The sequence below is a fragment of the Methylobacterium sp. Leaf465 genome, from assembly GCF_001424705.1.
Taxonomy (GTDB): domain Bacteria; phylum Pseudomonadota; class Alphaproteobacteria; order Rhizobiales; family Beijerinckiaceae; genus Methylobacterium.
On the sequence record NZ_LMRA01000034.1, the window covers coordinates 281,290 to 337,475 of the forward strand.

Here is a 56,186-nt window from a genome sequence, read left to right on the forward strand (position 1 = left end):
TTGATGGCGGACGCACCATCCACTTCCGCGCCTCCGGCAACGCGCCCGAACTGCGCTGCTACGCCGAGGCGGGAACGGCCGGAGAGGCGGAGGACCTGGTCCGCTGGGGATTGGCGGCCGCGGCGGCCGCGATGACGATGGGCGCGCCGGGCTCGGGCTCGGGCTCCGCGCCGCACGGATCGGCGTTCGGCCCCTGAACTTGAGGAGCCGCCGGCGTAACCCGGCGGCCTCGGCGCGCCGGGGCCGTGAGGCTCGACCTCATCCGAACGCGCCCACCTCGTGCTGGATCATGCCCGAGATCTCGCGCACCCGCTGGAAGCTGCGCCGGATCGGCTCGAACAGCGTCTTGTGCTCGGCCTCGTAGGTACCGACGTCGCGCGGGCCCGCCGGTTCGCCGAAGTTCAGGCCGAGGGTCGGATCCGGGGTGATCGGGAAGATGTCCTCCAGCAGCGTGAGGCAGCCGTCGATGTCGAGGCGCAGGAAGCGCTCGATCAGCGCTTCGCGGCTCACGCCCGATTGCGGTCGGAAACCCGGAATGTGCACGGCCAGGAACCAGATCCGGTGGATCAGCGCGAGGCGGATCGCGTGCAGCAGGGTCAGGCGGGCCGACATCCGGCCGAGGTCGGGAGCGGCGACCTGCAGGTTGAGCCAGTCGCAGGTGAGGCGGCCGAAGAGGTGGCGCAGGTCGGGGGCGAGCCGCAGCCGGTCGAGGGCGTTGGCGATCACCACGAGTTCCTCGCGCCGGCCGTCGCGCTGGGTGCGCCGGGCCCGCTCCAGCCACACCGCCGGGTCGAGCGTGTCGATATACGCGCGCAGCACGTCGAGGTCGGAGACGCTGGCCGCGTGCTGCACGAGTCGGAAGGCCCGGGAGAAGCGTACGGAATCCCGGCGCATGTCACGGAACAGGTCCGGGGTCCGGCCGGCCGCCCGGCCGACGCCGTGCAGGGAATTGGCCAGGAAGCCGAGCTGCTGCAGGATCGCGTTGTTGGGAATCGCCCGCATCTGTCGCGGATGGGTGATCATGGTCGGGCCGCCGCCATCGGTCTGGCGGGCGACGGGCCGGGAGCCCGTGCGGTCGAGGAGGCTCGGACCGAAGGTCCCCAGCAGGGCGGCGTAGCCGGGATCGTCCACCAGCGCCTCCATGTCCTGGCGTACCACGGTGAAGAACTCGGCGGCGAAATCCGGCTCGGCGTAGATCGGGTCGTCGGTCTCGTCGGCCCCGTTGGCGGGATCGGAGAGGACATAGTCGGCGAAGCTGTCGTCGTCGTCGGTGTCGAAGGCGAAGACGTGCTCGGCGATGCGCTCCACCGTGGCCTCGGCCAGGGGCAGGGTGCCGAACATCAGGTAGCCGTCCGAGCCCTGGAAGCTCGATTCGAGGCGTACCCGGATCCCGGCATTCCGGTTGCGCCGACGCGAATCCTCCGGGGCGAGATAGGCGAGGCGGTCGCGCAGGGAGCTGGGATGCGCGCCCCGGCCGATGGATTCGCCGTGGGTGTCGAAGATCGCGAGTTCCACGCCCGTGAGATCGTTCTGCACCATCAGCTCGGTGATGCGCAGGCGCAGGCGCTCGATCCAGAAGCTCGCCGCGAGCTGGCCGACATAGCGCCCGGAATCGGAATAGCCGAACTGTACCGTCAGTCGGCCGATGCGCTTGAGATATTGCCGCCAATGCGGGTTGCGGAGTGCATCGTCGAGGACCCGGATGCCCTGTTCGAGGGCGCTGGCCGTCTCGAACAGCGGCGTGATCTCGACCCTGTCGGCGATGCCGTAGTGCCGCGCCAGCCAGAGGGCGGCCAGCAGCGTGTAGCCGGTCTCGGTCTCGGCGATCAGGAAGCGGACCGGGTGGGTGCCGTCCACGTGCTTGAGGATCTGGGTGATCGTCATCATCAGCCGGGCGGCCGAGGCCCGCTCGGCGGCGAGCGCGCCGAAATCCACGTCCACCGCCTGCACGTCGTTGAGCAGCGCGTGGATGGTGGCGAGGTGCGAACGGCGCTGGGCGGCGTCCGTGGGTTCACCTTCGAGATCGGTGACGCGCCGCACCGCGTTGTGGATCTGGCTGGCGTTCAGCCGGAAATGCGGCAGGGCGTTCGAGAGACCGTGGGTGGCGATGCCGGACCGCAGCAGGGCGATGCTGCGCTGGTCGGCCTCGGATTCGGCCGCCCCGAGGGCGCCCGCGAGTCCGGCCAGGATCGCGCTGGCATCGGTCTGGGCCCGTTCGCGCTCGATGATCAGGGCGAGGGCGAAGCGATGCACCGCCTCCAGGGACGGCTTGGTTCCGAGCCGGGGCGCGACGGCGAGCTGGCGGTTCACGGCGGCGAGGGCGTTCCCCGTGAGGTCGCGCACCACCTGGGTCGCGGGCACCTGGGGGAGGTGGCGCATGACCCGATCGAGCTGCATCCGCTTGGATTCGAGGCGATAGCGCAGGGTGTCCCACCAGCCGATATCGGTGCGCCCGTCGGTGTCGCACCCGACCCAGCTCGCGATCGCGAAGGGTTTCGGGACGAGCTCCGTCCAGCGGTCGGGCCAGCGCGCCCGGGCCGCATCGAGGAGCATGGCGTTGAAGCCGTCGACGGCGGTGCGACCGTGATTGGCCGCGATGCAGGCCTGCTCGAACTCGTCGTCGAGGCTGATGTTCGGGTCGGGCCGGGTCGAGAGGGCGGCCGCGCGTGCGAGCAGCGGCGCGCGGGCGGCGCCCTCGGCCTGGCTCGCCGCCTGGGCGATCAGGGCGGCGACGGCGCGCGGCATCCCGAAGGTCGGATGGGCGGTGAAGACCACGGCGAAGCCCGTGCGGCCCACGAGGTCCCGGAAGGTCTCGAAATCGCCCTGGCGCGCGGGGACCGCCGCCACGAGACGGGCGGCCATCCGGCTGTCGGGCGCCGACACCGCGTCCCGGTCCAGCCCCACATAGGCGCGCAGGCGCTCGGCGCGGGACGCCAGGGACTGGGATCGCAGCCGGGGAAACAGGTCGTCCAGGTCGTCCTCGCCGATCTCGCCCCGGTCGAAGCGCCGGGTGATGGCGAGCGTGACCGCGAGCACGGGATTGCGGAACGGATCCTCCGCCGCCTGCTCGCGGGATTCCTCGATCAGCCGCAGGAGGTCGCGCTCCAGGCTCTCCGCCCCCTGCGGATCAGGGCCGGGGTCGTGGGCGGCATCGGCCGGATTGAGGTCATGCATGCGCATCGATCGACCTTGAGGTTCGGGAGCGGGCTAGGGCGTCATACGGCATGCGGACGCCGCCGATGCGTCGGAACTGCGCGAAATCCCCGGCCATCGACACGGAAAGAGGGCCATCCCCGGGGTCGCATGGTCCATCCCTGCGCAGTCCCTGTCTGCACGGCTCATGCCTGACCGCCCCGGAACCGGGGATATCGAGCCGGGGTCGAGCCGTTTCTTCTGACATCGTCGCCCGACGACGCAAGGACCGTTCCGGCGTGGGGCGGCGGTCCGCGAACGTGCCGGGAGAGGATGCAACGCGGCGCGTCCTGGGCTAACGCTGGACCCGGCATGGAAACACTCCTGATCCTGGGGGCCCTGGGCGTCCTCCTGTTCTCCGGCTTCCTCGTGGCCCTTCAGCTCAGAAGGGGGCGTCGGCCCGAACTGCGCATGGCGCGCGAGGAAGACCTCGTGGACGAGGCCGATGGCGAGGATCTGCTGATCCGCAGCCTCGAGCCGCTGCGCCCCAGTCCCATCGATCGCAGCGCGACCGTTCTGGACATCGAGCCGGAGCGGCCGCTCGGGGTTTCGGACGAGGACCCGGCCCGTAAGTTGCCGTCGCCGCCCCGTCCAGACCCGCATCGAGAACGAGAGCTTCGCTGATGGTGTGCTCCCGCACGCGCCGGTGGCCGACCCTCCAGCCCGCGGCCTTCCTGTCGCTGGCCTCCCTGTCCCTGGTTGCCCTGATCGTGGCGGGAGCGGCCCAGGCTCAGGTGTCCGAGCCGGCTCCCGAAACCGAGCGGCCGGCCGCGGCGCCGACCCCGCGCCGGCTTGCCCCGAAGCCCAAACCCAAGCCCTCGCCCAAACCTGCGGTGAAACCGGCGGCCGAGGCCCCCGCGACCACCCCCACCGACCCGGCGCCCGCGCCCGTCGCCGCTCCCGCGCCGATGCCAGCGGCCAACCTGCCCGGCCTGACCGTGCAGTGCGAGGCCCGGGCGGCGGTCTACGAGGGACAGAAGGACTTTGTGGTCTGGGTGACCCGCACGGGGGCCGTCGTCGTCGAGAATCCGCTGCGCCCGCTCACGCCGGAGACGACCCGGGTCCTGGAGGTCGTTATCGCCGGCAAGGCCGCCACGGCATACGGCCCCGACCTGTTCGCCCTGCGGCGCGGCGGCAGCCCGGCGGCCCTCGGGGCGCTGCTCGGCGCCCCGGTCCGCTGGGATGCCGTGCCGGCGCCCCTGCCCGACACGCTCAACATCGTCTCCGACACAGGAAAGAGTCTGGCGCAGCTCGGGTTTCGGGAATGCGGGGAGGCTCCAGCCGTGACGCGTGCGCCGGTGGCCGCCGGGAACGAGGCGGCCAAGCCGAGCAAGACCCCGGTCAAGAAGGTCCGGCCGAAGGTGGCCAAGGAGTCGGGGAGCGGATCGTCCGGCGCCAAGGCCCCCCCCGGCCTCAGCCTGCCGCAGGGTGCCATCGAGTGACGCCATCTGCAGGAGTTCGCCCATGAGTGCCGGATCCCAGGGACCGACCGCCGCCGAGGTGATCGCCCGCCTCGGCCTCGCGCCGCACCCGGAGGGCGGGCATTACCGCGAGACCTTCCGGGATCCCCGCACCGTCGAGGGGCGCTCGGTGGGCAGCGCGATCTACTACCTCCTCGATCTCGGTGAGGTCTCAGAATGGCACCGGGTGGATGCGGCCGAGATCTGGCACTGGCACGCGGGCGCCCCCCTCGTCCTGACGGTGAGCCCCAACGGTCACGATGCCAGCGCGGCCTATCTCGGCCCCGACCTCGCGCGGGTTCAGCAGCCGCAGATCGTCGTCCCGGCCGGCCACTGGCAGACCGCCACCAGCCTCGGGGCCTGGACGCTGGTGGGCTGCACGGTCTCACCGGCCTTCGAATTCGCGGGCTTCGAGATGGCGCCGCCGGACTGGCGCCCGATGCCCAGGTCGTGAGGTTCAGGTCCTGTTGCGGAGGCGCTCGCGCGTCCCGGCCCGGGAGGCCCGCACCGCCACCCCGGCGCCGAGGACGATGAGGAGGCAGGCGAACGCTAGGGCCGGGCTCGGCTCGGCATAGCCGGCGAGCACCAGGGTCAGGGTCGACAGGATCGGGGCGGCGTAGGCCGCGACCCCGAGAAGGCGCAGGTCGCCCCGCTTCACCCCAATGTCCCAGAGATAGAACGCGGCGCCTACCGGCCCCAGGCCGAGGGCGACGACCGCCCCCCACTGCACCGTGCCCGCCGGCCACAGCGTCGTCTCGAAGGCGCGATGGCAGGCGAAGCTAAGAGCCGCTGTGGCGAGGCAGAAGCCCGCCACCGCATCGGTCGGCACCGCCCCGACCCGGGACGAGAGCACGGAATAGCCCGACCAGACGAAGGCGGCCGCCAGGGCCGCGAGATAGCCGGGCAGGGCTCCGGCGGCGAAGTCGATCCCGCCGCGGCCGGCGAACAGCACCATGACGCCGGCGAGTCCGAGGGCGGCCCCGCCGAGATGGCCGGCGTGCAGGCCCGCCGCCCCGGGAAGCCGGGCCGACAGCAGCACGATCAGGAGGGGCCAAAGATAATTGAGCAGGCCCGCCTCCGCCGGTGGGGCGAGGCGCAGGGCGGCGAAGTACAGGGCGTGGTATCCGAACAGGCCGCCGACGCCGAGGAGCCAGACCGGCCAGGGCTGGCGCAGGGTTCGGAGCCCCTCGCGCCTCAGGGTCCAGCTCGCGCAGCCCACCAGGCCGCCCACCGCGAAGGTCATGGCGGCGAGCTGGAACGGCGGTATCGCGCCGGACAATGCGGTCAGCAGCGCGAGTTGCGACCACAGCAGGATCGCGCCGAAACCGAGGAGGGTCGGGGTGGGCATGGCAGGACCGAAGCGGATGGCAGGGGGCTCCTGTCCCATGGAGACCCGCCGGATGGCAACCGGGGACGATCCCGGATCCGACACGAGGCGCACCGACGCGCGGACCAGGGGCGATCCGGACCGTACCGCGGCGCGACGCACCCGATGGCGAGGCACTAGCGCGCATGATCTCACAACTGGGGGATGTTTTCCCTTGCGGACGGTTGTTTCCGGGCGTTTCTACCCTCGTCGCCCCAGACCCGGAGTCTTCAGGATGCGTCGGTCCCGTTCGTCCACTGCTACGCTGTTCGCCTCAACCCTGCTCGTCCTCGGTGCCAGTCCCGGCCGGGCGGATCCGACCCCGCCCGCGCCCGATCCGACCCTGAAGAGCGAGGGGCCGACCCAACCGGCCAAGGTCGGTGACGGAAGTTACGTCGACAAGGACGGCACGCCGACCTACCACGTGACCCACGGCGGCAAGATGGTCGATTGGCCGGCCATGTCCAGTTACGTGCGCTACAATGCCAACTGCATCGTCTGCCACGGCCCCGACGGGGCCGGTTTGACCTATGCGCCATCGCTGGTCGAGGCCCTGAAGCGCGACGATTACGCGACCTTCGTAGGGATCGTCGCGGGCGGCAAGAAGGACGTCAATTCCGCGCAGCAGCTGGTGATGCCGGCCTTCGGCGACAACCGGAACGTGATATGCTACATCGACGACATCTACGTCTACCTGCGGGCGCGGGCAGACGGCGTCATCGGTCGCGGCCGGCCGGCCGAGCACGAACCGAAATCCGAGTCGTTCAAGAAGCGCGAGGACGCCTGCAAGGGCTGAAGCGCATCCTCGGATGGAGCGGTATGGTATCCCCCGAGAGGGACCCAATCCCGCCGCAGCGGGGGCGACGCGCGCCGCCCTCGCTGGTTCTAGAGATCAGGCGATGTACTGGGCGCCGTTGATCGTCAGGGTCGAGCCGGTGATGAAGCCGGAATCGTCGGCGGCGAGATACTCAACCGCGCGGGCGATCTCCTCGGCTTCACCGAGGCGACCCACCGGGATCGTCGAGATGATCTTGTTGCGCACCTCCTCCGGCACCGCCATGACCATGTCGGTGGCGATGTAGCCCGGCGCGATCACGTTGACGGTGATGCCCTTCGAGGCGCTCTCCTGGGCCAGGGCCTTGGCGAAGCCGATCACGCCGGCCTTGGCGGCCGAGTAGTTGGTCTGGCCGACCTGGCCCTTCTGGCCGTTGATCGACGAGATCAGGATGATGCGGCCGAAGCCCCGGTTGCGCATGCCCTCGATCACCGGCCGGGTGACCGTGAAGGCGGAGTCGAGGTTGGTCTTGATGACCGCCTGCCACTTCTCGAAGGTCATCTTGTGGAACAGGCCGTCACGGGTGATGCCGGCATTGTTGACCAGGATGTCGACCGGGCCGACCTCGGCCTCGACCGCCTTGATGCCGGCCTCGCAGGCCGCGTAGTCGCCGACGTCGAACTTGAAGACCGGGATGCCGGTCTCGTCCTTGAAGGCATTGGCCGCCTCGTCGTTGCCACCGTAATTGGCCGCGACCTTGTAGCCCTTGGCCTTCAGGCCCTTCGCGATGGCGGCGCCGATGCCGCGGGTGCCGCCGGTGACGAGGGCGACGCGTTCCTGAGCCATGGTTTCCTCCGAGATCTGGTTTCTTGTGATTGTCTTTGACCGGTCGCGCTTTAGCGGAGGGTCCACGTCGGGCGCGACCGATTTAAATTTGCGGCGCCGTCAAGAATTCATGCGGCGCCCCTCAAGGCTCGGGCTCAGACGCGCTCGACGCAGAGGGCGACGCCCATGCCGCCGCCGATGCACAGGGTGGCGAGGCCGCGCTTGGCGTCACGGCGCTTCAGCTCGTGCAGGAGGGTGACGAGGACGCGGGCGCCCGAGGCCCCGATCGGGTGGCCGATGGCGATGGCGCCGCCATTGACGTTCACCTTGTCGGTGTCCCAGCCCATGTCCTTGTTCACGGCGAGCGCCTGGGCGGCGAAGGCCTCGTTGGCCTCGATCAGGTCGAGGTCGGAAGCCTTCCAGCCTGCCTTGTCCAGGGCCTTGCGCGAGGCCGGGATCGGGCCGGTGCCCATCACCTTGGGGTCGACGCCGGCCGTGGCCCAGGAGACGATCCGGGCCAGGGGCTTGATGCCCCGGCGCTCGGCCTCGGAAGCCGACATCAGCACGATGGCGGCCGCGCCGTCGTTGAGGCCGGAGGCGTTGGCGGCGGTGACGGTGCCGTCCTTGGCGAAGGCGGGCTTGAGCTTGGCCATGGCCTCGACGGTGGCACCGTCGCGGATGTACTCGTCGGTATCGACCACGACGTCGCCCTTGCGGCCCGGCACGGTGACGGCGGCGATCTCCTCCTTGAAGCGGCCCTCCTTGCGGGCGGCCTCGGCCTTGTTCTGCGAGGCGGTGGCGAACTGGTCCTGCTGCTCGCGGGTCAGCTGGAAGGCCTGCGCCACGTTCTCGGCCGTCTGGCCCATGTGGTAGCCGTTGAAGGCGTCCCAGAGGCCGTCCTTGATCATGGTGTCGACGAGCTTGACGTCGCCCATCTTCTGGCCGCCGCGCAGGTACTGCGCGTGGGGGGAGAGCGACATCGATTCCTGGCCGCCGGCCACGATCACGGTGGCGTCGCCGTTGGCAATCTGCTGCATGCCGATGGCGACCGTGCGCAGGCCCGAGCCGCAGACCTGATTGACGCCCCAGGCGGTGGCCTTCTCGGGGATGCCAGCCTTGATGGCGGCTTGGCGGGCGGGGTTCTGGCCGGCGCCGGCGGTGAGGACCTGGCCGAAGATCACCTCGTCCACGTCGTCGGCCGGGACGCCGGCGCGCTCGAGGGCGGCCTTGATCGCCACGGCGCCGAGATCGTGCGCGGGGACGGTGTTGAATACGCCGCCGAACGAACCCACCGCGGTGCGCGCCGCACCGACGATGACGATATCTTCTGCTGCCATGGTGACGTTCTCCTCATTCCGGCGGGCGCTCCCTTGACGCTCTGAATGCAATCGAGCGTGGGCGCCTTTGTGCCGTTCCCTCGGATGAAAGCCGTCGACCCTGCGAAGTCAAGGCATCCGAAGGTTGTTTGCGGCCCCGCCCGTGACAGGACGCTCTCCCTTGCGTGGTATTCCGCGGGATGGGCGATAAATTGCTGTTTTCGTCGGCACGGGAACGTCTTAAGGTGCACTTGTGCGGCGCGGGATCGAGCAGCGGTCCTTGGCGCCGCGGTAAGAAGATCGCGCGGCTACGAACGCGCCGGGAGAGGCCCCCAGAAATGGCGGATAACGGTAAGTCCACCCACACCGTCATCAAGAAATACGCCAACCGGCGCCTCTATCACACCGGGACGTCGACCTACGTCACCCTCGAGGACTTGGCGACGATGGTGCAGAACGGCGAGGACTTCCTCGTCTACGACGCGCGCTCGGGCGACGACATCACCCGGTCGGTGCTGACGCAGATCATCTTCGAGCAGGAGAACAAGGCCGGCGAGGACAACCTGCTGCCGGTGGCTTTCCTGCGCCAGCTGATCCGCTTCTACGGTGACAGCATGCGCACCATGGTTCCGAGCTTCCTGGAATTCTCGATGGCGAACTTCGCCCGGGACCAGGAGGGCCTGCGCGAGAAGATGACGCAGAGCTTCGCGCCCACCGCGTTCCAGAGTGCGATGGAGGAGCAGGTCCGGGCGAACATGAGCTTCTTCGGCGACGCAATGAAGATGTTCACCACCTTCGGCACCGGCCCGCTCTCCGGCATGGGGGCGCATCCCTCCTCGGCGGGCAAGTCCGCCGGCGTTCCCGCCCCGGTCCAGCACGGCCCGGCCGGAAGCGACCTCGACGACCTCAAGCGCCAGATGGCCGAGATGCAGTCCCGCCTTGAGGACCTGGCCAAGAAGTAGGCCCGCGGCGTCGGTGGAAATCTCCCGTGTGCGGGAATCGCCCGAGACCCTCAACGGGTAACCTTGCTGCGCGAGAGGCGCCGGATCAAAGGTTGACGAACCGTTAACGCGGGCCAATTCTGTTCCCACGGGCCATCCGGGCGCGGGGAGCGGGGGCATGGAGCGTGCCGAGACGGAGCGGGACGACCCGGGAGGCGCACTGCCTGAAGCGGTTCCCCTCGCGCGCCATGACCTCGTGGTCATTTCCGGCGGCGGGGCGTCCGGGTTTCGGCCGGTTCCGGCCCGTCCCCTGTCCGGCTTCCTGGCCCAGCTCATCGTCAGCACCGAGCCAACCCTGCGGCCGTCCCGCATCGAGCGCACGCGCTCGGCCGCGGCGCGCTACGCCGAGGCTGCGCGCCGCGCCTGACGGACGCTGACATCACCCTCGGATGGTGGCGATCGGCCAACGAAAAAAGCCGGGCCCCTGCGGGGCCTCGGCTCGGAATCTCGGGCGTGCGGTGCCGTCCGGGGCGGCCGTACGGCGCCCCCGCGAGGACTCAGGCCTCGGTCGACTTCACCTTGAGGACCTGGCGGCCCCGGTACATGCCGGTCTTGAGATCGATGTGATGGGGACGACGCAGCTCGCCCGAATCCTTGTCGGTGACGTAGGTCGGGGCCTTGAGGGCGTCGGCGGAGCGGCGCATGCCGCGACGCGAGGGGGAGGTCTTTCGCTTCGGAACGGCCATCGGAAGAGTCCTGCTACGGCAAAAAAGGCACCGTGGGCGCGACTTCCAGGGGAAGGCCGCCTCGGTACCGTGGTCAAACGGAGATTCGCTGGCGGCTCTATAACGCCACCCGCAGGTTCTGGCTAGAGCGTCCCGCGAAGGAGGTTCGAAGAGGCGGGGCCGACAGGTCCGGCGCGGATCGGACCTCGGCGCGGCAAGGATCCCCGGCCCTCGCCGTGCCGGCCAGGATCCCGCCCTGGACCCGCGGAGGATTCGCTCCCCGCCGCACGGCATCAATCCCGGCGCGGAGACGCGCGAGGACTTTAATCTGCGGTTCAAGTTGGAACTTCTACTCAGGGGACAGGCTCGCCGCCGCATTACGCGGAGGGCGATGCTTTCGGGAGACATCCATGTCCTCATCCCTGCTGCGTACCCTCGCCGTTCTGACCTGCATCGCCGCCGGCCCCGCCCTGGCCCAGGCGCCGAGCCCGGCCGCCCCCACGCCCTCGACGGCTCCCAAGACCGTGGCGCCGACCGCGCCCGCGGCGCCCAAGGCGCCGACGGTCGAGCCGGCCGCGAAGACGGCCCTGGTCGACATCAACAGCGCCACCGCCGCCGAGCTCGACGCCCTGCCGGGCATCGGTGCTGCCCGCGCCGCCGCGATCATCAGGGGGCGCCCCTATCGAGGGAAGGACGAGCTTCTGTCCAAGAAGATCATCCCGCAGAACGCCTATGACGGCATCAAGGACAAGGTCATCGCCAAGCAGAAATAAGGCTGTGCCAGCAGACGTCAGGCCTGACGCGGCGCGCGGGGTGTCCCTGCGCGCCGCGCGGTCTGCCACCCTTGCGGGGGTCCGGGCCGGGTGATAGGCGCCGGGGATCACACGAGAAACGCCGTTCGTGGCCCGTCGTCGATCCCAGCGCGAAAACTCCCCGTCCATGCCGCCGCCCCCCGCCATCCGCCTGCATCGCGGCGACCTGCCCGCCGATTACGTCGCCGGCCCGGCCATCGCCATCGACACCGAGACCCTCGGGCTCAACCCGCATCGCGACCGCCTCTGCGTCGTGCAGATCTCGCGTGGCGACGGCGCTGCCGACGTGGTCCAGATCATCCCTGGCGGACCGGCTCCCGAGACGCTGATGCGCGTGCTGGCCGATCCGGCCACCCTAAAGATCTTCCACTTCGCGCGCTTCGACCTCGCGGTGCTGTTCCAGGGCCTCGGGGTCATGCCGGCGCCGGTCTACTGCACCAAGGTGGCCTCGAAGCTGGCTCGCACCTACACCGACCGGCACGGGCTGAAGGACGTGGTCCGGGAACTCGTGGGCATCGACCTTTCCAAGCAGCAGCAATCCTCGGATTGGGGCGCCGATACCCTGAGCCAGGCCCAGGTCGATTACGCCGCCTCCGATGTGCTCTACCTGCATGCCGCGCGCGCGCGGCTCGACGCGATGCTGGAGCGGGAGGGCCGCACGGATCTCGCGCGGAACTGCTTCGACTTCCTGCCGACCCGCGCCCGGCTCGACCTCGCCGGCTGGCCGGACACCGACATCTTCGCGCATGCCTAGGGGCGGCCTCCCTCGCAGGGCCCCCGTCACGCCAGCCTTCCTGTCCCCAGCCTCCGTGCGCCGTCGCACATCCCCGCGCCCGCGCCTGCGCCATTCCGCCCTCGGGTGAACCGGAGGCTTGATGCTTTCTCAAGCTTCCCGTCATAACTTCGCCACTGCCCCCGGCCATCCGGCGGTCGACCCAGCCGTGGCGCGCTCCTCGCGTGCGCCGACGCCGCCGGGGCACGATGTTGGAAAGATCATGCACCTGGGCGCGGCGATCGAGACGGGGCAGACGAGCGACGGCCGCGTCGATGCACGCCGGACCCGCGCCCATGCGCGGGCGCGCAACCACAGCAGCCACGTGCGCGCCCTGCGCCGGCTGATCCCCCTCGCCGCCGGAACCGCCGTCATCGCACTCGCGGTCGTGACCCTGTTCAATCCCTTCGGAGCCGGCCTCCCCGACGTGTCGGTGGGCCAGCTCAGCCTGTCGGGCAGCAAGGTGAAGATGGAGAATCCCCGCCTGTCCGGCTTTCGGAAGGGCGACCGGGGCTACGAGGTCACCGCCATCGCCGCTTTCCAGGACGTTCGCAAGCCGAGCGTGATCGAATTGCAGGCCATGAAGGGCCAGCTCAACACCGACGACAAGGGCGGCCTCGTCCACCTCGAAGCCGCCTCCGGCGTGTTCGATTCCGCGCGCGAATCCCTGAACCTCGACCGCGACATCCGGCTCTGGACGGACAAGGGGGAGGAGGTCCGCCTGAAGACGGCCGCCGTCGACTTCAAGGCCGGCAGCGTCCGGTCGAGCGAGACCGTCGCCGTCTCCATGCCGAGCGGCACCATCGTGGCCGACACCCTGGAGGTGATCGACAGCGGCCACGTCATCTCCTTCGTCGGCAACGTCCATACGGTCCTGCACGGTCGGGATCCGTCGGGAGGGGATCCGCAGGACAAGTCCGAGGCCGGGGCCGACAAGGCTGAGGTCGCCGGGCTGACCGACAAGCCGACGCGCATCCGGACCACGGCGGCCGAGCCCGAGGACGGGGAGCGCCGCCGGTGACGCGGCCCACGGTGAAGGACGTCGTCCCGCATCGGTGCCTGACGGCCCTCGTGCTCGCGCTGGCGAGCGTGATCGCGGCCGGGCCCGCCGCGGCACAGACGGCGCCCGCGGCCCCGCGCAAGGAGAAGGCCGCTTCGCCCCTGGGCAACCTCGGCGGCGGCGGCAAGGAGCCGATCAAGATCGACGCCGATCGTCTCGACGTGTTCGACCGCGAGAACAAGGCCGTCTTCGCCGGCAACGTCGTCGCCGTGCAGGGCGACAGCACGATCCGCTGCTCCAGCATGACGGTGCGCTACAAGCGCGGCAAGGACAAGAAAGAGCCAGCGGCGGGCGGCGAGCCGGCCAGCCAGGCGGAGCGGGCCGCCGGCCTGAACGAGAACGGCATCCAGCGCGTGGAATGTGCCGGCCCGGTGACCGTGGTGCAGAAGGACCAGATCGCCACCGGCGACAACGCCGTGTTCGATCAGGAGGCCAAGCGCATCGTGGTCACCGGCAACGTCATCCTGAGCCAGTGCCAGAACGTCACCCGCGGCTCCCGCCTCGTCTACGACATGAACACCGGCCGGGCGAACATGGACCCAGTGGCGGGCGGGCGCGTCTCCGCCCTCCTCGTGCCGCAGAAGGAGGACGGAGCCAAGGGCAAGGGCTGCACGCCGGCGTCCATCGCCGGACGCGCGGCCAAGCCGCCGGCCGACAAGCCCGCAGCGGACAAGCCCACCGAAGCCTCCGCCGAGAAGCCTGCCGGCAAGACCCGGGCCCAGACGAATTGAGTGCCGCAGCGCCGGCGCCCGCCCTGGCGGAGCGCTCCTCCGATCGTGCCGGCGCGCCGCCTGCGCCCTCCCTGCTCCGGCGGTTGTTCGGAGGGCGCGCCCGTCGTCGCGCGGCCGAGGCGGCCGCCATCGTCGATGAGGGCGGCGGGCCGGGCATCCTCTGCGTGCGCGGCCTGCGCAAGAGCTACGGCGCTCGCACCGTCGTGCACGAGGCCGGCCTCACCGTGCGCAACGGCGAGGCGGTCGGTCTCCTCGGCCCCAACGGCGCCGGCAAGACCACCATCTTCTACATGATCACCGGCCTCGTCACGGCCGATCGCGGGACCATCACCCTCGACGGCCTGCCGATCACCCAACTGCCGATGTACCAGCGGGCCCGCCTCGGCATCGGCTATCTGCCCCAGGAGGCCTCGATCTTCCGTGGCCTCACCGTGGAGGACAACATCCGTGCGGTTCTCGAGGTGGCCGAGCCCGACCGCAAGGAGCGCGCCCGCAAGCTCGAATCGCTGCTCGAGGAGTTCGATATCGCGCGCCTGCGCAAGTCGCCGTCCATCGCCCTCTCCGGAGGCGAGCGCCGTCGCTGCGAGATCGCCCGGGCGCTCGCTTCCTCGCCGAGCTTCATGCTTCTCGACGAGCCCTTCGCGGGGATCGACCCCATCGCGGTCGGCGACATCCAGGACCTGGTGAAGCACCTGAAGCAGCGCGGGATCGGCGTGCTCATCACCGACCACAACGTGCGCGAGACCCTTGGGCTCATCGATCGCGCCTACATCGCCCATTCGGGTCGCATCCTCACCGAAGGAACGCCCGAGGAGATCGTGGCCAATCCGGAGGCCCGCCGCCTCTATCTCGGCGAGGATTTCCGCCTCTAGGGGCCGGTCTCGTCCGAACCCTGCAGCGTCAGCTCTGCATCCGGGTCACAGCCCACGGATTTTTTCAGCCGGCGTCCAGTACGATCCGAACCGCACGCCAATGGTGCAATGCGGGAATTTCGGCTGATTTTCCAAGCTTTTGTTAGCGTCCAAGATGCGACGCAGGGGTCTCCGCTGGAGTACTCGCCCCCGTGCTGCTTTCATGGCCTGCTCAATTTGCGTGCAAGCCCGGTCCGCCACGCTTTGACGCGGGATCGGGTTGGCGTTAGACCTGGGGGCAGACGACAGAAAGCAAGATTTGTGCCGAGGGTCGGTTCACGGCGACGTGGGCCGCTGATCCGAGGTGCGACTCACCCGGGGCGACAACCATGAGTCTGCTGCAACGGCTGGAAATGCGCCAGGGCCAAGCCCTGGTGATGACACCTCAGCTTCTCCAGGCGATCAAGCTCCTCCAGCTCTCCCAGCTCGACCTCGCCGCCTACGTCGATGCCGAACTCGAGCGCAATCCGTTGCTGGAGCGCGCCGACGGCGAGAGCGAGATCGAACGCGCGCCGGCCGAGACACCTTCCGAATCCTCGGTCGATCGCGACGGGGACGGCGAGGGGGGCGATTACGACGGGAGCGACGAGCCCTGGATCGCCACCACGCTGACGGCGAGCGGCGCCGACATGGAGAGCGCCCTCGACACGCGCCTCGACAACGTGTTCTCGGACGAGAACCCGACCCATGCCCGCGAGGCGGCTTCCGGGGACATGCTCTCGCTGACGCCGGCGCCCTACGGCAATACCGGTGGCAGCTTCGACGGCGAGGCCCCGGACTTCGAGGCGAGCCTCACCGCCGAGGTTTCCCTGCGCGAGCATCTCGGCGCCCAGCTCGACCTCGCCACCCGCGATCCCCTGGACCGGCTGATCGGCGGCTTCCTCATCGATGCCGTCGACGATGCCGGTTACCTGCGCGAATCGATCGACGCGGTGGCCGAGCGCCTCGGCGCCTCCCTCGACCGGGTCGCCCGGGTGCTGAAGCTTGTCCAGAGCTTCGAGCCCGCCGGCATCGCCGCGCGCGACCTCGCCGAGTGCCTCGCCCTGCAGCTGCGCGACCGAGACCGGTTCGATCCGGCCATGCAGGCCCTGGTGTCGCGCCTCGACCTCGTGGCCAAGCGCGATTTCGCGGCGCTGCGCCGGCTCTGCGGCGTCGACGACGAGGATCTCGTCGACATGCTGGCCGAGCTGCGCCGGCTCGATCCGAAACCCGGCCGCGCCTTCGGAACCCGTGCCGTCGAGGTGCTGATCCCCGACGTGTTCGTGCGCGCGGCGCCCGACGGCTCGTGGCTGGTGGAGCTCAACGCCGAGGCCCTGCCGCGGGTGCTGGTCAACCAGAGCTACTATGCCCGCGTCTCCCGCGGCGCGGCGGCCGAGGGCGACAAGGCCTTCCTGTCGGAATGCCTGCAGACCGCCAACTGGCTCACCCGCAGCCTGGAGCAGCGGGCCCGCACCATCCTCAAGGTCGCCTCCGAGATCGTGCGCCAGCAGGACGCCTTCTTCCTGCACGGCGTCGCTCACCTGCGCCCGCTCAACCTGAAGACCGTGGCCGAGGCGATCGGCATGCATGAATCCACCGTCTCGCGGGTCACCTCGAACAAGTCGATCGGCACCAGCCGCGGCACGCTGGAGATGAAGTACTTCTTCACCGCCGCGATCCCGGGCGCCGCCGGCACCGCCTCGCATTCGTCCGAGGCCGTCCGCCACCGCATCAAGCAGCTCGTCGACGGCGAGGCGCCGAGCGACGTGCTCTCCGACGACGCCCTGGTGCAGCGCCTGCGTGACGAGGGCATCGACATCGCACGCCGCACCGTCGCCAAGTATCGGGAATCCCTGCGCATTCCCTCCTCGATCGAGCGCCGTCGCGAGCATTTCGCCTATGCGGGGCGGTGAGACCCCTCGGCGGGGCGTCCCCTTCGGCGACGAACGGGGCGGGCCGGCAAGATCCACAGCGGCCCGCCTTCCGCAGCCCCAGGGGCTCGCGCGAGGCCAGGGGCCGGGCTGCGAATGACGGATCGGCGGCCGGGACAAGGCCTCGGCCCGGCCTCGCGTTGACTTCTCCGAGAGAGGCTCCTTAACTCAGGTTGCGCCTTACCCAGGGCGTGTCCACAACGAAAATCGGAGGGATCATGGGGTCATTGCGCGTGACGGGCCACGGCCTGGACCTTGGCGAAGCCCTTCGGGGGCGGGTCGAGGAGCGAATGGCTGCCACGCTCTCGAAATATCTCGACAGCCACATGAGCGGGACCTGCTCCGGCCACGTCACCCTCCGGCGGGACGGGACCGCCTACCGCACCGATTGCGTGCTCCACCTCGTCTCCGGCCTGACCCTGGAGGCCTCCGGCGCCGCCCACGACGCCCATGCGAGCTTCGAGCAGACGGCGGACCGCCTGGAAAAGCGCCTTCGGCGCTACAAGCACAGGCTGAAGGACCATGGCGCGGCCGGCCATGACGGCGCGACGGTGCAAGCGGCCTACGCGGTGTTCGCCGCCCCGAGCGAGGCCGACGCCATCGACCTCGACGAGGATGGCGACGACGGGGAGGCGGCGCATCCGCCGGTGGTGGCGGAGAGCACCAAGACCCTGAAGCGCCACTCGGTCAGCGAGGCGGTCACCGCCCTCGACCTCACGGGCGCGCCGGTCATCGTGTTCGTTCACGCTGGCACCGGACGCATCAACGTCGTATACCGCCGCACGGACGGGGCCATCGGCTGGGTCGATCCGGCCGAGACAGCCTCGTAGGCGCGGGTCGGGAACAGAGCCTGAACCCGCTCGATTGAGTTCAAGGGCCGCCTGGGTGGCCCGACCTTTCATGGAGTGGCGGCCGGATCGGCCGCCGCCGACGGGGCGACGGTCCTTCATGCCAGTGCTGGAATTCCTCTCTCCGGATTCCGTGGTGCCGTCCCTGCGTGTCCGCGCCAAGAAATCGATGCTGCAGGAGCTCAGCGCGCACGCGGTGCGTCAGCTTCCGGCCCTGGACGAGCGCGAGGTGTTCGAGACCCTGCTGCAGCGCGAGCGCCTGGGGTCCACCGGCATCGGCGACGGCGTCGCCATCCCGCATGGCAAGCTGCCCGGCCTCGACCGGCTGTTCGGCCTCGTCGCCCGGCTGGAGAAGCCGGTGGATTTCGATGCCCTCGACGGCCAACCCGTCGACATCGCCTTCCTGCTCCTGGCCCCCGAGGGCGCCGGTGCCGACCACCTGAAGGCCCTGGCCCAGGTCGCACGCCTTCTGCGCGAGCCCGGCATCCTCGAGCGCATCCGCGCCGCCCGCGACGCCAGTGCCCTCTACGCGCTGCTCACTCACACCTCGGCCTCGCAGGCCGCATGATCATGCGAATCCTGCCCTGCGCGCCCGTGGTGGTCGCGCTCCTGCTCGCCGCCGCGCCTGCCCGCGCACAACAGCGTGGCGCCACCGATACCGCTTGCGCCCGCGATGTCCTCGTGGCGAATTCCATGCAGCGACAGGCGATCGACCAGCTAGAACAGGCCGGCAGCGAGGCGGCCGACCAGTGTCGCGTCTGGCGCCGGCACGTGGAGACCATGCGCCGAGTGGCCAGCGTCTATGGCCGCTGCCTCTCGGGGGCCGAGCGCACGGATCGTCTCAACCAGGTCCAGATATCCGAGAAGGAATTCGCCGGGATGATCCGGAGCCAGTGCAAGGGGCTGTGAGGCCTCGGGCTCCAGGCGGGGCTCGACCTATTCCTGCCCGCGCAGCAGCAGCGGTTCGGCGACCATCTTGATCGGCTTGCCGCGTCCGATCAGGATGGCGGCCCGTGAACGCTCCGGATCGTGCTCGAAGCGGGTCCGGACCCAGGCTACGAGGAATTTCAGGTATTCCGAGGCGAGCAGCTTGGCGGAGGAGGGGTGATGCCACCAGCGGTCAGCATCGAAGCCCTCCGCGATCACCGGATGGGGCACGACGCGGTCGGCACCCATGAGGGCGTGGTCGAGTTCCACCATCGTGCGGGGCATGTGGTAGTTCGAGGTCACCACCGTCACCGTGCTGAAGCGGTGCTGGCGCATCCAGCGCCGGGTCTCTATGGCGTTGCCGATGGTGTTGCGCGCCCGATAGTCGAGGTCGACGCAGCAGTCGATCCAGTGCCGCTGCGTCGGGTTGAGGCGGGCGATCTCGTCGCGACTGGTGCGCTCGTTGACGCCGGTGATCAGCAGGCGCCGGCCATAGCCGTTGGCCAGGAGGTCGATGGCGTCGCCGATGCGCTGCGCCCCGCCCGTGAGCGCCACGATGCCGTCGGCCCGACCCTGCGGCACGCGCTCGTCCCGCTCCAGGCAGGCCACGAAGGTCAGGAAGCCGCAGAAGAGTGCGACGGCGCCGGTGGCCGCGAGACCGAGGGTGGCCTTGGCGGTCGGGCCGAGCCCACTTCGTGCCCTGGTTCCAGGAGCGGCCGAATCTGGCTGCCGGCGTGCCGGGGCGGGCGCGCGGGATGCGGCGTCGGTCCAGGCCCATCCGAAAGCCTCGGAGGGCCTCATGGTGCCGCTGGCTGACATCCGCCTCGTCATTCCCCCAGAGAGTAGCCCCGATTGGGGCGTTCACGAGGCAAGTATCTCCGCCCGGAAAGGTTCATGGAGGGTTAACGGGATCGTCGGCTTCGGTGACAGGGCGCGCGCGCCTGTCGCCGGCCCACGCCCCTCAGGCCAGGAACCGTCGCACGGTGAGACGCGAGACGATACCGGTCACCACCGATGCGATCACGCCGATGAGGAGCACGGCGGCGTAGCCGCGCCAGCCGATATGGAAGGTGCCGAACAGGGCCTCGATCTCCTCGCCGGCCGGGCCGGAGCGCCAGTTGCGCGCCACCAGCCCGGCCAGCGCGAAGGCCGCGATGGCCGCCCCCGAGCCGATGATGCCGCCGCGCAGGCCGAGGCCGAAGAACCGGCGCTGGAAGGCCCGGGCGATGAAGTCGTCGTTGGCGCCGACGAAGTGCAGGACCTCCACCACCTCCCGGTTGCCCGCCATGGCGCCGCGGGTCGCGAAGACCACGGCGAGGCCCGTCGCCACCAGCACCAGCAGGACGATGCCGATCCCGACGCCCACGAAGGTGTTGGCCGCCGTGGAGAGCCGGCGCAGCCAGAGGGCGTGGTCGTCGAGGCTCGCCACCCCGGGCAGCGCCTCGCTGAGGGAACTGCGCAGCGGCTTGAGGTCCGGGGACGTCTCGGCGAGCTTCAGGGTCACGAGCCGTGGCACCGGCAGGTCCGAGAGGTCGAGGCCGCTGCCGAGCCAGGGCTCGAGCAGCCGCTCGGCATCGGCCTTCGAGAACACCCGCACGGCGGCGATGCCGGGGGTGGCCTTGGCGAGGCCCTCGGCGCGGGCGACGTCGGCATCGATGTCGCGCCCGGGGCTCGGACGCACCTGGATCGTCACCTCCTGGGCCACCGTGTCCTGCCATTGGACGGCGCTGGAGGCCACGATCTCGGCCGCTCCCGCGCAGAGCGCGGCGAGGAAGGTCAGGATCGCGATGACGGCGGCCAGGGCCCGGCTCGCCGCCGAGTCGGTCGGCACCAGGGGAGCATTGCGGCGCAGGGTCGGGGGCAGGGGGGCGGTCCGCGATTCGGGCGGCGCCGGCGGCTTCACCGGTGGCCGGTCGTCGGTGCGGGGCGGCGCACGGTGCGCCGGCGCGGGGGGCGGAGTGTCGGTCTCGTCCATCATGCCTCGACCGTCAGGCGCCCTTCGCCGAGGACGAAGCGCCGGGCATCGACGAGGTCCATCAGGGCGAAGTCGTGGGTGGCGATGAGCACCGAGGTGCCCAGCCGGTTGAGCTCGATGAACAATCGCAGAAGGCGGCGGCCGAGGCCGGGGTCGACGTTGCCCGTGGGCTCATCGGCCAGGAGCAGTTCCGGCCGGGCGATGAGCGCCCGGGCGATGGCGGCCCGCTGCTTCTCTCCGCCCGACAGCAGGGGCGGCAGCACGTGCATGCGCTCGCCGAGACCGACCCAGCGCAGGAGCTCCACGACCTCGGCCCGGTAACTCGTTTCCGAGCGCCCCTGGACACGCAGGGGCAGCGCGACGTTCTCGTAGGTGGTGAGGTGGTCGAGAAGGCGGAAATCCTGGAAGACCACGCCCATGCGCCGCCGCAGGCCGGTCAGCGCCTCGCTGGAGATGTCGCTGACCTCCTCGCCGAAGACCGAGACGAGGCCGCGGGTGGGGCGCACCGACAGGAGGATCAGGCGCAGCAGGGTGGTCTTGCCCGCACCGGACGGCCCCGTGAGGAACTGGAACGAGCGCGGCGCGATCTGGAAGCTGACATCGCTCAGCACCTCCGGCCCGAGACCGTAGCGCATGCCGACGCTCTCGAACTGGACCACCGGCTCCTCGGCTCCGGAGAGGAGCGACTTCGTGTTCACCCGATCCGCCACGATCCCCCCAAGGTCCTGCCTAACCGAGGTCCTGCCTGACCAAGCCTGCCCAACACAGTCGGCCCTTTTGCGACGGCCCCGCGCATCCCGGTTATAGGCCGTCCGCTTCACGGACGGTTAACCGTGTTGGCGGAGAACCGTTTGAGTCTTTTTGCCCCCGTCGGCAACCGTCCATCGAGATCTGAGGCCCACGGACGCCATGCTGATCGTTTGCCCGTCCTGTGCCAGCGAGTACGAGATCGACGTGGACCGCGTCGGCGCGGATGGGCGCTCGGTGCGCTGCGCGGCCTGCCGCGAGACCTGGTTCATCTCCCCCGACGACGTCTCCGCCGCCCTCGAGGCCGAGATGACCGCCGCCATGATGGCCGCCTCCGAGCTCGGCCCCGCCGCGGCGCAGAGCCGCGCCTCGGCCCAAGCCGATCTCGATGCCTGGGAATCGGCCCTGGCCGCCGAACCCGAGCCCGTTCCATCGCCGCCCGAGACGCCGCGCCCGCGGGCGCGGGCCAAGCCCGTGAAGCCGAAGCACACGGGCTTCCCCCTGGCCTCGCCTGGGGCCGCCCTCGGGCTCGCCGTGGTGGGCGGACTCGGCCTCGCCGTTCTCGGACGCGCCACGGTGGTGCGGGCGATGCCCCAGAGCGCCGGGCTCTATGCCCGCGTCGGTTTCCCGGTGAACCTGCGCGGCGTCGAATTCCGCGACGTCGTGGCGTTCCAGAGCCCGGGAGAGGGCGCGCAGGGCCAACTCGTGGTGGAGGGCGATCTCGTCGGTGTCGCCGCCGAGGCCACGGTGCCGCCGATCGAGGTGGAGGTCCGGGACGGCCGTGACCAGCCGCTCTATCGCTGGCGCATCGCGCCCCCGCGCACGGCGCTCGAGAAGAGCGAGACCGCGCGCTTTCGCGCGAGCCTGTCGGCGCCGCCGGCGCAGGGCCGCTCGGTCCGCGTGCATTTTGCCGCCGCCGAGGCGGGCGAGACCATGCCGAAGGCCGGTGCCAGCGCTCCGGCCCCGTGATAAGGAACGCGGATGACCAGCGCTTCCCGACGCGTCCGCGTCCTCTTCGACGAAACCGCCATCGCCCGGCGCACCGAGGAACTTGCAGCGGCCATCGCCGCCGCCAACCCCGAGAACCTGCTCGTGGTGGCTGTGCTCAAGGGCAGCTTCATGTTCGCCGCCGACCTCCTACGCGCCCTGCACCGGGTCGGGCTGGAGCCGCAGGCCGAGTTCGTCCACCTGTCGAGCTACCGCACCGCCACGGTCTCCTCGGGGCAGGTCGAGATCCTGCGCGACGTGGAGAGCGAGGTGCGCGGACGCGACGTCCTCCTGGTGGACGACATCCTCGAATCCGGCCGCACCATCGTGTTCGCCAAGGACCTGCTGATGGCGCGGGGCGCCAAGCGGGTGCTCACCGCCGTGCTCCTGGAGAAGCCCGGCAAGCGGGCCGTGACCATCGACGCGGATTTCGTCGGCTTCACCTGCCCGGACGTGTTCGTGGTCGGCTACGGCATGGATGTCGCCCATGCCTACCGCCAGCTGCCCTTCGTCGGCCTCGTCGACTACGACAGCCGCGAGCCCGACCTGTTCGGCGGCACCTGAGGCGCGCCCGCCCACGATCCGCGGAATTTCTCTGGCGCGCCAGAGAATATGAAACGATTTGGCCCTTAAAGGGCTTGCTGTGTCCGACGATCCCTTGACAGGGCGCCTCAGCGCTTGCGTGACTGAGCGCCCGGACCCGAGAGAGACACAGACGAACGATGGCCCGCATCCTCCTGGTGGATGACGAAGAGACGGTGCGGGGCTTCCTCAAGCGGGGCCTCGAGATCGACGGCCACGCCGTGGTCACGGCCACGGACGGCAGCGACGGGCTCGACCGGCTGACCGAGGCGGATGGCGCGTTCGACCTCATGCTCACCGACATCCGCATGCCGCTGATGGATGGGATCGCCCTGGCGCTCGCGGCCAAGCGCGACTTTCCCAATCTCACGATCCTGCTGATGACCGGCTTCGCCGACCAGCGCGAGCGCGCGCGGGGCCTCGATGCCATCGTGACCGACGTCCTGACGAAGCCGTTCTCGCTGGCCGACCTGCGTTCCACGGTGAATCGGGCCCTCGCCGCCTGACACGCGCCGGGTCCACCGCCTTGCCCCCGGAATCCCGCGCATGATCCTCCATTCTGATCGTCCTCTGCCGGACATCCTCTCGGCCATCGGCGCCACGCCTCTGATTCGCCTGGCGCGCGCCTCGGAGGAGACCGGCTGCACCATCCTGGGCAAGGCGGAGTTCCTGAATCCTGGCCTCTCGGTAAAGGACCGGGCGGCGCTCTCCATCGTGCGCGACGCCGAGGCCCGGGGCGCCATCCGGCCCGGCGGCACGATCGTGGAGGGCACGGCCGGCAACACCGGCATCGGCCTGGCGCTCGTCGCGGCGGTGCGCGGCTACCGCACGGTCATCGTGATCCCGGAGACGCAGTCGGCCGAGAAGAAGGAAACCCTGCGCCTGGCCGGCGCCCGCCTGGTCGAGGTGCCGGCGGTGCCGTTCGCCAACCCGAACAACTACGTCCACGCCGCGCGCCGCCTAGCCGAGCGCCTGGCCGAGACCGAACCGGGCGGCGCCTTCTTCGCCGACCAGTTCGACAACGTCGCCAACCGGCAGGCGCACGTGGAAACCACGGGCCCGGAGATCCTGGCGGCGACCGGTGGGGCGGTCGATGGTTTCATCTGTGCGGCCGGGACCGGCGGCACCCTGGCGGGGACCGCCGAGGCCCTGCGCGCGGCGCGTCCCGGCGTGCGGATCGGCCTCGCCGACCCGGAGGGGTCCGCACTGCACGCCCATTACACCACCGGTACCCTGAGGGCGGAGGGCTCCTCGATCACGGAGGGCATCGGCCAAGGCCGGATCACCCGCAACCTCGCGGGCTTCACCCCGGACGTCTCCTTCCGGATTCCCGACGCCGAAGCCCTCCATATTGTCTTCCGGCTGATGCGGGAGGAGGGCCTCAGCCTCGGCGGATCGTCGGGCATCAACGTCGCCGGGGCGATCCGGCTCGCCCGGGATCTCGGGCCGGGCCACACCATCGTGACCATCCTGTGCGATGGTGCCGCGCGCTACGCCTCGAAGCTGTTCAACCCCGCCTTCTTGGCCGAGCGGGGCCTGCCGGTGCCGGATTGGCTTGGAACCGCATCGGATTCCCTGTCGGAGTGGCAAGCCTGACGTCGAACCGGCGAAAAACCCCGCCTTCGTGGGATTATGGCGCACGGACCGTTGAACGGAATCGCTACGGCGACGTTTGTACGGTCAAGCTCAAGCAATTCCGGTTGGGCGCGTGACGGAGTTCCCATCCATGACCCTGACCACCATTCTCCTCATCGTCCTGATCCTGATCGTTCTCGGCGGCGGCAACTTCCTCGGCGGCGGCGCTTACCGCGGACCGAGCTTCGGTCTCGGCGGCCTGCTGGTGATCATCTTGATCGTGCTGCTCGTCACCGGACGAATCTGACGGCCCCGCTCACGGCTGGCACGTGATGGCCACCACCGCGCCCACCATGGTCGCGGCGGCTGCGCCCAGCGTGCCGGCCGCCTTCGGCGCAGGCGCTGTCCGCAAGCCCGCAGCGCCGAGGAAGGCCGCGAGCGCGTCGGCCGGGACGAGCCTGTAGCTCGCAGGCGGCATGACCCCCGCGATCAGGCGGGGCTGTTTCGGAACCGTCGCGACGAGGCCCGCGAGCGCACCGGCGCGGTCCAGAACCGGAGCGCCGCCGGCGCCGGGCTGCAGCGGCGCGGCGACGCGCCCCCCGCCCGGCTCGGAGCGGCCCGGCGCCACCACGACGCCCCCCTCGGCATCGACGGCCAACGCCACCATGGCCTCGCCCTCGGCGAGGGCGCCGGCGTGCAGGGCCGGCGTGCGTTCCGTCCGGCCGGGGAGCAGAGCCGTTTCCAGCAGCATCAGATCGGCGGTGCCGCCAGGGCTCGCCCGCGTCGGCAGGCCCGCGACCACCGGTGCCCGGCAGTCCATCAGCGCCGCTGCGCTGGTAAGCACCCGTCCCGGCGCCACGACCAGGCCCGTCGCGACTGGGGCCGGCCGGCTGCCTGCGACGGGGGGCAGGCTCGATGACGGAACGGCCGTCGCGGCCGGAGCCGGTGCCGAGGCGGGGGCCGTTTCCGGGAAGGGCACGAAGCTGTTGGCGATGGCGATGGCGAGGCGGTCGACCTCCCCGGACAGGGCCTTGTCGTAGCCGAGGGTGAGGCCGCGCAGGCCCGCCTCGCCGGCGGCGTAGCGGATGTAGGATTTGCCGGTCCCGGTCTCCGCGGTCACCACCAGGAAGTCGGGTCTCAGGAGCTTGTAGGTCACCCGCCGGTCGGGCCCTGGGGCGGTGATGCGGGCGAAGACCGCCTCCAGCCCGGTCTCGCCGGGCGGATAGGATTTCGTCTCCAGCGTGATGCGCCCGTCGGCGCTCTGCCAGCGGGTGCCCCCGGGCTGGGGCGTGCGCTTCGATAGGATGCGCTCGGGCACGCCGAGCACGACGCCGCTGGCCGGGTCCGGCTTCACGGCGAATCGGGCGGCCGCGCGCGCCGCGGCCCCCTCCTTGAGGAGGGCGGCGCGTCCGGCCGCGTCCGGCAGCCCCGCTCCGCCGGTTCGTCGGGCATGCGCCTGAAGCGCCTCGTAGCTGCGCCGCCCGAACGTGCCGTTGACCAGGCTGTTGTAGTCGCCGGTCCAGACCAGGGCGTCCTGCAGCCCCTTGCGCTCGGCCTCCGGCAGGGCCTCGAACAGGCTTCGTGCCGCCTCGAAGGCGGGATCGGGCGCAGCCGGCTTCGCCCGCGCGGGCGCCGATGCGGCGGGCGTCGACGGGATCGGCATCGGGATGGCGGGTCTCGGTATGGCGGATCTCGATGCGCCGGGGCTCGGTGCCGGCGGCGTCTGGGCGGAGGCCGCGCTCGCCGCCAGGGCCAGCACGAACCCGGTCAGGCCCCGGGTGGTCCGATCGCGTCGCATCATGGCCGAGTCGCGTCTCCCCCGCGAGAACCCATCCGGTGTGGCAGAGCCCACGCCCGAATTCCAGGCCGTTGCGGCCGATGCGCGAAATGCTACGGTTCCGCGCGGGACCGGTGCGACGGGCCGGCCTCCAGAGAACGGGGTGGAAGCATGGCGGGATCATCCGGATACGGGCGCTCGCCCCGATCTGTGGTCGGACTCTCTGGCCTCGTGCAGGTCCTCACGATCGCCGGGCTTCTGGCCCTCCCCGTCCAGGCGCAGGGGCAGGCCCAAGGGCAAGCCCAGTCGCCAACGACGCGCCCCGCTGCCAAGGTCTTGCCCAGGCCGTCCGCCGCCAAGAGCTTCGTGCGCGAAGACCTCGCCAGCGACGGTGTCCGCCTCGAAGCGACCCTGAAGGCCGAGGTGGGGAATCCCCGGCCCGATACCCGATCCGCCGCGAAGGCGCGGGCCGAGGGCGAGGCCCTGGTGGAAGCCGAGAAGCCGGCGGATGCCCTGAAGCCCCTCGGCCTCGCCGTGGCGAGCGAACCCGGCGAGCCGGCGAACTGGCTGGCCTATGCGCGCGCCGCCAGCGCGGTCGGCAGCGACGAGCAGACCGGTGACTACGCAGGCCGTCTGCGCCTGCGCCGCAACGCGCGGGCCGCTGCCTACCAGGGCTATCTGCGGGCGAGTGCCGGAACGGTCGAGGCCGAGGCGCTCGCGACGCTGGGCGAGGTCTATGCCGCCGAATCGGAGTGGCGCCCGTCGCTCGAGGCCTACCGCGCCAGCCTGGCGCTCGCCGACGACGCGGACGTGCGTGCGACCTACGAGGGCCTTCGCGCCGAGCACGGCTTCCGCATCCTCAACTACACCGTCGATTCGGACGCTGCCGCGCCGCGCGTCTGCTTCCAGTTCTCGGAAGGCGTCGCGGCTAAGACCGACTTCACGCCCTTCATCGCCGTCTCCGGCGCAGCCAACGCCGCCGTCACCGGCACCGGCCAGCAGATCTGCGTCGACGGGCTCAAGCACGGCGAGCGCTACGCCTTCGTGGTCCGCTCCGGGCTGCCCTCCGGCGCTGGGGAGACCCTGCTCAAGGCATCCGATTACGAGATCTATGTCCGGGACCGCTCGCCCCAGGTCCGCTTTACCGGGCGCAACTACGTCCTGCCCCGCACCGGTCAGGCCGGCGTGCCTCTGGTTTCGATCAACGCGGCCAAGATCGACGTTGAGGTCTTGCGCGTCGGTGACCGGGGGCTGCTGCCGTCGCTGCGGGCCGAGGACTTCCTGTCCCAGCTCAACGGGACGACGGCGCGGACCATCGCCGACCAGAAGGGTCAGCGCGTCTGGAAGGGCGTCCTCGACACGGCCAAGGCCGAGCTGAACCAGGAGGCCGTCACCGCCTTCCCGGTGCTCCAGGCGGTCGGCAAGCTGGAAGCCGGCATCTACATCATGGTGGCCCAACCCGCGGGAGCCACGGCGTCCACCGACGAGGAGGGCGGCTACGAGCAGCAGGCGACGCAATGGTTCGTGGTCTCGGATCTCGGCCTCACCGCCTTCAAGGGCCGCGACGGCGTCCACGTCTTCGCCCGCTCGCTGGCCTCGGCCGACGTGCTGACCGGTGCCGAGATCCGGCTGGTGGCGCGCAACAACGAGGTCCTGGCCACGGCGAAGACCGATGGCCAAGGCCACGCCGCCTTCGCGTCGGGCCTCGCCCGCGGGGAGGGGGGCACCGCACCGGGCCTCGTGGTGGCGCAGATCGGCGACGATTACGGCTTCCTCGATCTCGGCCAGTCGGCCTTCGACCTCACGGATCGCGGCGTGAAGGGCCGGCCCCAGCCAGGCGCCGTCGAGGCCTACGTCTTTCCCGAGCGCGGGGTCTACCGCTCGGGCGAGACCGTGAACCTCACCGGCCTGCTGCGCGATGCACAGGGCGCCGCCGTGCCGGAAATTCCTCTGACCCTGGTGGTCAAGCGTCCCGACGGCGTCGAGTACCGCCGCGCCCAGGTGGCGGATGCGGGCCTCGGCGGACGCGCCCTGGCGCTGCCCCTTCTGGCCGGCGCGCAGCACGGCACCTGGCGGGTGGCGGCCTACACAGACCCCAAGGCGCCGGCCATCGGCGAGGCGAGCTTCCTCGTGGAAGATTACGTCCCCGAGCGCCTCGACGTGACGCTCTCGATCGCGACGCCGAGCCTGACCAGGGGTGCGCCCGCCACCATCGACGTGGCGGCGCGCTACCTCTACGGCGCGCCGGGCGCCGGGCTCGAGGTTTCCGGTACCGTCCTGGTCCAACAGGCGGCAGGCAGCGGGATCCAGGGCCTGGAGGGCTTCTCGGTCGGCCTCGACGACGAGCGGGTGGAGGCCGCCTCGGCGGAGATCGACGCCCGCGCCACCACCGATGCGGCCGGCAGGGCCCGGCTCGTCGTCCCGGTCCAGGCGCTCGCCGCCCCGCGCCCCGTCGAGGCGAAGATCACCCTGCAGGTGGGCGAGCCCGGCGGGCGGGCGCTGAGCCGCAGCCTGACCCTGCCGATCCTGCCCGACGCGCCGGTGCTCGCCATCCGCAAGGGCTTTGCCGGCGACCTCACCGAGGGCGGCGTCGCCGGCTTCGACGTGGTCATGGCCGCTCCCGACGGCCGGCGCCTGGCGCAGGGGAACGTGGCCTGGACGCTCCAGCGCGTCGAGAAGAACTATCAATGGTACCGCGAGGGGGGGCGCTGGTCCTACGAGCCGGTGACCAGCACCCGCCGCGTCGCCGATGGCCGTCTCGACCTGACCCCCGCCGCGCCGGGCCGCGTCAGCGCCACAGTGAGCTACGGCACCTACCGGCTGGAGGCGAGCGTGCCCGGTCGCCCGGCCGCCACCGCGAGCGTGACCTTCACAGTGGGCTGGAGCGGGGGCGAGACGGCGGACGTGCCGGACCTCCTCGACCTGCGCCTGGACAAGGCGGCCTACGCCACCGGCGAGACGCTGCACGCGCGGCTGCAGCCGACATTCAAGGGACAGGCGACGCTGGCCGTCGTCAGCGACAAGCTGCACGCGCTCCTCACCGTCGACGTGCCGGCCGCCGGTGCCACCATCGACATCCCCGTGAAGGCCGAGTGGGGCTCGGGCGCCTACCTCGTGGCCACCGCCTACCGGCCCCTGGACCAGGCGGCCAAGCGCCTGCCGGGCCGTGCGCTCGGTGTCGCGTGGTTCGGGGTCGACCGGGACAGCCGCAATCTCGGCGTCACGCTCGACGCGCCGGCGAAGGTCCGTCCGCGCGAGACCCTGACCCTGCCGATCCAGCTCTCCGGCCTGCGAGCCGGCGAGGAGGCGCGGGTCACCGTCGCGCTGGTGGATGTCGGCATCCTCAACCTCACCCGCTACGAGGCACCGAACCCGTTCGGCTACTTCTTCGGCCAGAAGGCCCTCGGCCCGGAGATCCGCGACCTCTACGGATACCTGATCGACGGCATGCAGGGGACGCTCGGCGCCATCCGCTCCGGCGGCGACGGGGCTGCAGCCGAACTCGCCGATTCGCCGCCGACCCAGGCGCCGCTGGCGCTCTATTCCGGGCCGATCGCCGTCGGACCCGACGGCCGTGCCAGCGTCAGCTTCCCCCTGCCGTCCTTCAACGGCACCGGCCGGGTGATGGTCACCGCCTGGAGTCGCGCGAAGGTGGGCGCCGCCCTGGCCGACGTGATCATCCGCGATCCCGTGATCGTCACCGGCACCCTGCCGCGTTTCCTCAATGTCGGCGATCGCTCGCGCGTCCACGTCGCCATCGACAATGTCGAGGGGCCGGCCGGCGACTACACCGTGGATCTCGACCTGACCGGCTCCGTGCTGGTCGGTGCCGAGGCCCTGCACAAGACCCTGCGGCTGGAGGCGGGCGCCAGGGGGGCCCTCGTCATTCCCATCACCGCTGCCGGGCCGGGCCCGTCGCGGATCGACCTCACGCTCAGCGGCCCCGGACTGCCCGAGGGCGTCGGCCAGAGTTTCGCCCTGACCATCGGTCCTGGCACGGGGGCGCTCGCCCGCCGCTCCGTGGAGACCCTCGAACCCGGCGCGGCGTTGCACCTCTCCGACGAGCTCCTGGCCGACATCCTGCCCGGCACCGGCACGGTCTCGCTCTCCGCCTCGAATCTCGCCGGCATCGACGTGCCGGCGCTCCTCCAGTCCCTCGACCGCTATCCCTACGGCTGCTCCGAGCAGACGGTGAGCCGGGCGATGCCGCTCCTCTACGTCCACCGCCTCGCGGCTCAAGATCAGCTCGGTCAGGATCCGCTCGGCCTCGACAAGGCCGACGAGCGCGTGCGCCAGGCGATCGAGCGGGTGCTCGGCCGCCAGAACGCGGCCGGCGATTTCGGCCTGTGGTCCACGGATGGCGCCAGCGACACCTGGCTCAACGCCTACGTCACCGACTTCCTGACCCGGGCCCGGGAGCGCGGGTTCGCCGTGCCCCAGACCGCCTTCGCCAATGCCCTCGACCGCCTGCGCAACGCGGTGGCCAACACCACCGAGGTCGGCGACGGCGGCATGGACATCGCCTACGCCGCCTACGTGCTCGCCCGCAACGGCCGCCCGGTGATGGGCGACCTGCGCTACCTCGTCGACACCAAGCTGGCCGCGTTCGCGACGCCCCTCGCGCGCGGACAGATCGCGGCGGCCCTGGCGTTGTTGGGGGACCGGGGCCGGGCGGCGAAAGCCTTCGCCTCGGCGCTGGCCGGTTTCCGCGAGGCGGCTTCCACGACCTCGGCCTACCGGCCGGATTACGGCTCGCGCCTGCGCGACAGCGCGGGCTTGCTGGCGCTGGCCGCCGAGACGGGGCTTGCCCGCGACAGCCTCAAGCCGCTCGGTGCCATCATCGCGGCCGAGCGGGCCGCCGGCCGGCCGACCAGCACGCAGGAGGAGGCCTGGATGGTGCTGGCCGCCGAGGGCCTGAGCGCGGATTCCGACAACCTCCGCTTCACCCTGGACGGTAAACCGCAGAGCGGTGCTCTGGCGCGCCGCTACCGCGCCGCCGCCCTGAAGGGGAAACCCGTCACCCTGGTCAATGCCGGCACCCAGCCCGTGCAGGCGGTGGTCAGCGTCAGCGGCAATCCGATCGCTCCCGAGCCGGCCGAGGCGCGCGGCTACACCATCGAGCGACGCTATCACCGTCTCGACGGCGCCCCGGTGGATCTCGCGCAAGGAATCCACCAGAACGACCGTCTCGTGGTGGTGCTCACCGTGACCGAGGCCAAGGCCAGCGCCGGTCGCCTCCTCCTGGTCGACCGGCTGCCCGCCGGCCTGGAGATCGACAACCCGAAGCTCCTCGATGCCGATGCGCTCACCGGTCTCGCCTTCGCCAAGTCCGACGTGGCGCCGGTGCACACCGAGTTCCGCGACGACCGCTTCGTGGCCGCCTACGAGCGCACCCCCGAGCAATCGGCCTTCTTCCGGGTCGCCTACACCGTGCGGGCGGTCTCGCCCGGCACCTACGTTCACCCGGCCGCCACCATCGAGGACATGTACCGGCCGGAGCGCTTCGGGCGTACGGGGTTCGGTTCGATGACGGTGAGCGCGAAGTAGGGCCGTGGATACGGACCGCGACCCTCCTCTCCGGTCCGATCGGGCGCGCACGGCATGGCGCACCGCGTCCCCCTCGTGGAGGGGGGGACGCGGTGCGCGTGACCGTGAAACTCCGAGTGCCCCCGGAACGGGGCGGGGACTTCGGCGCCTCGCGCTCGCAGCCCTTGCCGTTGTCTGTCTCGGCCCGACCCTCGCCCTCTGGCACTTCATCCAAACCCTGCCGCCCCTCGACCTGATCCCGGCCGGGCTCCGCTCGACGGTGGTGCTCGACCGCGACGGGCGGCTGCTGCGCCCCTTCGCCACCGCCGACGGGCGCTGGCGTCTGCCGGTGACCGGGTCCCAGGTCGATCCGCGCTTCCGCGCCATGCTCACGGCCTACGAGGACCGGCGCTTCGCGAGCCATCCAGGCGTCGATCCGGCGGCGACCCTCCGGGCCGCGGGGCAATGGCTGGGGGCGGGCCGCATCGTCTCGGGCGGCTCGACCCTGTCGATGCAGGTGGCCCGCCTCGTCGAGCCGCGGGCCCAGCGCTCCCTGGCCGCCAAGCTGCGCCAGATGGTGCGGGCGGTGCAGCTGGAGCGTCGCCTCGGCAAGGATGGGGTGCTCGACCTCTACCTGGCGCTCGCTCCCTATGGCGGCCCGGTCGAGGGCCTGCGTGCCGCCAGCCTCGCGTATTTCGGCCGCGAGCCGGCCCGGCTCACCTTCGCCGAGAGCGCGCTCCTCGTGGCTCTGCCGCAGGCGCCGGAAGCCCGGCGACCCGACCGCTTCCCCGAGGCGGCCCGGCGCGCCCGAGACCGGGTCCTCGCCATCGCCGCCGCTCAGGGCGTCGTCACGGCGGCCGAGGCGGAGGCCGCCCGCGCCGAGCCGGTGCCATCCGCGCGAAAACCCTTCCCGATGCTCGCCGCCCACGCGGCGGAGGCGGCCCATGCCGCCGACCCGGGTGCCCAGGCGATCCGCCTCACCCTGGACGGCCGCCTGCAGGCGAGCCTCGAAACCCTGGCCGCCGAGCGCGCAGCCGCCCAGGGACCCGGGATCTCGGCCGCCATCCTGGTGCTGGACAACCGCACGGGCGCGGTTCTGGCCCAGGTCGGCAGCCCCGGCTACCTCGATGCGAGTCGCGCCGGCGCCATCGACATGACGGGCGCGATCCGCTCGCCGGGCTCCGCCCTCAAGCCGTTCATCTACGCGCTCGCCTTCGAGACCGGGCTGGCGCATCCCGAGACGCAGCTCGACGACCGGCCGGTGCGCTTTGCCGGGGCCTACGCCCCCGAGAACTTCGACCTCGGCTACCAGGGCAGCGTGACGGCGCGACGCGCCCTCCAGCTCTCCCTGAACGTGCCGGCGGTGGACCTGCTGGAAGGGGTCGGCCCCGCCCGCTTCATCGCCCGCCTGCGGGCCGCCGGCGCCCGCATCGACCTGCCCCGCGACACCGCGCCGGGCCTGCCGGTGGCGCTCGGCGGCCTCGGGATCACCCTCACCGACCTCGCCCGCCTGTTCTCCGGACTCGCCCGGCAGGGGCTGGTACCGAACCTGACCCGTCGCGTCGGGGAGGCGTCGGGCGGAGGGGCCGGCGCGCCGCCGCAGGAGGCCCGCATCACGGACGCCGTCGCCGCCTGGTACGTCGCCGACATCCTTCGGGGTGCGCCGCCGCCCGAGAATGCCCTAGCGGGCCGGTTCGCCTACAAGACGGGCACCTCCTACGGCTACCGGGATGCCCTGGCGGTGGGGTTCGACCGGCGCATCACCCTCGCGGTCTGGGTCGGACGGCCGGACGGCAATGCCGTGCCGGGCCTCGTCGGCCGGGTGGTGGCGGCCCCGATCCTGTTCGATGCGTTCGCTCGTTTCGGCGGCGAGCCCGACCCAGTGCCGATGCCGCGCGACGCCCTGGTGACCACCACGGCCGGCCTGCCGCCGCCCCTGCGCCACATCCGGCGCGACATCCCCAAGACCCTGTCGGCGGCGCTGGGGGGTGCCCTGAAGATCGCCTACCCGCCGGACGGCGCCCGCATCGATCTGGGCCTGTCGGAGCCGGAGCCCGCCCCGTCGGCGCGTCTCGCCCTGAAGGCGCTGGGCGGCGTGCCGCCCCTGACCTGGATGGTCGACGGCCTGCCGGTGGCGGGGGGCGCGCGCCGACAATCGGCTTGGGCTCCGGACGGTGCCGGCTTCGCGCGGATCTCCGTGATGGACGCCACGGGCGCCAGCGACAGCGTCGTGGTCCGGCTCGAGTGACGTCCCCGCCCGGGGTTTCACGCCGGAGGGCGGCCCGGCCCCTGGTCGGGCGGACAGCCGCCCCTACCTGCGAGCGGCAGAGCGAACCTTCGCCGTTGCCGGAGAGCGTGCCCGTGGTCCACGAGGAATCCCGTTCGGGACGGCCGGCCCTGCGCCCGGCGGTGATGCTGGGGGCGCTCGGCATCGTCTACGGCGATATCGGCACGTCCCCCCTCTACGCCTTCAAGGAGGCGGTCCGCGCCGCGAGTGCCGGGGCGCCCCCGACTCCGATCGCGGTGACGGGGGCCGTCTCGCTGATCCTGTGGTCGCTGATCCTCATCGTCTCGATCAAGTACGCCGTGCTGATCCTGCGCGCCGACAACCGCGGCGAGGGCGGCATCGTCGCCATGCTGGCGCTGCTCGGAGCCCGGAACGCCAAGCCCGGCTCCTGGGCCGGCCTTCTCCTCGTGGTCGGCCTCATCGGCGCCGCGCTCCTCTACGGCGACGGCGCGATCACGCCGGCGATCTCGGTGCTCAGCGCGGTGGAGGGCCTGAAGGTCGAGGCACCGGCCTTGTCGCGCTTCGTCGTGCCGATCACGGTGCTGATCCTGGTCGGGCTGTTCCTGGTCCAGAGCCGAGGCGTGGCCTTCATCGGCCGCATCTTCGGCCCGGTGATGTTCGTCTGGTTCGTCGTGCTGGCGTTGCTCGGTCTCGGCGGCATCTGGCATGCGCCGCAGATCCTGACCGCTCTCAACCCGCTCAAAGCCGTCGAATTCCTGACGCATGCGGGCTGGCACGTCAGCTTCGCCATGCTGGGCGCGGCCTTCCTGGCGGTCACCGGCGGCGAGGCGATGTATGCCGATCTCGGGCATTTCGGAGCCGGCCCGATCCGCGCCTCGTGGTTCGGCCTCGTGCTGCCGGCCCTGGTGATCCACTATTTCGGACAGGGCGCGCTGCTCCTGGTCGAGCCCGACGCCATTGAGAACCCGTTCTACCGCCTCAGCCCGGACTGGGCGCATTATCCGCTGATAGGCCTCGCCACGGTCGCCACCGTGATCGCCTCGCAATCGATCATCTCGGGGGCCTTCTCGCTCACCCAGCAGTCGATTCAGCTCGGCTTCCTGCCGCCGATGCGGGTGGTCCACACCGCCAGGCACGAGCGCGGACAGATCTACGTGCCGATGGTGAACTGGCTGCTCGCGGCCGCCACCCTGAGCGCGGTCCTGGTCTTCGGCTCCTCGGATGCCCTGGCCGGCGCCTACGGCATCGCCGTCGCCTCCCTGATGGCGATCACCACCCTGCTCGCCGCCCTCGTGGCGCTGAAATGGGGCTACAACCCCGTGGCCGTGCTGGCGGTGAACGGGTTCTTCCTGGCGATCGACTTCGTGTTCCTCGGGGCCAACAGCGTGAAGCTGTTCGAGGGCGGCTGGTTTCCGCTGATGCTGGCGGCCGTGGTGGCGTTCCTGATGCTCACCTGGCGCAAAGGAAACCAGCTCGTCGAGTCGGCCCGGGTCGCCCTACGCCAGCCCGAGGTCGAATTCCTGGAGCAGCTCCGGCGCGATCCGCCGATCGTCCTGCCGGGCAACGCCGCTTTCCTGTCCTCCGCCACCAGCGCCATTCCGCTGCACCTGTCCCGCTTCGTCGCGCGCAGCCACGCCCTGCACGAGCGCATCCTCATCGTGACCGCCCGCTACGAGGAGGAGCCGGCCGTCGCTCGCGATCAGCGCGCCGAGGTCATCCCGATCACGCCCGACATCACCCGCGTGATCCTGCGCTACGGCTTCATGGAGGATGCCTCGGTGCCCGACGGCCTCCGCTGCGCCGTGGATGCCAAGCGCCTGCCGGCAGAGTGCCTCGAGGATCTGACGATTTTCATCGGGCACGAGACCATCATCCCGAAGAGCGACCAGCGCGGCATGGCGACCTGGCGGGAGGAGATCTACGCCTTCCTCCTGCGCAACGCCGAGCGCACCGGCGCGCATTTCTGCGTGCCGACCCGGCAATTGGTCGAGGTCGGCACCGAGATCGAGATCTGAGCCGGGCGCGGGCCATCAACTCTCGTGCGGACCGTGCTGTATGACCTTGCGGGCAGCGCTCCGGGTGTCGCACAAGGGAGCCATGCGGACGGGCGGCCCGGCCGCGCCGAAACCGGGACGTGTAGCGTAGCGATGACCGAACTGGCGCCGAAGGCCCTGGCGATCCGCCTGCGGCAGCAGGCGATCCTCTCCGATTTCGGGGTCGAAGCCCTGCGGGCCACCGAGCTGCTGCCCCTGCTCCAGCGCGCCACCGAACTCTGTGCCGAGGGCATGGAGGCGCAGTTCTGCAAGGCGCTGGAATACAAACCGCACCAGGATTGCCTCCTCGTCTGTGCCGGTGTGGGCTGGGCCGAGGACGCGGTGGGCACCACCATCATCGGTGCCGACCTCGCCTCGCCGGCGGGCTATGCCCTGAAGACCGGCCGGCCCGTGATCTCGAACCATCTCGAGAACGAGACGCGCTTCCGCACGCCGAAGCTGATGGCCGACCATGGCATCCGCCGCGCGATCAACGTGCTGATCGCCAACCGCGACGGCAATTACGGCGTGCTGGAGGTGGACGACACCCGCGAGGGCCAGTTCGAGGAGGCCGACATCGCCTTCATGCAGGGGTTCGCCAACCTCGTCGGCGGTGCCATCGAGCGCCAGCGGGCCGAGGCACGGCTGAAGGCGGCCCTGGAGCGCCAGGAGCTCCTATCCCGGGAAATGAGCCACCGGGTGAAGAACAGCCTCGCGGTGGTGGCGGGCTTTCTTGGGCTCCAGGCCCGGGGCTCCGACAACGACGACGTGAAGAGCGCCCTCGCCGATGCCCGCACTCGGGTCGAGGCGGTGGCCCAGGTCCACGACCAGCTCTGGCGCCAGCCGAGCCTCGAGGCGATCGACGTCGCGGGCTTCCTCGAGGCCCTCTGCGCCAAGCTGCAGGAGAGCGCGCCGCGCCACCGCCTCGTCTGCCGCGCGGCGCGGATGAACATCCCCGCCGACCTCGCGATCCCCCTCGGCCTCTTCGTCAACGAACTCGTCACCAACGCGATCAAGTACGCCTACGCGGACGGCGAGGGCGAGATCAGGGTCGAGGCCCGGCCCGACGGGGCGGCCGGCCTGATCCTCGCGGTGGAGGATGACGGCGCCGGGCTTCCGGACGGATTCGATCCCACGGCGGCGCGCAGCGCCAGCCTCGGCATGCGCATCATCAACAGCCTCGCCCGCCAGCTCGGGGGCGCCCTCGCGGTCGCCCCGGACGTGCAGGGCGCACACTTCTCCCTGCGGGTGGCGCCCGTGGCCTGAGGCGTCGGGGTCGAGATGCGACTCCGCGCCCGCGTGTCAGGTCTCGGCCCGGGGCGTCGCATTCATCTCGGCCCAGTCGAACTCCTCCTCCAGCACGTAGTAGGCGTCGTCGCCGATCGTGCCGGAGCGGCGCAGGGCCAGCACCCGGTCGCGGGCCGCCTCGATGGCGCGCCGACGGGCGGCATCGGCGGGCAGCGCCTCGGAGGCGAAGCCCGTGTCGCGGGCCTCGGCCTGCTCCAGGGCGATGCGGAACTCCTCGCGCAAGGCCTCGGAGGGGGCATCCTCGGCATTCTCCAGGCTCTCTAGGGCGGCTCGGTAGGCTTCGGTGCGGCCGTGCCCGACCTCGCGCCCGACCGGGTCGTTGTCCTCCAACCCGAGCCGGCCGAGCAGGAGACGCAGGGTCAGGCCCTGGATCGTCAGCGTGCCGATGATGACGCAGAACGCGGTGAGCACGATGAGGTCGCGGTAAGGAAAGCCCGGATCGCCGTCGGGCAGGGCCAGGGCCGTGGCGATGGTGACGATGCCCCGCATGCCCGCCCAGGACACCGCGATCCCGGCCGAGAGCCCGCGGTCGCGGGTCTCGGTCCCGTCGGCTCCCAGGCGGGCGAGGTGGGCCGTGGGCAGGACCCAGAGGAAGCGCACCACCACCACGGTGAGGAACACCGCCGCGCCGACCAGCGCGTAGGAGATCTGCTGCTCCCGGGTCAGGCGCTCCAGGATCGGGCCGATCTGCAGGCCGATCAGCACGAAGGCGAGGACGTTCAGCACGAACACCGCCGTGTCCCAGACCGCGTAGGAGACGATGCGGGTGCGCGGCGGGGTGTGGCCCGGCGCGATGCGCGCCACCGTGATGGCGAAGGTGACCACGGTGAGCACCCCGGACAGGTGCACGTGCTCCGCTCCGATCCAGATTCCGAAGGCGGCCACGAACTGCAGGACGATGACGCTCGGCGCGTCGGTGGCCGGGCGCGTGGCGGCGCTGTAGAGGAGGGCGAGGACCGGCCCGGCGACGAGGCTGCCGAGGATGCCCACGAGGAAGGCCGGGCCGATCTGGCTCACCGAGAAGGTGCCGGTGACCGCCGCCGTGACCCCGAGGCGGTAGATCATCAGCGAGCCCGCGTCGTTGAGGAGGCTTTCGCCGCGCAGGATCGTCGTGAGGCGGTGGGGCAGCGAGACGTGGCGCAGCACCGACAGCGCGGCCACGGCGTCGGGGGGCGCCACCACCGCGCCGAGCACGATGCAGGCCGCCCAGGGCATGTCCGGCACGAGCCACTTCACCACCACGGCCACGGCGGCCGTGGTCGCGACCACCGCCCCGAAGGCGAGGCCGGCGATCGGGCGCCAGTGGGTGCGCAGGTCCCGCACCGAGGTGTCGTAGCCCGCATCGAGCAGGACGGGCGCCAGGAAGAGGGCCAGCGCCAGCTCCGGGTCGAGCACCAGGTTGGGCACGGCCGGGATGAAGGCGAGGCCGATGCCCCCAAGGGCCAGGAAGACGGGATAAGGGGCACCCACCCGGCGGGCGAGCCCCGCCAGGAGCACGGCGCCGAGAAGGACGCCGACTGTCCATTGAAAAATCATCATGTCGAGGGGAACGCGCCAGCATGGCCCCGGGATCATTCGCCCCGGCGCGAAACCCGGCGCGAAACCCGGCGCGAAACCCGGCGCTGCCGGTCAGCCCTGCGCGAGGGTGACGGCCAGCTCCGGCTTGTGGTTCAGGGTCTGGAACACGACGCAGTAGCGCTCTGTCAGCTTGAGGAGCTGGTCGAGCTTGTCCGGGGGGGCGTCCGTGTCGAGGGCGAAGGTGAGGCGGATCGCGCGGAAGCCCACGGGCGCCGCCTTGTCGACCCCGAGGGTGCCGCGGAAATCGAGGTCGCCCTCGGCGCTCACCGTGCCGGACCGGAGCGCGATGCCGATCGCGGTGGCCACCGCCTTCAGGGTCACGCCGGCGCAGGCCACCAGGGCTTCGAGCAGCATGTCGCCCGAGCAGAGCTCGGCGCCGGAGCCGCCGGTGGCCGGGTGCAGGCCTGCCACCGCGAGGGCGCGCCCGGTCTCGACCTTGCAAGCGATGGCCGTGTCGTCGAGGCTGCCCCGGGCCCGCAGGGTCACCACGGCCGAGTCCGGGGCGTTGCGGTAGCGGTCCTTGATCGGGGCCTGGAGCGAGCGCAGGGTATCGGCGTCCATGGGCGTTTCCTTCTCCCGTCTTCCGGTTCTTCTTCTCCGATCCGATCTAGGGCGCCCCGTCGGCGCGGCGAATGCGGACGGGGGGGACCGAGCCTCGCGCGGGCCCGCGGGGTGCCCTATCTGAGGGGCGTCGGCGGGGCCCCTGTCCTCCGGCCCCGTCCTGTCAGGAGAGTCCATGCGTCGTCCCAGCGTGAGTGCAGCCGTCCCGAGGGCGCGGATGGCCGTCCCCGGCATCGCCGTCGGTCTCGTCCTGTTCGCGACCGGGGCAGGGGCCGCCGCGCCGATCACCCTCGCCAACCATCGGGCCGTCTACGATCTCTCCCTCGCCGAGAGCAGCGGCACGCGGGCGGTGGAGAGCGCGCGGGGGCGCATCGTCATCGATTTCACCGGGGATGCCTGCAAGGGCTACACGATGCAGACCCGCCAGGTGACCGTTCTGGAGAGTGGCGAGACCGGCAGCCGCACCTCGGACCTGCGCAACAGCACGTTCGAGAGCGGGGACGGGCGCAGCTACCGCTTCAAGACCAGCACGGTACTCAACGGCACTCCCGGCCAGGCTGTGGACGGCACCGCCGAATCGAGTTCCGACCTCCTGAAGGTCAAGCTGAAGGAGCCCAAGCGCGACCAGTTCCAGGATGCGGGCGAGGTCCTCTTCCCCACGGTGCACATGCGGCGCCTGATCCAGGCGGCCCGCGACGGGCAGAGCACCGTCTCCGTCAAGGTCTTCGACGGCTCCGACGATGGGCGCAAGGTTTACGACACCCTCGCGGTCATCGGCCGTCAGGTCCCGGCGCCGGCGGCCTCCGACAAGGCGGCCGAGCGCGACAAGCCCCTGCGGGAGGGGCCGATGGCGACCGTGCCGCGCTGGCCCGTCACCCTGAGCTATTACATTCCCGGCGAGGGCGAGCGCACGCCGATCTACGTCCTCAGCTTCGACCTCTACGAGAACGGCGTCAGCGGCGCGCTGCGGCTCAACTACGGCGAATTCGCGGTGGTCGGCGACCTCACCCGCCTCGACACCCTGGCGTCGAGCAGCGACTGCCATCCCTAGCCCGTCCGACCGGGTGAGGGGCGGGTCCGCACCGATGCGGCGTGCGAGGATTCCGAGCAGGGCCTTCTGCACGGAAATCGTGCATGGCCGGCCTTCCCGGGCCCGGTTGGATCAAATTTTCGGCGTTCGGGTAAAGGAATGTCGGGGGGCGCCCCGTCTTATGGCCTCCGCAACCTCAGGATGGCCATGGGCGAGACCCTCACAGCAACGCAGACGAGAGTGATCCTGCCTGCCCTCTGCTGGAATCGGTATCGTGCCGATTTCTACGCAGTCACCGCCGATCTCTCCGTCACGGGTCTTCGCTTTCGTTCGTCCGTCGTGCCGTCCCTGGGCGAGATCTTGTCCTGCAGCATCCGGCACGCGGGCGCGATGGAAGTCCAAGTCATCGAGGGCGGCAAGGAGCAGTTCGTCACCCGGGTGATCCGCGCCGAGGCTCCGCTGCCCGTCATCGTGCGTCGCCTGCTCGACCTCGCCGCCGAGCAGAACGGCGGCGAGGTGCCCCAGCGCGTCCATCCGCGCTTCGTGCCGGATTCGCCCGACATCCTCGTCACGATGTCCTGCGGCACCCGGATCCCGGGCCGCCTCCTCAACGTCTCGGCCTCGGGCGCGGCCGTGCGGATCGACATCCGCTTGGAGCCCGGCACGCAGATCACCCTGGGCCGAACGCCGGCCACGGTCGCGCGCTGCTTCGAGGACGGCATCGGCGCGGCGTTCCTCCAGCCCCTTCCGGCGAAGGATCTTGGGCCCCACGTCCTGTTGTGACGCGCGATCTCTTCTCGTGACGCGGGAGTGCCTCCGGCCCGTCCGAGGCCGGTCCGGTTTCTGAGGCGATCAGGAGGGGGCGATCCGGGACGGGATAACCGGCGACGCAACCGCTGCGGGACCGCGCGAAAGGCTACAATTAAGTTTCTATCAAATGATCGGGACTAGCCTGTGGCCTCGCCCTCCAGTCGGAGACTTGACGATGCGGTACGCGGACGATGCGACCCCGATTCCGTCAAGTCCTGTCCGGTTGGGTCGATCCGGCAGGCCCCACTGCTGGCGATAACCTGAAGATCGCTCAGCTGATGCCGCGTCCACCTGCCCCCGTCCTCGCCTGCCCCTCCCTCGCGTCCGGGCCGCTCGTCTCCCCCGCCGCCGGGGCGCGGGTGCGCGAGGCCACGTGGGGACGCCGGGCGGGTGATCGCGTTCGCGCCTCGGCACCGGGGAGCCCGGAGCCGGCGGCCGAGGGGGCGCCGTCCCGCGCCGCGAGCCTTCGGACCAATCGCTACGATCTGGAGGCCCGCGCCGGCCATCTCGACGAGGTGCTGCAATTCGCACCCTACCTGGCCTTGACCCATACGGTGGTCGTCGGTGCCGTGCTGCTGCTCTTCTGGAGCGAGGCGCACCGGACCTACCTGCTGATCCTGTTCGGCAGCGTCGCCGGTCCCATCACCCTCGCGGCGATCGGGGCGCGGCGCTACCGCCGGCGGCGCCTGGGGGAGCGCGACGTCGTCACCGGGCATCGGCTCGCCGCCCTGTTCTCGCTGATCCTGGGGCTGGCCTGGGCCAGCATGCCGCTGATGATCCTCCCCACCGCGGGCACCCAGGACCAGACCTTCGTGGTGGCCATCGGGGCCGGCCTGATGGCCACCACCTACACCTTCGGCTCGCTCGCGCATCTCGGCCTGGTCTACTCCGCGCCGATCGCCCTGGGCAGCCTCGCCGCCCTGTTCCTCGTCGGAGGGGCCGCCAACGGGTGGCTGGCGATGCTGATGGGCGTCTATTCGGCCTTCGTCGCCTTCACCGCCGGGCGGATGGGACGTCTCTCGGAACAGCGGATCATCGATCGCGTCCGGGTCGGCGAGCAGAACGAGACGATCAGCCTGCTGCTCCATGACTTCGAGGCGAGCACCAGCGACTGGCTCTGGGAGACCGACCCGCTGGGACGCCTCCAGCACGTATCCGAGCGCATCGGCCAGGTGGCGGGCGAGGACCCGGCGATCCTGCACGAGGCGCCGTTCGCGGCGCTCTTTCTCGGCGTTCGCAAGCCCCGTCAGATGACCCCGGAGATCGCCGAGATCCTGGCCCTCGTCGCCGAGCGCAAGGCCTTTCGCGAGCGCGTCGTCGAGGTCACCATCGGCGGACTGACGCGCTGGTGGCGCCTCAGCGGCAGGCCCATCACCGACGGCGGTGAGACCTTCCTGGGCTTTCGCGGGGTCGGTTCGGACATCACCGACACCCGCCAGTCCGAGGCGCGGATCGCCTATCTGGCGAGCTACGACCCGCTGACGGGCCTGGCCAACCGGACCCAGTTCCAGGACGTGGCGACCCAGCTCTGCGCCCGGGCGCAGACCGGGGGCGAGGCCTGCGCGCTGCTCTATCTCGACCTCGACGGCTTCAAGTTCGTCAACGACACCTTCGGCCATGCCCTCGGCGATGTCCTGCTGGTCCGGGTGGCCCAGCGCCTGACCGGCACGGTCCCGCCCCAGGGGCTGGTCTCGCGCCTCGGCGGCGACGAGTTCGCCATCCTTCTGCCCGGCGGCGACGAGGATGCCCTGACCGAACTGGCCCGGCGCCTCATCGCGGCCCTGAGCACACCCTACACTCTCGACGGGGTTCAGGTGGAGATCGGCGCCAGCGTCGGCCTCGCCCTGGCGCCGCGCGATGCGCACAGCCCCGAAGGCCTCCTCAGCAAGGCCGATCTCGCCCTCTACCGGGCCAAGGCCACCGGCCGCGGCAAGGTCCGGGTGTTCTCGCCCGACCTCGAGGCGACGATGCGCCTGCGGCGCGAGCTCGAGGTCGATCTCAAGCGGGCGGTGGCGCAGGGCGAATTCAGCCTGCACTACCAGCCCCTGGTGGGTCTGGAGGACGGTCGGGTCCGTACCTTCGAGGCCCTGCTGCGCTGGACCCGCGGCGCCGGCGGCCCGGTCTCCCCCGCCGATTTCGTGCCCGTCGCCGAGGCCTCGGGCCTGATCACCGAGATCGGCCGCTGGGTCCTGATGCAGGCCTGCCGGGAGGCCGCGCGCTGGCCCGACGACATCCGGCTGGCGGTGAACCTCTCGCCGATCCAGTTCCGGAACACCGACCTCGTCGCCGACGTGACCCAGGCGCTGGAGGCCAGCGGGCTGAGGCCGGAGCGCCTGGAGATCGAGGTCACCGAGTCGGTGTTCTTCGAGATGAACGCGACGACCATCGCCAACCTCAACGAGTTGCGCGCCCTGGGCATCCGCGTGGCGCTCGACGATTTCGGCACCGGCTACTCGTCGCTGAGCTACCTGATCCGGTTCCCGGTGGACAAGATCAAGATCGACCGCTCCTTCATCAAGGACATGGACAGCCGACCCGAATGCCTGGCGATCATCGAGGCGATCCTGACCCTCGCGCGCAAGCTCTCGATCACCGTCACCGCGGAGGGCGTCGAGACGAGGGAGCAGGCGCAGATGCTCAGGGCGAGCCGCTGCGACGACATCCAGGGCTTCCTCTTCAGCCCGGCCCGACCGGCCGACGAAATCCCCCACCTCATCGCATCCCTGCCGGTGCGCTTCGGCGAGATTTTCCCCCTCCTGCCCCTGATGTTCCGCCGGGCGCCGGCCTGAGGCCGTCCTAAGCGCGCAGGCGCTCGGCCACCGCCGCGGCGGCCCGCGCGCCCTCCGCATAGGCGCCCCCCGCCGTGCCCCATTGCAGGCGCGACAAGGCCTCGCCGGCGAACCAGATCCGGTCCGCCACGGGCGCCTGCAGGCGGACCCGGGCATCGGCATGGCCCGGCGGCACCACGGCCCAGGATCCGCGCGCCCAGGGGTCGTGGCGCCACGCGCTCACCGCCGGGATGCTCAGGTCGTGCAGGGCGCGGGCGCCGACATGTGCGGCGAGCGTCGCCCGCACCAGGTGGCGGACCCCGTCCGGCCCGGCCCCACGGGCGTCGAGGGCGGCGGCCATCGGCGCATCGAGCTCGAAGAAGTGGAACGGCGTGCCGTCGATCCGGGTGAGGAGGCCCGGGCTCGCCTCGCGCCCGCCGACGAGGCTCGCGAGCCGGTCCGCCCCCCGGAATGGGCAGGAGGGCCAGTGCAGCACCGCATGCTCGTAGATGCCGGTGGCGAATCCCGTGATCGCGTCCGCGACCTCCGGGGGAAGGACGGGGGTGAAGAGAGGCGCGGCCCGCAGCACCATGGTGGGTATCGTGACGATGACGGCCCGGGCCGCGAAGCTCCGGGATCCCGTGTGCACCCGTACGCCCGCGCCCGACCAGTCGATGCCGGTGACCGGCGTCCCAAGGGCGATGGGCAGCCCCTGGGCGAGGCGGGCGAGATAACCGCCGTAGCCCCCGGCGATGAAGCGGTTGTCGCCGTACTCCATGCTGGGAAAGTCCTGGAGCGAGACGCGGGCGAGGGACTGCCCGGAGACCAGGCCGTGGACGCGCTCGACCCGCCGGCCCCAGGGTCCGAGGCCCGGCGGCAGGGCGGTGGCCGCTGGCCGGTCCGGCCCGGCCCAGCCCGCCTGGGTGCTCATCGCCCGGTCGGCCACCGCGAAGGCACGGCCGAGGGCCGCCGCCTCCGCCGGCCGGCCGCGCCGGCGCCCGACCCAGAGATGGCTCTCCTGGGCCGCCATCCGCAGGGGCTCCCCCCGCTGGGTTGCGAGCCGCACCAGCGGGTTGATCGGCCCCGCATGCAGCCAGTGCCCGCCGAGGTCGACGGCGTGACCCCGCAGGGAGACCGTGACGAGGCGCCCGCCGACCCGGTCGCGCGCCTCCAGGACCGCCACCCGGACGCCCAGGGCCGCGAGGCCGCGCGCCGCCGCGACGCCGGCGGCGCCCGCCCCGACGACGATGACCTCCGGATCGTCGGGCAGGGGGGCCAGGCGCGGCGCGATGCTTGGGCGCCAGCGTTCGTGCTCGGGGCGGGACGTCCGCATGGATGACGGTCTCGTTCCTGTCGGCGAAGGATGGCGATGGGCCTAGCAGAGGGCGGTGCCGGGCGACACCGTGCGACCGGTCGCACGCCGGTCACACGCCAGAAAACTCGGGCGTCCAGGGTCGGCGCCGCGAATCGCCCGTCCGCCGCCCGGCGGGACGGGTGGTGCAGCGATGGCCCGCACTTGCGCCTGCGCACGGCCATCGCCAGAACCTCGGGACACGGCGCGCGCGGGGGCGACGCAGGCCGGGACCTCACGAACGGATCGATCCACGACCACGGGATACCCAGGTATGCTCATCCAGGCCGCCTTCGCCGCCGTCCGGCAGGTGTTCTCAGCCCCCTTGCGCGCGATCCTGTGGAAGTCCCTCGGGCTCACGGTGGGCATCCTCGTGCTCGTCTGGTTCGGACTGACGCGGGCGATCAACTGGTTCCTGTCCCAGCACCATCTCTCGGTGGATTATCCCTTCCTCGATACCCTGGCGGTGTTCTTCGCCGGGGCCGGCCTGTTCGTGGGCCTCGCCTACGTCATGCCGGCGGTGTCGATCCTGGTGGCGGGCTACTTCCTCGACGACGCGGCCGAGATCGTCGAGCGCACGGACTTTCCGGGCGAGCCGCCCGGCCTCGCCCTGCCCCTCGGCACCGCGATGTTCTACGCCGTCCGCTTCGCCGGCCTCGCCCTGCTGGTGAACCTCGTGGCGCTGATCCTGTTCTTCGTGCCGGGGGTGAATCTCGTCGCGTTCTTCGGGGCCAATGCCTACCTGCTGTCGCGGGAGTATTTCGAGCTCGCCGCCGGACGCTTCCGGCCGATGGCGGAGGCCGGCGCCATGCGCCGCCACTACGGCGGCACCACGCTCCTCGCCGGCGTGCTGCTGGCCGGCCTGATGGTGGTGCCGGTGCTCAACCTCGTCACCCCGCTCTTCGGCATCGCCCTGATGGTGCATGTCCACAAGGGCCTCAGCCGGCGCACCCCGGTCGCTGGACCGCAGCCCCAGCCGCGCCTGCGCTGAGGCTCCCCCGGAGCTGCCGAGGGCCGAATTTCATCGTTCGGCCTCCCGTCTGGCCTGGAAGTGGTCTAGATACGCTGCACCAGGCTCAAGGACCGGCGCCGATCCAAGCCCCGCAGGGGCCGGACCGGCGCGGGGGCCGCTTTTCGAGACGCACGAGCGATGACCGGCTTCGAGACCCTCCCCCTGACCCGCCCCGCCTCGCAGCTCGTCACCGTGTTCGGCGGATCGGGCTTCCTCGGGCGCCACGTGGTGCGGGCGCTGGCCAAGCGCGGCTACCGGATCCGGGTGGCCGTGCGCCGGCCCGACCTCGCCCTGTTCCTGCAGCCCCTCGGCAAGGTCGGCCAGATCGTCGCCGTCCAGGCCAACCTGCGCTACCCCGACTCGATCGCCCGGGCGGTCCACGGCGCCGACATCGTCGTCAACCTCGTGGGCATCCTCCAGGAGACCGGCAAGCAGACCTTTTCGCAGCTGCAGGCGGAAGGCGCGGGCGAGATCGCCCGGGCGGCGGCCGCCGTCGGCGCGCCCCTGGTCCACGTCTCGGCCATCGGCGCCGATGCACACTCGCCCTCGCAATACGCCCGCACCAAGGCCCTCGGCGAGGCCCGGGTCGCCGAAGCCGGCGGTCCGCACGTGATCCTGCGGCCCTCGCTGGTGTTCGGCCCCGGCGACAGCTTCTTCAACCGCTTCGCCGCCCTGGCCCGTGCCCTGCCGGTGCTGCCGCTGGCCGGCGCCGCGTCGCGCTTCCAGCCCGTCTACGTGGCCGACGTGGCCGAGGCGGTGGCCCGCGCCGTGGAGGGCCACGTGCCCGCCGGCAAGGTCTACGAACTCGGCGGCCCGGAGGTCGAGACTCTGGAATCGCTGGTGCGCTACATGCTCAAGGTCACGATGCGCAAGCGCGTGGTCCTCGGCCTGCCGCAGCCGGCCGCGATGTTCCAGGCCCGCGCTCTCGAGGTGGTCGACACCCTCACCCTCGGCCTCCTGCCGGACAGCCTGAAGCTCACCCGCGACCAGGTCGTCCTGCTCCAGAACGACAACGTCGTCTCCGAGACGGCCAAGGCCGAGGGGCGTACCCTGGAGGGCATCGGCCTGCAGCCCACCGCCATGGAGGCGGTGGTGCCGGGCTACCTCTGGCGCTTCCGCAAGGCGGGCCAATTCGCCAAGATGCAGGAGTTCGAGAGCGCCATCCCCGAGACCCTGACGCCGAAGCCCTTCGTGCCGCGCAGCGGGAGCGGACCAGCCCTCGGGCCGGATTCGAATGCCCCGAGCCGGATGGGCGTGAGATGGGGCACCCGGGGCTGAGGCTTTCGCCCGTCACCGGAGTCCTCAGGGCCGGCGAAATGGTCTAGAGGGCGCCTCATGACTCACGCCACCTCGCCCCAGGCCGACACGCCCCGCGCCGGCGCGCCCCTCGTGCGCTTCGCGCCCTCGCCCACCGGCTACCTGCACATCGGCAACGCCCGGCCGGCGCTCCTCAACGCGCTCTTCGCGCGGGCGCGGGGCGGGCGCTTCCTGCTGCGCCTCGACGACACCGACCGGGAGCGCTCGACGCAGGCCTTCGCCGACGCGGTCTCCGAGGACCTCGCCTGGCTCGGGATCGTGCCCGACCTGTTCGCGCGGCAATCCGACCGGGTGGCGGTCCACGATGCGGCCGCCGAACGCCTGAAGGCGATGGGCCGGCTCTATCCCTGCTACGAGACGCCGGAGGAGCTCGAGCGCCGCCGCCGGCGCCAGCTCGGGCGTGGCCAGCCGCCGATCTACGACCGGGCCGCCCTGACTCTGACGGAGGCCGAGCGGGCTGCCCTGGAGTCGGAGGGTCGCACGCCGCACTGGCGCTTCAAGCTCGACGCCCGCTCGGTGGCCTGGGACGACCTCGTGCGCGGCCCCGCCCATGTCGACTGCGCCTCGCTCTCCGATCCGGTGCTGATCCGGGCCGACGGCAGCTACCTCTACACTCTGCCCTCCGTGGTCGACGACGCCGAGATGGGCGTCACCCACGTCATCCGGGGCGAGGACCACGTCACCAACACCGGCGTGCAGGTGCAGATCTTCGAAGCCTTGAGCAGCGCGATCCCGGTCTTCGGCCATCACAACCTCCTGACCACCGCGGACGGGGAGGGGCTCTCGAAGCGCCTCGGCCACCTCTCGCTGCGCGGCCTGCGCGAGGCCGGCTACGAGCCGGGCGCCGTGCGCTCGCTGGCCGTGCTCACCGGGTCGGCCGAATCGGTCCGCGCCGTGGCGGGCCTGGACGAGCTCGCCGGCCTCGTCGACCTTGCGCAGATCTCGCGGGCTCCGGCGAAGTTCGACCCGCACGAGCTCGACGGGCTCAACGCCCGCCTCGTCCACGTCATGCCCTATGCGGAGGTCGCCGACCGCCTCGCGGCGCAGGGGGTCGCGTCCGAGCGCGCCGCGGCGTTCTGGGAGGCCGTGCGGTCCAACCTCGCCAAGGTCTCGGAGGCGGGCGACTGGTGGCGCGTGGTCACCGGCCCGGTGAGCCCCGTCATCGCCGACCCGGCCTTCATCGGGGCCGCCGCCGCGCTCCTGCCGGCCGAGCCCTGGGACGGGGAGACCTGGAAGGCCTGGACGGGGGCCGTGAAGGCCACCACGGGGGCCAAGGGCAAGGCGCTGTTCATGCCGCTGCGCCTCGCCATCACCGGGCTGGAGCACGGGCCGGATCTCGCCGGCCTGCTGCCGCTGATCGGGCGGGACGTGGTGCTCCGCCGGCTGGCGGGAGAGGGCTGACGGCGGGTCCCTGCGGTGCATGCAGGCCCGACCCGCCGGCACCCGTGACTGTCGCTGGCCGGGTGGGGCGCCTATATGCGGGCCCGACGCCCTCTTCATCCCGAGTTCCTGACCCGAATGAGCACCGATCCCGCCCCGGCGGCACCGGCCGCGGCCGCGCCGCCCGCGCGCCCCGGCCTCGTCGCCACCTATCGCCGTCTCTGGCCCTATCTCTGGCCCCACGGCCGGCCCGACCTGCAGCGACGCGTCTTCCTCGCCTTCGGCCTGCTGATCGTCGCCAAGTTCGTGACGATGGTGACGCCCTTCACCTTCAAGTGGGCCACCGACGCCCTGGTGGCGCTGACCGACCCCAAGCCGGGTGCGGCCATCCCCACCGGGCTGTTTGCCGCCCCGATGCTGCTGATCGGCCTCTACGGCCTGTCGCGCATCCTCATGGCGGGTCTGACGCAGGTGCGCGACGGGCTGTTCGCCAAGGTGGCGATGCATGCGGTGCGCCGCCTCGCGCTCCAGACCTTCGAGCACATGCACCGGCTCTCCCTGCGCTTCCATCTGGAGCGCAAGACCGGCGGCCTGACCCGCGTGCTGGAGCGCGGGCGCGGCGGCATCGAGGAACTCTCGCGCCTGATGGTGCTGACGCTGGTGCCGACCATCGTCGAGTTCCTGCTCGTGATCGGCGTCCTCGCCTACGAGTTCGACTGGATCTACTCGGTGGTCGTGTTCGTGATGGTGGCGGCCTACCTCGCCTTCACCTGGAAGGCGACGCAGTGGCGCATCGAGATCCGGCGCCGGATGAACAATTCCGACACCGACGCCAACACCAAGGCAGTGGATTCGCTGCTGAACTTCGAGACCGTGAAGTACTTCGGCGCCGAGCGGCGAGAGGCGGAACGCTACGACGTCTCAATGGCCAAGTACGAGAAGGCCTCGACGCAGACCTACGTCTCGCTCGCGGTGCTCAACGCCGGCCAGGCAGTAATCTTCACCGTGGGCATGACCATCGTGATGTGGCTGGCAGCGCGCGACATCATGGCGGGGCGTACCACCCTCGGCGGCTTCGTGCTGGTCAACACCATGCTGGTGCAGCTCTCCATGCCGCTCAACTTCATGGGCATGATCTATCGCGAGATCAAACAGGCGCTGATCGACATCGACGACATGTTCCAGATCCTGCACCGCAACCCGGAGATCGCCGACCGGCCGGACGCGCTGCCGCTCGCCGTCTCGGACGGCGTGGTGCGGTTCGAGGACGTGCGCTTCGCCTACGACCCGGCCCGGCCCATCCTCAAGGGTGTCAGCTTCGCGGTGCCCGCGGGCAAGACGGTGGCGATCGTCGGCCCTTCGGGGGCCGGCAAGTCGACCCTGTCGCGCCTGCTGTTCCGGTTCTACGAGCCGCAGGGCGGCCGCATCCTCATCGACGGCCAGGATATTTCGCGGGTCCGGCAGGCCAGCCTGCGGGCGGCCATCGGCATGGTTCCGCAGGACACGGTGCTGTTCAACGACACCATCGGCTACAACATCCGCTACGGCCGCTGGGACGCCACCCCGGCGGAGGTGCGCGCCGCCGCCGCCCTGGCGCAGATCGACCGCTTCATCTCCGCCCTGCCGGAGGGCTACGACACGCCCGTGGGCGAGCGTGGCCTGAAGCTCTCGGGCGGCGAGAAGCAGCGCGTCGCCATCGCCCGGACCATCCTGAAGGGACCGCCGATCCTCGTCCTCGACGAGGCGACATCGGCCCTCGACTCCTTCACCGAGCGCGAGATCCAGGATGCCCTCGACACCGTGAGCCAGGGCCGCACCACCCTGGTCATTGCCCACCGTCTCTCCACGGTGGTCAATGCGGACGAGATCATCGTCCTCGACAAGGGGGTGATCGTCGAGCGCGGCGACCACGCCACCCTGCTGGAGCAGGACGGCGTCTATGCCTCCATGTGGAGCCGTCAGCGCGAGGCCGACGCCGCCCTGGAGATCCTCCAGCGCAGCGAGGCGGCGCTGCCGGTGCCCAAGGAGCGACCGGCCCTCGTGCCGGAGCCGGCGCCCGCCGCGTAGGGGCCGCGCCGTCAGCCCCGCTTGTCGGGTTGCGACACCGTCGGGTCGGGGCTGCGCCGTCAGCCCCGTTTGTCGGCCTGCGGCACAGCCGGGTCGGGGCTGCGCCGTCAGCCCCGTTTGTCGGCCTGCGGCACAGCCGCGGTGCCGTCGGTGGGTAGGACGAAGATCTGGCCGGGATAGATCAGGTCGGGATTGCGGATCTGCGGCTGGTTGGCGTCGAAGATCACCGTGTAGCGCGTGCCCTTGCCGTAGATGCGCCGGCTGATCTGCCACAGGCTGTCGCCCCGGACGATCGTCGCGGTCCCGATCTCCGGGACGAAGACCGTGGGGCTCCGGTCCATGAGCGCCGGGGTCTGTGCCTGCATCTGGGCATGAGTCTGTGCCTGCATCTGGGCATGAGTCTGGGCATGAGTCTGGGGAGCCGTCTGGGCCGTCTCCGGGACGGGACTTTTCGGCCCGCGCGCCTCGGCCTGGGCGGGCGGCGTGCCCGCGGTGGCGCGGGGCGGGGCCTGCGGCGACGGAGATCCCGACGCGGCTGCGTCCCGCGCGGCCGAGTCCTGCGCACGCGACGCCTGCGAGGGAGATTCTCGCGAGGCGGATTCGCGCGAGGGTGTTTCCTGTGAGCGGGCTTCCTGCGACGTCCGGGCCGGCCGCGCCGGGGCGGGGGCTGCCGACGCGGGTGCCGGCGTCGGCGCTTGCGGGGTTCCGGTCCCCGGGTTCGGGGGCGTTGTCCGGGGCACGGCCGCCGGGGGCAGCGTGGCCGGGTTCTCCGGCGTCCCCAGGCGTGCGACCGGGCCGGGCGCCACCGGCGGGGTGCCCGGCTGCGCGACGGCGGCCGCGCCCTCGGGCGATCGGCCCGCGCCCGCTGCCGCCGATTTGGCCACGGCCGCGGGCACGGTGAAGGCGACCTCGGAGCGGGTCTTCACCTTGCCGGAGACGGGATCGACCTGGTCCACCCGGACCTTGTAGTCGCCCGGCCGGACGCCGCGCCCGATGGTGAAGGCCACGCGCCCGTCGGCGCCGGCACTGCCGGGCGCCACCAGGGCGTCGTTGAGATAGAGCCGCACGGTGGCCCCGGGCGGGGCTTGGCTCGTGACGTAGAGCCGTCCGCCCTCTTCCGCCTCGACGCTGACGATCTTCACCGGTCCGGTGCGGTCCGCGTCGGCCCTGCCGGAGCCGGCCTCCGCCGCCGGATTCCGGGAGGCGCGGCCGTCGGGCACGGTCGTTGCGACGCGGCCGTCGGCCTTGCCGGTCCGCCCGCCCCCGGCCCTGTCCGAGAGATCTCTCCCCGAGGTGCCCTTGCCCGCGTCCGCCTTGTCCGAAACGGCCTTGCCGGAATCCGTGTTGCCGAGATCCGACTTGCCGGACTCGGTCTTGCCAAGCTCGGTTTTGCCGGTCGCGGCTTTCCCCGTCTCGGTCCTGCCCGCATCGGCAAGGGTGGTCCCCGGCGTCGCCGGAGCCGGGTCCGGCTGCGAGAGCACGATGGTGGGCTTGTCGGGGGAGGTCAGGGCGATGAGGGGCTTGGCATTGCGATGGGGCGAGACCACCACCGCCACGCTGTCGCGCGAGATCCGGGCCTGACCGTCGGCACCGAGCACCCGCAGGGTGATCTCACTGCTGCCGGTGGGCAGGGCGGGGGGCACGATGGCGAACTGGCCGGAGGGGTCGACGAGCGCACGGGCAATCGGCTCGTTGTCGCGCAGAAGCTCGACGGTGGTGTTGGGCGCGGCCCGCCCGGCGATCACCGCCTCGCCATTGGGCTCGATCCGGATGATGTCGAAGGTCGGCGCCTCGCTGCCCGGCGAGGTGCCCGAGGCCTGCGCCGACGGCTGGCCCGGGCCCAGGGCCGCCAGGGGCTTTCCCGCCGGCGCCGCCCCCTCCCCGGGGCTCGCATCCCGCCGGACCGGCGGATTCGGCTCGGCTGCGCCGTCCGTCCGGGCGGGGGGCTTGCCGGTGGGGGGGGCGCTCTCCTCGGGGGCGCCGGAGCCCGCCGGGGATCCGAGGCCGCGCTTGAACAGGGTGCCTGCGCCGTAGAGGGTGACCACGAGGGCAAAGCCCGCCAGAAGCCCCACGCAGGCGAGGAAGATGCTCCGTCGCAACTCCGCCCTCATGACACGCCACTCCTTCGTCCACCGGCACGGCGGCCGAAATTCCATCGCCGCGGGATCGGGCCCGTCGACAAACCGGCGATTGATGGCGACATATTAGCGAACATGATCGGATCACCAAATCATACCCGCCGGATCACGGCCGGATCTTCCGTAAAATCAGCAGTTTGGCTCGTGGACCGCGGCGGACGGGCCCCGGCCGCTGCGCATCAGGGAGGTCCGGCATGGCTCCGGTAAGGACGGTCTGCGTCTATTGCGGCTCGGGCTTCGGCGGCGATCCGGCCTTCACGGCCGCGGCCGTGACCCTCGGCAAGGCCCTGGCGGAGGCCGGGATCGGCCTCGTCTACGGCGGCGGCAATGTCGGCCTGATGGGCACCGTCGCCCGGGCGGTCCTCGAGAACGGCGGCCACGTCACCGGCATCATCCCGGATTTCCTGAAATCGCGCGAGCGCATGCTCGACGAGATCCAGGAGACCATCGTCGTGGAGGACATGCACACCCGCAAGCGGCTGATGTTCGAGCGCTCGGACGCCTTCGTGGCCCTTCCCGGCGGCATCGGCACCCTGGAGGAGTTGGTGGAGCAGCTCACCTGGGCGCAGCTCGGCCAGCACAACAAGCCGATCCTGCTGCTCTCGGTGGCAGATTTCTGGACGCCCCTCCTGACGCTCCTCGACCACATGCGGGGGCAGGGCTTCATCCGGGAAGGGCTCGACCTGAGCTACCTCGTGGCCACCGAGGCGGCCGACGTGGTCGGCCTGCTGCGCGACGCGGCCGGATCGGTCGCGCCGGCCCCCGCCGCCGAAGCCCTGGTGGCGGAGCGGTTCTGAGGCGACGGCCCCGGCGCGGCGGCCCGGCTCAGGTCGCCACGCTCCAGGTCGTCCCGTCCTTGCCGTCCTTCACGGCGACGCCCATGCCCAGGAGTTCGTCGCGGATCCGGTCCGAAGCGGCCCAGTCCTTGGCGGCCCGGGCCGCGCGCCGGTCGGCGATCAGCGCCTCGACCCGGGCGACGTCGACGCCGGCTGCCCGGATGGTGCCCTGGTCGCGCGCCGACTTCGTCTGGGTAAGCAGGCCGAGGAGGTTCGCCCCGGCCTTCAGGGCCGCTGGCTCGTCGAGGCGGTGCAGCTCGGCGAGTGCCGCGGCGGTGTTGAGGTCGTCGAGGAGCGGCTCGCGCACGCCCTCCGGGATCGCCGCGGCCGCGGCCACGTCGCCGACGACCCCGTACCAGCGGTCGAGCATCCGGGCCGCCTCCTCGAGGCCGCGCAGGGTCCAGTCGATCGGCTGGCGATAATGCGTCTTGAGCATAGCGAGGCGCGCGACCTCGCCGGGCCAATCCTTCAGCACGTCCCGGATCGTGATGAAGTTGCCCAGCGACTTCGACATCTTCTCCCCCTCCACCTGGAGGAAGCCGTTGTGGAGCCAGACGTCGGCCATCACGTCGGTGCCGAAGCAGCAGCGCGACTGGGCGACCTCGTTCTCGTGGTGCGGGAAGATGAGGTCGATGCCGCCGGCATGGATGTCGAACCGCTCGCCGAGATGCTTCCAGGACATCGCCGAGCACTCGATGTGCCAGCCCGGCCGGCCGGGCTCGGCGATCCCGCAGGGGGAGGGCCAGGACGGCTCGCCGGGCTTCGAGGGCTTCCACAGCACGAAGTCGAGGGGCGAGCGCTTGTAGGGCGCGACCTCGACGCGGGCTCCGGCTTCCATCTCGTCCAGGGGACGCTTCGAGAGGGCGCCGTAATCGGGCATCGAGGGCACGTCGAAGAGCACGTGGCCGTCCGCCACGTAGGCATGGCCGCGCGTCACCAGGCCGGCGATGATGGTGTGCATCTCGGCGATGTGGTCGGTGGCCCGCGGCTCGACGAAGCGCGGGCGCCCGCCCGGCACGTTGACGTCCTCCGGCATCAGCACGCCGAGTTCGCGGATGTCGGCGTGGAAGGCCTTCAGGGTGCCGTCGGTGAGTTCCCGGATGCTGATGCCGCGCTCGGCGGCCCGCGCGTTGATCTTGTCGTCCACGTCCGTGACGTTGCGGGCATAGGTGACGTGGGGCGCGCCGTAGAGGTGGCGCAGCAGGCGAAACAGCAGGTCGAAGACGATGATCGGCCGGGCGTTGCCGATATGGGCGGCGTCGTAGACGGTGGGGCCGCAGGCATACATCCGCACGTTCGTGGGATCGATCGGCGTGAAGGCGGCCTTCTCGCGGGTCAGCGTGTTGTAGAGCCGCAACATCGAGGCCATGAAACTTTCCTTACGTCCCGGGCCTCCATCCGGACCCGTCCGTCCCTGAAAACACCGCAGCGCGTTGGTTTCGCGCGGCTTTTGCCGCAGCGCACCCAAGCGCCCGCCACACCGTCGCCGCGTTCCGCCCGGGGCCCTGTTGCGCGAAGGCGACGGCCGGGCCGCCCGTCCTGCGCTACCCCAAAACCATGAGCAATTCGAGAACGACGCCGGACCGGCACGCCTTCGAAACGCCTGCCGCGAAAACGACGGCACGGCGAAAGGGTTTGTTAACCTGGTGCCGCGAAATTTTCGCCCCATACGCTTCCGACACCAGCAAGGTTCTGCCCATGCGCCGCGCGACCGCCAGTATCGGCGCTCTTCTCGCTCTCGTCCTCTCCGCCCACGGCGCCCTCGCCTCCGACGGGGAGAGCCCGGCCAAGGCACCCGGCACCGTCGAGAAGACGTTCCTGATCCCGTCGAGCGAGGGGTACGGCGTCGGCGACTGCCTCACCAATGGCGAGAGCGCCTGCGGCCAGGTGGTGGCCAATGCCTGGTGCGAGGCGCAGGGCTTCGCCTCTGCCGGCTCCTTCGGCGTCGCCGCCCAGGACGAATATACCGGCGCGATCCCGCCGGCCCCGGTGGCCAAGCCCGCCGAGCG

General features: G+C 71.3%; 48 protein-coding genes (2 of these 48 only partly in view). 34 read left to right on the forward strand and 14 right to left on the reverse strand.

Annotation, left to right across the window (positions count from 1 at the left end; translation table 11 throughout):
• Positions 1 to 197, forward strand: the 3' portion of a protein-coding gene (locus ASG51_RS16425; RefSeq protein WP_082514046.1) for a phosphomannomutase. Its footprint begins 1,273 nt before the window's first position; the window shows 197 of its 1,470 coding nt (coding positions 1,274-1,470); its start codon lies off the left edge, out of view; the stop codon is at positions 195 to 197.
• Positions 198 to 258: 61 nt separating this feature from the next.
• On the opposite strand, the gene ASG51_RS16430 is transcribed toward ASG51_RS16425, so the two are convergent.
• Positions 259 to 3,180, reverse strand: a complete 2,922-nt coding sequence (locus ASG51_RS16430; RefSeq protein ID WP_082514047.1) for a phosphoenolpyruvate carboxylase — start codon at positions 3,178 to 3,180, stop codon at positions 259 to 261.
• A 324-nt stretch (positions 3,181 to 3,504) separates the two neighbouring features.
• Here ASG51_RS16430 and ASG51_RS16435 point away from each other — a divergent pair, with 324 nt between their 5' ends.
• The 3 genes from ASG51_RS16435 to ASG51_RS16445 are packed head-to-tail and all read left to right on the forward strand — an operon-like array spanning position 3,505 to position 5,106.
• Entirely contained in the window at positions 3,505 to 3,816 is a 312-nt protein-coding gene (locus tag ASG51_RS16435) for a hypothetical protein (RefSeq protein WP_056276148.1), read from the forward strand.
• Positions 3,816 to 4,634: a hypothetical protein gene (locus ASG51_RS25380; RefSeq protein ID WP_156389750.1), complete on the forward strand. Its 819-nt coding sequence runs from the start codon at positions 3,816 to 3,818 to the stop codon at positions 4,632 to 4,634. Before ASG51_RS16435 ends, ASG51_RS25380 begins: the two co-directional genes overlap by 1 nt.
• A gap of 22 nt (positions 4,635 to 4,656) precedes the next feature.
• Positions 4,657 to 5,106 (forward strand): cupin domain-containing protein, encoded by a 450-nt coding sequence (locus ASG51_RS16445; RefSeq protein ID WP_056381901.1) that lies wholly within the window; start codon positions 4,657 to 4,659, stop codon positions 5,104 to 5,106.
• A gap of 3 nt (positions 5,107 to 5,109) precedes the next feature.
• On the opposite strand, the gene ASG51_RS16450 is transcribed toward ASG51_RS16445, so the two are convergent.
• Positions 5,110 to 6,000 (reverse strand): EamA family transporter, encoded by an 891-nt coding sequence (locus tag ASG51_RS16450; RefSeq protein ID WP_056381902.1) that lies wholly within the window; start codon positions 5,998 to 6,000, stop codon positions 5,110 to 5,112.
• A gap of 253 nt (positions 6,001 to 6,253) precedes the next feature.
• Between ASG51_RS16450 and ASG51_RS16455 the strand changes: the two genes are divergently transcribed.
• Positions 6,254 to 6,814, forward strand: a complete 561-nt coding sequence (locus ASG51_RS16455) for a c-type cytochrome, methanol metabolism-related (protein WP_056381904.1) — start codon at positions 6,254 to 6,256, stop codon at positions 6,812 to 6,814.
• A gap of 96 nt (positions 6,815 to 6,910) precedes the next feature.
• Here the strand turns inward: ASG51_RS16455 and phbB are convergent, their stop codons facing one another.
• Positions 6,911 to 7,639 (reverse strand): acetoacetyl-CoA reductase, encoded by a 729-nt coding sequence (gene phbB, locus ASG51_RS16460; protein WP_056211631.1) that lies wholly within the window; start codon positions 7,637 to 7,639, stop codon positions 6,911 to 6,913.
• Between the two features lie 134 nt (positions 7,640 to 7,773).
• The gene (locus ASG51_RS16465; protein WP_056276136.1) at positions 7,774 to 8,955 is read right to left on the reverse strand and encodes an acetyl-CoA C-acetyltransferase; all 1,182 of its coding nucleotides are present in this window, start codon (positions 8,953 to 8,955) and stop codon (positions 7,774 to 7,776) included.
• A 317-nt stretch (positions 8,956 to 9,272) separates the two neighbouring features.
• Here ASG51_RS16465 and phaR point away from each other — a divergent pair, with 317 nt between their 5' ends.
• The gene (phaR, locus tag ASG51_RS16470; protein WP_056211634.1) at positions 9,273 to 9,896 is read left to right on the forward strand and encodes a polyhydroxyalkanoate synthesis repressor PhaR; all 624 of its coding nucleotides are present in this window, start codon (positions 9,273 to 9,275) and stop codon (positions 9,894 to 9,896) included.
• Positions 9,897 to 10,053: 157 nt separating this feature from the next.
• Entirely contained in the window at positions 10,054 to 10,302 is a 249-nt protein-coding gene (locus tag ASG51_RS16475) for a hypothetical protein (RefSeq protein ID WP_056381906.1), read from the forward strand.
• A 130-nt stretch (positions 10,303 to 10,432) separates the two neighbouring features.
• Here the strand turns inward: ASG51_RS16475 and rpmF are convergent, their stop codons facing one another.
• A complete protein-coding gene (gene rpmF / locus ASG51_RS16480; RefSeq protein WP_055946842.1) occupies positions 10,433 to 10,621 on the reverse strand; it encodes a 50S ribosomal protein L32 in 189 nt (62 codons plus the stop codon).
• 389 nt (positions 10,622 to 11,010) lie between these two features.
• Here rpmF and ASG51_RS16485 point away from each other — a divergent pair, with 389 nt between their 5' ends.
• The 9 genes from ASG51_RS16485 (at position 11,011) to ASG51_RS16525 (ending at position 18,553) form a co-directional block, all read left to right on the forward strand.
• Positions 11,011 to 11,373 carry a helix-hairpin-helix domain-containing protein gene (locus ASG51_RS16485; RefSeq protein WP_056381908.1) on the forward strand — a complete coding sequence of 121 codons (363 nt, stop codon included), beginning with the start codon at positions 11,011 to 11,013 and terminating at the stop codon, positions 11,371 to 11,373.
• A gap of 166 nt (positions 11,374 to 11,539) precedes the next feature.
• A complete protein-coding gene (locus ASG51_RS16490) occupies positions 11,540 to 12,166 on the forward strand; it encodes a ribonuclease D (protein ID WP_056276125.1) in 627 nt (208 codons plus the stop codon).
• 241 nt (positions 12,167 to 12,407) lie between these two features.
• On the forward strand, positions 12,408 to 13,205 hold the full coding sequence (locus tag ASG51_RS16495) for a hypothetical protein (RefSeq protein ID WP_056381911.1): 798 nt from the start codon (positions 12,408 to 12,410) through the stop codon (positions 13,203 to 13,205).
• Entirely contained in the window at positions 13,202 to 13,975 is a 774-nt protein-coding gene (locus ASG51_RS16500) for an LptA/OstA family protein (protein WP_244472686.1), read from the forward strand. Before ASG51_RS16495 ends, ASG51_RS16500 begins: the two co-directional genes overlap by 4 nt.
• Before the next feature lie 83 nt (positions 13,976 to 14,058).
• Positions 14,059 to 14,847, forward strand: coding sequence for an LPS export ABC transporter ATP-binding protein (gene lptB, locus ASG51_RS16505; protein WP_244472721.1), 789 nt, complete (start codon positions 14,059 to 14,061; stop codon positions 14,845 to 14,847).
• 368 nt (positions 14,848 to 15,215) lie between these two features.
• On the forward strand, positions 15,216 to 16,778 hold the full coding sequence (rpoN, locus tag ASG51_RS16510; RefSeq protein WP_082487469.1) for an RNA polymerase factor sigma-54: 1,563 nt from the start codon (positions 15,216 to 15,218) through the stop codon (positions 16,776 to 16,778).
• 236 nt (positions 16,779 to 17,014) lie between these two features.
• Positions 17,015 to 17,626, forward strand: coding sequence for a ribosome-associated translation inhibitor RaiA (gene raiA / locus ASG51_RS16515; RefSeq protein ID WP_056276123.1), 612 nt, complete (start codon positions 17,015 to 17,017; stop codon positions 17,624 to 17,626).
• Positions 17,627 to 17,744: 118 nt separating this feature from the next.
• On the forward strand, positions 17,745 to 18,212 hold the full coding sequence (ptsN, locus tag ASG51_RS16520) for a PTS IIA-like nitrogen regulatory protein PtsN (protein ID WP_055946855.1): 468 nt from the start codon (positions 17,745 to 17,747) through the stop codon (positions 18,210 to 18,212).
• Positions 18,213 to 18,214: 2 nt separating this feature from the next.
• Positions 18,215 to 18,553, forward strand: a complete 339-nt coding sequence (locus ASG51_RS16525) for a hypothetical protein (protein ID WP_056211648.1) — start codon at positions 18,215 to 18,217, stop codon at positions 18,551 to 18,553.
• 27 nt (positions 18,554 to 18,580) lie between these two features.
• Here ASG51_RS16525 and ASG51_RS16530 read toward each other — a convergent pair whose 3' ends face one another.
• The 3 genes from ASG51_RS16530 to ftsE all read right to left on the reverse strand — a co-directional run bounded on the left by ASG51_RS16530 (position 18,581) and on the right by ftsE (position 21,244).
• On the reverse strand, positions 18,581 to 19,390 hold the full coding sequence (locus ASG51_RS16530) for a YdcF family protein (protein WP_056211650.1): 810 nt from the start codon (positions 19,388 to 19,390) through the stop codon (positions 18,581 to 18,583).
• Between the two features lie 142 nt (positions 19,391 to 19,532).
• Complete coding sequence (locus tag ASG51_RS16535) at positions 19,533 to 20,549, reverse strand: ABC transporter permease (protein ID WP_244480171.1); 1,017 nt, start codon at positions 20,547 to 20,549, stop codon at positions 19,533 to 19,535.
• The gene (gene ftsE / locus ASG51_RS16540) at positions 20,546 to 21,244 is read right to left on the reverse strand and encodes a cell division ATP-binding protein FtsE (protein WP_156389768.1); all 699 of its coding nucleotides are present in this window, start codon (positions 21,242 to 21,244) and stop codon (positions 20,546 to 20,548) included. Before ftsE ends, ASG51_RS16535 begins: the two co-directional genes overlap by 4 nt.
• Positions 21,245 to 21,455: 211 nt before the next feature.
• Between ftsE and ASG51_RS16545 the strand changes: the two genes are divergently transcribed.
• The 5 genes from ASG51_RS16545 to ASG51_RS24310 all read left to right on the forward strand — a co-directional run bounded on the left by ASG51_RS16545 (position 21,456) and on the right by ASG51_RS24310 (position 24,744).
• Complete coding sequence (locus ASG51_RS16545) at positions 21,456 to 22,262, forward strand: zinc-ribbon domain-containing protein (RefSeq protein ID WP_056381915.1); 807 nt, start codon at positions 21,456 to 21,458, stop codon at positions 22,260 to 22,262.
• Between the two features lie 12 nt (positions 22,263 to 22,274).
• Positions 22,275 to 22,844: a hypoxanthine phosphoribosyltransferase gene (gene hpt, locus ASG51_RS16550; RefSeq protein ID WP_056211657.1), complete on the forward strand. Its 570-nt coding sequence runs from the start codon at positions 22,275 to 22,277 to the stop codon at positions 22,842 to 22,844.
• 158 nt (positions 22,845 to 23,002) lie between these two features.
• A complete protein-coding gene (locus tag ASG51_RS16555; protein WP_055946868.1) occupies positions 23,003 to 23,368 on the forward strand; it encodes a response regulator in 366 nt (121 codons plus the stop codon).
• Positions 23,369 to 23,408: 40 nt separating this feature from the next.
• On the forward strand, positions 23,409 to 24,458 hold the full coding sequence (locus ASG51_RS16560) for a cysteine synthase A (RefSeq protein WP_056381917.1): 1,050 nt from the start codon (positions 23,409 to 23,411) through the stop codon (positions 24,456 to 24,458).
• A gap of 130 nt (positions 24,459 to 24,588) precedes the next feature.
• Positions 24,589 to 24,744, forward strand: a complete 156-nt coding sequence (locus ASG51_RS24310) for a DUF3309 domain-containing protein (protein ID WP_156389751.1) — start codon at positions 24,589 to 24,591, stop codon at positions 24,742 to 24,744.
• Positions 24,745 to 24,753: 9 nt separating this feature from the next.
• On the opposite strand, the gene ASG51_RS16565 is transcribed toward ASG51_RS24310, so the two are convergent.
• Complete coding sequence (locus ASG51_RS16565; RefSeq protein ID WP_244480172.1) at positions 24,754 to 26,238, reverse strand: serine protease; 1,485 nt, start codon at positions 26,236 to 26,238, stop codon at positions 24,754 to 24,756.
• A gap of 147 nt (positions 26,239 to 26,385) precedes the next feature.
• Between ASG51_RS16565 and ASG51_RS16570 the strand changes: the two genes are divergently transcribed.
• From ASG51_RS16570 to ASG51_RS16585, 4 genes are all read left to right on the forward strand, one after another.
• Positions 26,386 to 31,761 (forward strand): alpha-2-macroglobulin, encoded by a 5,376-nt coding sequence (locus ASG51_RS16570; protein WP_082514049.1) that lies wholly within the window; start codon positions 26,386 to 26,388, stop codon positions 31,759 to 31,761.
• A 208-nt stretch (positions 31,762 to 31,969) separates the two neighbouring features.
• Positions 31,970 to 33,988 (forward strand): penicillin-binding protein 1C, encoded by a 2,019-nt coding sequence (gene pbpC / locus ASG51_RS16575; RefSeq protein WP_244479793.1) that lies wholly within the window; start codon positions 31,970 to 31,972, stop codon positions 33,986 to 33,988.
• Positions 33,989 to 34,152: 164 nt separating this feature from the next.
• Positions 34,153 to 36,003, forward strand: a complete 1,851-nt coding sequence (locus ASG51_RS16580) for a KUP/HAK/KT family potassium transporter (RefSeq protein WP_156389770.1) — start codon at positions 34,153 to 34,155, stop codon at positions 36,001 to 36,003.
• 132 nt (positions 36,004 to 36,135) lie between these two features.
• Entirely contained in the window at positions 36,136 to 37,287 is a 1,152-nt protein-coding gene (locus tag ASG51_RS16585) for a histidine kinase dimerization/phosphoacceptor domain -containing protein (protein ID WP_056211660.1), read from the forward strand.
• Positions 37,288 to 37,323: 36 nt separating this feature from the next.
• On the opposite strand, the gene ASG51_RS16590 is transcribed toward ASG51_RS16585, so the two are convergent.
• A complete protein-coding gene (locus ASG51_RS16590) occupies positions 37,324 to 38,868 on the reverse strand; it encodes a sodium:proton antiporter (protein ID WP_056211663.1) in 1,545 nt (514 codons plus the stop codon).
• Between the two features lie 90 nt (positions 38,869 to 38,958).
• Positions 38,959 to 39,468: an OsmC family protein gene (locus tag ASG51_RS16595; RefSeq protein ID WP_056381919.1), complete on the reverse strand. Its 510-nt coding sequence runs from the start codon at positions 39,466 to 39,468 to the stop codon at positions 38,959 to 38,961.
• Positions 39,469 to 39,643: 175 nt separating this feature from the next.
• On the opposite strand from ASG51_RS16595, the gene ASG51_RS16600 reads away from it, so the two are divergent.
• The 3 genes from ASG51_RS16600 to ASG51_RS16610 all read left to right on the forward strand — a co-directional run bounded on the left by ASG51_RS16600 (position 39,644) and on the right by ASG51_RS16610 (position 44,097).
• Positions 39,644 to 40,519: a cell envelope integrity EipB family protein gene (locus ASG51_RS16600; protein WP_082487479.1), complete on the forward strand. Its 876-nt coding sequence runs from the start codon at positions 39,644 to 39,646 to the stop codon at positions 40,517 to 40,519.
• A gap of 186 nt (positions 40,520 to 40,705) precedes the next feature.
• A complete protein-coding gene (locus tag ASG51_RS16605) occupies positions 40,706 to 41,281 on the forward strand; it encodes a PilZ domain-containing protein (protein ID WP_056381920.1) in 576 nt (191 codons plus the stop codon).
• A gap of 305 nt (positions 41,282 to 41,586) precedes the next feature.
• Entirely contained in the window at positions 41,587 to 44,097 is a 2,511-nt protein-coding gene (locus ASG51_RS16610) for an EAL domain-containing protein (protein WP_056381922.1), read from the forward strand.
• Positions 44,098 to 44,104: 7 nt separating this feature from the next.
• Here the strand turns inward: ASG51_RS16610 and ASG51_RS16615 are convergent, their stop codons facing one another.
• A complete protein-coding gene (locus ASG51_RS16615; RefSeq protein ID WP_056381925.1) occupies positions 44,105 to 45,409 on the reverse strand; it encodes an FAD-dependent oxidoreductase in 1,305 nt (434 codons plus the stop codon).
• 292 nt (positions 45,410 to 45,701) lie between these two features.
• Between ASG51_RS16615 and ASG51_RS16620 the strand changes: the two genes are divergently transcribed.
• The 4 genes from ASG51_RS16620 to ASG51_RS16635 all read left to right on the forward strand — a co-directional run bounded on the left by ASG51_RS16620 (position 45,702) and on the right by ASG51_RS16635 (position 51,203).
• Complete coding sequence (locus ASG51_RS16620; RefSeq protein WP_056211675.1) at positions 45,702 to 46,418, forward strand: sulfate transporter family protein; 717 nt, start codon at positions 45,702 to 45,704, stop codon at positions 46,416 to 46,418.
• 159 nt (positions 46,419 to 46,577) lie between these two features.
• Positions 46,578 to 47,717, forward strand: coding sequence for a complex I NDUFA9 subunit family protein (locus ASG51_RS16625; RefSeq protein ID WP_056211677.1), 1,140 nt, complete (start codon positions 46,578 to 46,580; stop codon positions 47,715 to 47,717).
• 57 nt (positions 47,718 to 47,774) lie between these two features.
• Positions 47,775 to 49,157 (forward strand): glutamate--tRNA ligase, encoded by a 1,383-nt coding sequence (gene gltX, locus ASG51_RS16630; protein ID WP_056381926.1) that lies wholly within the window; start codon positions 47,775 to 47,777, stop codon positions 49,155 to 49,157.
• A gap of 117 nt (positions 49,158 to 49,274) precedes the next feature.
• Positions 49,275 to 51,203: an ABC transporter ATP-binding protein/permease gene (locus ASG51_RS16635; RefSeq protein ID WP_056352055.1), complete on the forward strand. Its 1,929-nt coding sequence runs from the start codon at positions 49,275 to 49,277 to the stop codon at positions 51,201 to 51,203.
• A 107-nt stretch (positions 51,204 to 51,310) separates the two neighbouring features.
• Here the strand turns inward: ASG51_RS16635 and ASG51_RS16640 are convergent, their stop codons facing one another.
• The gene (locus tag ASG51_RS16640) at positions 51,311 to 53,314 is read right to left on the reverse strand and encodes a LysM peptidoglycan-binding domain-containing protein (protein WP_056211682.1); all 2,004 of its coding nucleotides are present in this window, start codon (positions 53,312 to 53,314) and stop codon (positions 51,311 to 51,313) included.
• A gap of 221 nt (positions 53,315 to 53,535) precedes the next feature.
• Here ASG51_RS16640 and ASG51_RS16645 point away from each other — a divergent pair, with 221 nt between their 5' ends.
• Positions 53,536 to 54,138, forward strand: a complete 603-nt coding sequence (locus ASG51_RS16645) for a TIGR00730 family Rossman fold protein (protein WP_056211684.1) — start codon at positions 53,536 to 53,538, stop codon at positions 54,136 to 54,138.
• 28 nt (positions 54,139 to 54,166) lie between these two features.
• Here ASG51_RS16645 and cysS read toward each other — a convergent pair whose 3' ends face one another.
• On the reverse strand, positions 54,167 to 55,546 hold the full coding sequence (gene cysS / locus ASG51_RS16650; RefSeq protein ID WP_056352063.1) for a cysteine--tRNA ligase: 1,380 nt from the start codon (positions 55,544 to 55,546) through the stop codon (positions 54,167 to 54,169).
• A gap of 329 nt (positions 55,547 to 55,875) precedes the next feature.
• Between cysS and ASG51_RS16655 the strand changes: the two genes are divergently transcribed.
• A protein-coding gene (locus tag ASG51_RS16655) for a hypothetical protein (protein ID WP_056211689.1) crosses the window boundary here: on the forward strand, positions 55,876 to 56,186 show its 5' portion. It continues 28 nt past the right edge of the window; the window shows 311 of its 339 coding nt (coding positions 1-311); the start codon lies at positions 55,876 to 55,878; its stop codon lies beyond the right edge, outside the window.

Excerpts from the sequence above, each read along its gene's own strand:
- ASG51_RS16580 (WP_156389770.1), top strand. The coding sequence starts at position 34,153 with ATGCTGGGGGCGCTCGGCATCGTCTACGGCGATATCGGCACGTCCCCC.
- hpt (WP_056211657.1), top strand. The coding sequence starts at position 22,275 with ATGACCAGCGCTTCCCGACGCGTCCGCGTCCTCTTCGACGAAACCGCC.
- rpmF (WP_055946842.1), bottom strand. The coding sequence starts at position 10,621 with ATGGCCGTTCCGAAGCGAAAGACCTCCCCCTCGCGTCGCGGCATGCGC.
- ptsN (WP_055946855.1), top strand. The coding sequence starts at position 17,745 with ATGCCAGTGCTGGAATTCCTCTCTCCGGATTCCGTGGTGCCGTCCCTG.
- ASG51_RS16565 (WP_244480172.1), bottom strand. The coding sequence starts at position 26,238 with ATGATGCGACGCGATCGGACCACCCGGGGCCTGACCGGGTTCGTGCTG.
- raiA (WP_056276123.1), top strand. The coding sequence starts at position 17,015 with ATGGGGTCATTGCGCGTGACGGGCCACGGCCTGGACCTTGGCGAAGCC.
- ASG51_RS16445 (WP_056381901.1), top strand. The coding sequence starts at position 4,657 with ATGAGTGCCGGATCCCAGGGACCGACCGCCGCCGAGGTGATCGCCCGC.
- ASG51_RS16430 (WP_082514047.1), bottom strand. The coding sequence starts at position 3,180 with ATGCGCATGCATGACCTCAATCCGGCCGATGCCGCCCACGACCCCGGC.
- ASG51_RS16495 (WP_056381911.1), top strand. The coding sequence starts at position 12,408 with ATGCACCTGGGCGCGGCGATCGAGACGGGGCAGACGAGCGACGGCCGC.
- ASG51_RS16450 (WP_056381902.1), bottom strand. The coding sequence starts at position 6,000 with ATGCCCACCCCGACCCTCCTCGGTTTCGGCGCGATCCTGCTGTGGTCG.
- ASG51_RS16620 (WP_056211675.1), top strand. The coding sequence starts at position 45,702 with ATGCTCATCCAGGCCGCCTTCGCCGCCGTCCGGCAGGTGTTCTCAGCC.
- ASG51_RS16560 (WP_056381917.1), top strand. The coding sequence starts at position 23,409 with ATGATCCTCCATTCTGATCGTCCTCTGCCGGACATCCTCTCGGCCATC.
- ASG51_RS16615 (WP_056381925.1), bottom strand. The coding sequence starts at position 45,409 with ATGCGGACGTCCCGCCCCGAGCACGAACGCTGGCGCCCAAGCATCGCG.
- ASG51_RS16465 (WP_056276136.1), bottom strand. The coding sequence starts at position 8,955 with ATGGCAGCAGAAGATATCGTCATCGTCGGTGCGGCGCGCACCGCGGTG.
- ASG51_RS16645 (WP_056211684.1), top strand. The coding sequence starts at position 53,536 with ATGGCTCCGGTAAGGACGGTCTGCGTCTATTGCGGCTCGGGCTTCGGC.
- phaR (WP_056211634.1), top strand. The coding sequence starts at position 9,273 with ATGGCGGATAACGGTAAGTCCACCCACACCGTCATCAAGAAATACGCC.
- ASG51_RS16625 (WP_056211677.1), top strand. The coding sequence starts at position 46,578 with ATGACCGGCTTCGAGACCCTCCCCCTGACCCGCCCCGCCTCGCAGCTC.
- ASG51_RS16545 (WP_056381915.1), top strand. The coding sequence starts at position 21,456 with ATGCTGATCGTTTGCCCGTCCTGTGCCAGCGAGTACGAGATCGACGTG.
- ASG51_RS16485 (WP_056381908.1), top strand. The coding sequence starts at position 11,011 with ATGTCCTCATCCCTGCTGCGTACCCTCGCCGTTCTGACCTGCATCGCC.
- gltX (WP_056381926.1), top strand. The coding sequence starts at position 47,775 with ATGACTCACGCCACCTCGCCCCAGGCCGACACGCCCCGCGCCGGCGCG.
- ASG51_RS16610 (WP_056381922.1), top strand. The coding sequence starts at position 41,587 with ATGCCGCGTCCACCTGCCCCCGTCCTCGCCTGCCCCTCCCTCGCGTCC.
- ASG51_RS16455 (WP_056381904.1), top strand. The coding sequence starts at position 6,254 with ATGCGTCGGTCCCGTTCGTCCACTGCTACGCTGTTCGCCTCAACCCTG.
- rpoN (WP_082487469.1), top strand. The coding sequence starts at position 15,216 with ATGAGTCTGCTGCAACGGCTGGAAATGCGCCAGGGCCAAGCCCTGGTG.
- ASG51_RS16640 (WP_056211682.1), bottom strand. The coding sequence starts at position 53,314 with ATGAGGGCGGAGTTGCGACGGAGCATCTTCCTCGCCTGCGTGGGGCTT.
- phbB (WP_056211631.1), bottom strand. The coding sequence starts at position 7,639 with ATGGCTCAGGAACGCGTCGCCCTCGTCACCGGCGGCACCCGCGGCATC.
- ASG51_RS16600 (WP_082487479.1), top strand. The coding sequence starts at position 39,644 with ATGCGTCGTCCCAGCGTGAGTGCAGCCGTCCCGAGGGCGCGGATGGCC.
- ASG51_RS24310 (WP_156389751.1), top strand. The coding sequence starts at position 24,589 with ATGACCCTGACCACCATTCTCCTCATCGTCCTGATCCTGATCGTTCTC.
- ASG51_RS16585 (WP_056211660.1), top strand. The coding sequence starts at position 36,136 with ATGACCGAACTGGCGCCGAAGGCCCTGGCGATCCGCCTGCGGCAGCAG.
- ASG51_RS16590 (WP_056211663.1), bottom strand. The coding sequence starts at position 38,868 with ATGATGATTTTTCAATGGACAGTCGGCGTCCTTCTCGGCGCCGTGCTC.
- ASG51_RS16595 (WP_056381919.1), bottom strand. The coding sequence starts at position 39,468 with ATGGACGCCGATACCCTGCGCTCGCTCCAGGCCCCGATCAAGGACCGC.
- ASG51_RS16635 (WP_056352055.1), top strand. The coding sequence starts at position 49,275 with ATGAGCACCGATCCCGCCCCGGCGGCACCGGCCGCGGCCGCGCCGCCC.
- ASG51_RS16535 (WP_244480171.1), bottom strand. The coding sequence starts at position 20,549 with ATGATGGACGAGACCGACACTCCGCCCCCCGCGCCGGCGCACCGTGCG.
- ASG51_RS16525 (WP_056211648.1), top strand. The coding sequence starts at position 18,215 with ATGCGAATCCTGCCCTGCGCGCCCGTGGTGGTCGCGCTCCTGCTCGCC.
- ASG51_RS16555 (WP_055946868.1), top strand. The coding sequence starts at position 23,003 with ATGGCCCGCATCCTCCTGGTGGATGACGAAGAGACGGTGCGGGGCTTC.
- ASG51_RS16490 (WP_056276125.1), top strand. The coding sequence starts at position 11,540 with ATGCCGCCGCCCCCCGCCATCCGCCTGCATCGCGGCGACCTGCCCGCC.
- ASG51_RS16605 (WP_056381920.1), top strand. The coding sequence starts at position 40,706 with ATGGGCGAGACCCTCACAGCAACGCAGACGAGAGTGATCCTGCCTGCC.
- ASG51_RS16435 (WP_056276148.1), top strand. The coding sequence starts at position 3,505 with ATGGAAACACTCCTGATCCTGGGGGCCCTGGGCGTCCTCCTGTTCTCC.
- cysS (WP_056352063.1), bottom strand. The coding sequence starts at position 55,546 with ATGGCCTCGATGTTGCGGCTCTACAACACGCTGACCCGCGAGAAGGCC.
- ASG51_RS25380 (WP_156389750.1), top strand. The coding sequence starts at position 3,816 with ATGGTGTGCTCCCGCACGCGCCGGTGGCCGACCCTCCAGCCCGCGGCC.
- ASG51_RS16530 (WP_056211650.1), bottom strand. The coding sequence starts at position 19,390 with ATGTCAGCCAGCGGCACCATGAGGCCCTCCGAGGCTTTCGGATGGGCC.
- ASG51_RS16570 (WP_082514049.1), top strand. The coding sequence starts at position 26,386 with ATGGCGGGATCATCCGGATACGGGCGCTCGCCCCGATCTGTGGTCGGA.
- ASG51_RS16475 (WP_056381906.1), top strand. The coding sequence starts at position 10,054 with ATGGAGCGTGCCGAGACGGAGCGGGACGACCCGGGAGGCGCACTGCCT.